Annotated in this window: 51 protein-coding genes; 19 read left to right on the top strand and 32 right to left on the bottom strand. The window is 44.9% G+C overall.

All coding sequences use genetic code 11. The features are described from left to right. Positions 1–434: hypothetical protein (locus tag A3IE_RS22740; protein ID WP_026154999.1), on the top strand; the 434-nt coding region annotated here is incomplete at its 5' end. Positions 435–495: 61 nt separating this feature from the next. On the opposite strand, the gene groL is transcribed toward A3IE_RS22740, so the two are convergent. The 4 genes from groL to A3IE_RS0116755 form a co-directional block, all read right to left on the bottom strand. Continuing rightward, positions 496–2,127 carry a chaperonin GroEL gene (groL, locus tag A3IE_RS0116770; RefSeq protein WP_020396787.1) on the bottom strand — a complete coding sequence of 544 codons (1,632 nt, stop codon included), beginning with the start codon at positions 2,125–2,127 and terminating at the stop codon, positions 496–498. Positions 2,128–2,175: 48 nt separating this feature from the next. Continuing rightward, entirely contained in the window at positions 2,176–2,466 is a 291-nt protein-coding gene (gene groES / locus A3IE_RS0116765) for a co-chaperone GroES (RefSeq protein ID WP_020396786.1), read from the bottom strand. A gap of 156 nt (positions 2,467–2,622) precedes the next feature. Next, positions 2,623–3,120, bottom strand: coding sequence for an FxsA family protein (locus tag A3IE_RS0116760; protein ID WP_020396785.1), 498 nt, complete (start codon positions 3,118–3,120; stop codon positions 2,623–2,625). A 100-nt stretch (positions 3,121–3,220) separates the two neighbouring features. Beyond that, a complete protein-coding gene (locus A3IE_RS0116755; protein WP_020396784.1) occupies positions 3,221–5,164 on the bottom strand; it encodes a putative bifunctional diguanylate cyclase/phosphodiesterase in 1,944 nt (647 codons plus the stop codon). 274 nt (positions 5,165–5,438) lie between these two features. Between A3IE_RS0116755 and A3IE_RS0116750 the strand changes: the two genes are divergently transcribed. The 3 genes from A3IE_RS0116750 (at position 5,439) to A3IE_RS0116740 (ending at position 8,649) form a co-directional block, all read left to right on the top strand. Further along, positions 5,439–5,756 carry an H-NS histone family protein gene (locus A3IE_RS0116750; protein WP_020396783.1) on the top strand — a complete coding sequence of 106 codons (318 nt, stop codon included), beginning with the start codon at positions 5,439–5,441 and terminating at the stop codon, positions 5,754–5,756. 259 nt (positions 5,757–6,015) lie between these two features. Next, positions 6,016–8,355, top strand: coding sequence for a protein-disulfide reductase DsbD (locus A3IE_RS0116745; protein WP_020396782.1), 2,340 nt, complete (start codon positions 6,016–6,018; stop codon positions 8,353–8,355). Between the two features lie 105 nt (positions 8,356–8,460). After that, positions 8,461–8,649 (top strand): PA3496 family putative envelope integrity protein, encoded by a 189-nt coding sequence (locus A3IE_RS0116740; protein WP_020396781.1) that lies wholly within the window; start codon positions 8,461–8,463, stop codon positions 8,647–8,649. 12 nt (positions 8,650–8,661) lie between these two features. Here A3IE_RS0116740 and A3IE_RS21105 read toward each other — a convergent pair whose 3' ends face one another. The 4 genes from A3IE_RS21105 to dnaE are packed head-to-tail and all read right to left on the bottom strand — an operon-like array spanning position 8,662 to position 14,520. Further along, on the bottom strand, positions 8,662–9,360 hold the full coding sequence (locus A3IE_RS21105; protein ID WP_020396780.1) for an HdaA/DnaA family protein: 699 nt from the start codon (positions 9,358–9,360) through the stop codon (positions 8,662–8,664). Further along, on the bottom strand, positions 9,357–10,478 hold the full coding sequence (locus tag A3IE_RS21100; protein ID WP_083900677.1) for an AI-2E family transporter: 1,122 nt from the start codon (positions 10,476–10,478) through the stop codon (positions 9,357–9,359). Before A3IE_RS21100 ends, A3IE_RS21105 begins: the two co-directional genes overlap by 4 nt. Then, positions 10,444–11,001 (bottom strand): CDP-alcohol phosphatidyltransferase family protein, encoded by a 558-nt coding sequence (locus A3IE_RS0116725; RefSeq protein WP_020396778.1) that lies wholly within the window; start codon positions 10,999–11,001, stop codon positions 10,444–10,446. Before A3IE_RS0116725 ends, A3IE_RS21100 begins: the two co-directional genes overlap by 35 nt. Positions 11,002–11,037: 36 nt before the next feature. Then, on the bottom strand, positions 11,038–14,520 hold the full coding sequence (dnaE, locus tag A3IE_RS0116720; RefSeq protein WP_026154998.1) for a DNA polymerase III subunit alpha: 3,483 nt from the start codon (positions 14,518–14,520) through the stop codon (positions 11,038–11,040). Between the two features lie 80 nt (positions 14,521–14,600). On the opposite strand from dnaE, the gene A3IE_RS0116715 reads away from it, so the two are divergent. Continuing rightward, on the top strand, positions 14,601–15,170 hold the full coding sequence (locus A3IE_RS0116715) for a hypothetical protein (RefSeq protein ID WP_020396776.1): 570 nt from the start codon (positions 14,601–14,603) through the stop codon (positions 15,168–15,170). Between the two features lie 91 nt (positions 15,171–15,261). On the opposite strand, the gene A3IE_RS0116710 is transcribed toward A3IE_RS0116715, so the two are convergent. The 16 genes from A3IE_RS0116710 to rpsB form a co-directional block, all read right to left on the bottom strand. Beyond that, positions 15,262–16,020, bottom strand: a complete 759-nt coding sequence (locus A3IE_RS0116710; protein ID WP_020396775.1) for a FliH/SctL family protein — start codon at positions 16,018–16,020, stop codon at positions 15,262–15,264. A 226-nt stretch (positions 16,021–16,246) separates the two neighbouring features. Beyond that, entirely contained in the window at positions 16,247–16,828 is a 582-nt protein-coding gene (rnhB, locus tag A3IE_RS0116705) for a ribonuclease HII (RefSeq protein ID WP_020396774.1), read from the bottom strand. Further along, positions 16,821–17,972: a lipid-A-disaccharide synthase gene (lpxB, locus tag A3IE_RS0116700; RefSeq protein WP_020396773.1), complete on the bottom strand. Its 1,152-nt coding sequence runs from the start codon at positions 17,970–17,972 to the stop codon at positions 16,821–16,823. The genes rnhB and lpxB overlap by 8 nt, the downstream gene beginning before the upstream one ends. Before the next feature lie 8 nt (positions 17,973–17,980). Next, positions 17,981–18,751, bottom strand: a complete 771-nt coding sequence (gene lpxA / locus A3IE_RS0116695; RefSeq protein ID WP_020396772.1) for an acyl-ACP--UDP-N-acetylglucosamine O-acyltransferase — start codon at positions 18,749–18,751, stop codon at positions 17,981–17,983. Beyond that, on the bottom strand, positions 18,748–19,203 hold the full coding sequence (gene fabZ / locus A3IE_RS0116690) for a 3-hydroxyacyl-ACP dehydratase FabZ (RefSeq protein ID WP_020396771.1): 456 nt from the start codon (positions 19,201–19,203) through the stop codon (positions 18,748–18,750). The genes lpxA and fabZ overlap by 4 nt, the downstream gene beginning before the upstream one ends. A gap of 1 nt (position 19,204) precedes the next feature. Continuing rightward, positions 19,205–20,248, bottom strand: a complete 1,044-nt coding sequence (gene lpxD, locus A3IE_RS0116685) for a UDP-3-O-(3-hydroxymyristoyl)glucosamine N-acyltransferase (RefSeq protein ID WP_020396770.1) — start codon at positions 20,246–20,248, stop codon at positions 19,205–19,207. Next, entirely contained in the window at positions 20,248–20,862 is a 615-nt protein-coding gene (locus A3IE_RS0116680) for an OmpH/Skp family outer membrane protein (protein WP_020396769.1), read from the bottom strand. Before A3IE_RS0116680 ends, lpxD begins: the two co-directional genes overlap by 1 nt. Before the next feature lie 28 nt (positions 20,863–20,890). Beyond that, the gene (gene bamA, locus A3IE_RS0116675; protein ID WP_020396768.1) at positions 20,891–23,182 is read right to left on the bottom strand and encodes an outer membrane protein assembly factor BamA; all 2,292 of its coding nucleotides are present in this window, start codon (positions 23,180–23,182) and stop codon (positions 20,891–20,893) included. Next, a complete protein-coding gene (gene rseP / locus A3IE_RS0116670; protein WP_020396767.1) occupies positions 23,182–24,561 on the bottom strand; it encodes an RIP metalloprotease RseP in 1,380 nt (459 codons plus the stop codon). Before rseP ends, bamA begins: the two co-directional genes overlap by 1 nt. After that, complete coding sequence (ispC, locus tag A3IE_RS0116665) at positions 24,558–25,727, bottom strand: 1-deoxy-D-xylulose-5-phosphate reductoisomerase (RefSeq protein ID WP_020396766.1); 1,170 nt, start codon at positions 25,725–25,727, stop codon at positions 24,558–24,560. Before ispC ends, rseP begins: the two co-directional genes overlap by 4 nt. Then, positions 25,728–26,540, bottom strand: coding sequence for a phosphatidate cytidylyltransferase (locus A3IE_RS0116660; protein ID WP_020396765.1), 813 nt, complete (start codon positions 26,538–26,540; stop codon positions 25,728–25,730). It lies immediately after the preceding gene. Further along, positions 26,540–27,283: an undecaprenyl pyrophosphate synthase gene (locus A3IE_RS0116655; RefSeq protein ID WP_020396764.1), complete on the bottom strand. Its 744-nt coding sequence runs from the start codon at positions 27,281–27,283 to the stop codon at positions 26,540–26,542. The genes A3IE_RS0116660 and A3IE_RS0116655 overlap by 1 nt, the downstream gene beginning before the upstream one ends. A 26-nt stretch (positions 27,284–27,309) precedes the next feature. Next, complete coding sequence (gene frr, locus A3IE_RS0116650; protein WP_020396763.1) at positions 27,310–27,867, bottom strand: ribosome recycling factor; 558 nt, start codon at positions 27,865–27,867, stop codon at positions 27,310–27,312. Between the two features lie 2 nt (positions 27,868–27,869). Then, complete coding sequence (gene pyrH / locus A3IE_RS0116645) at positions 27,870–28,583, bottom strand: UMP kinase (protein ID WP_020396762.1); 714 nt, start codon at positions 28,581–28,583, stop codon at positions 27,870–27,872. 122 nt (positions 28,584–28,705) lie between these two features. Further along, entirely contained in the window at positions 28,706–29,596 is an 891-nt protein-coding gene (tsf, locus tag A3IE_RS0116640; RefSeq protein WP_020396761.1) for a translation elongation factor Ts, read from the bottom strand. Between the two features lie 43 nt (positions 29,597–29,639). Beyond that, positions 29,640–30,434, bottom strand: coding sequence for a 30S ribosomal protein S2 (gene rpsB, locus A3IE_RS0116635; RefSeq protein WP_020396760.1), 795 nt, complete (start codon positions 30,432–30,434; stop codon positions 29,640–29,642). A 169-nt stretch (positions 30,435–30,603) separates the two neighbouring features. Here rpsB and map point away from each other — a divergent pair, with 169 nt between their 5' ends. After that, positions 30,604–31,413, top strand: a complete 810-nt coding sequence (gene map, locus A3IE_RS0116630; protein WP_020396759.1) for a type I methionyl aminopeptidase — start codon at positions 30,604–30,606, stop codon at positions 31,411–31,413. Between the two features lie 39 nt (positions 31,414–31,452). After that, positions 31,453–34,092: a [protein-PII] uridylyltransferase gene (glnD, locus tag A3IE_RS0116625; protein WP_020396758.1), complete on the top strand. Its 2,640-nt coding sequence runs from the start codon at positions 31,453–31,455 to the stop codon at positions 34,090–34,092. A gap of 55 nt (positions 34,093–34,147) precedes the next feature. Here the strand turns inward: glnD and pnp are convergent, their stop codons facing one another. From pnp to A3IE_RS0116610, 3 genes are all read right to left on the bottom strand, one after another. After that, positions 34,148–36,232: a polyribonucleotide nucleotidyltransferase gene (gene pnp, locus A3IE_RS0116620; protein ID WP_020396757.1), complete on the bottom strand. Its 2,085-nt coding sequence runs from the start codon at positions 36,230–36,232 to the stop codon at positions 34,148–34,150. A 183-nt stretch (positions 36,233–36,415) separates the two neighbouring features. Further along, the gene (gene rpsO, locus A3IE_RS0116615) at positions 36,416–36,685 is read right to left on the bottom strand and encodes a 30S ribosomal protein S15 (protein ID WP_020396756.1); all 270 of its coding nucleotides are present in this window, start codon (positions 36,683–36,685) and stop codon (positions 36,416–36,418) included. Between the two features lie 139 nt (positions 36,686–36,824). Next, a complete protein-coding gene (locus tag A3IE_RS0116610; protein WP_020396755.1) occupies positions 36,825–37,355 on the bottom strand; it encodes a hypothetical protein in 531 nt (176 codons plus the stop codon). 331 nt (positions 37,356–37,686) lie between these two features. On the opposite strand from A3IE_RS0116610, the gene A3IE_RS0116605 reads away from it, so the two are divergent. The 8 genes from A3IE_RS0116605 to A3IE_RS0116570 all read left to right on the top strand — a co-directional run bounded on the left by A3IE_RS0116605 (position 37,687) and on the right by A3IE_RS0116570 (position 44,772). Beyond that, positions 37,687–39,963, top strand: coding sequence for a glycoside hydrolase family 65 protein (locus A3IE_RS0116605; protein WP_020396754.1), 2,277 nt, complete (start codon positions 37,687–37,689; stop codon positions 39,961–39,963). Then, the gene (gene pgmB / locus A3IE_RS0116600; RefSeq protein WP_020396753.1) at positions 39,963–40,652 is read left to right on the top strand and encodes a beta-phosphoglucomutase; all 690 of its coding nucleotides are present in this window, start codon (positions 39,963–39,965) and stop codon (positions 40,650–40,652) included. The genes A3IE_RS0116605 and pgmB overlap by 1 nt, the downstream gene beginning before the upstream one ends. Positions 40,653–40,728: 76 nt before the next feature. Beyond that, entirely contained in the window at positions 40,729–41,676 is a 948-nt protein-coding gene (gene lpxL / locus A3IE_RS0116595; RefSeq protein ID WP_020396752.1) for an LpxL/LpxP family Kdo(2)-lipid IV(A) lauroyl/palmitoleoyl acyltransferase, read from the top strand. 23 nt (positions 41,677–41,699) lie between these two features. Further along, positions 41,700–42,194 carry an FKBP-type peptidyl-prolyl cis-trans isomerase gene (locus A3IE_RS0116590; protein ID WP_020396751.1) on the top strand — a complete coding sequence of 165 codons (495 nt, stop codon included), beginning with the start codon at positions 41,700–41,702 and terminating at the stop codon, positions 42,192–42,194. Positions 42,195–42,215: 21 nt separating this feature from the next. Beyond that, on the top strand, positions 42,216–42,713 hold the full coding sequence (tpx, locus tag A3IE_RS0116585) for a thiol peroxidase (RefSeq protein ID WP_020396750.1): 498 nt from the start codon (positions 42,216–42,218) through the stop codon (positions 42,711–42,713). A gap of 184 nt (positions 42,714–42,897) precedes the next feature. Continuing rightward, positions 42,898–43,578: a hypothetical protein gene (locus tag A3IE_RS0116580; RefSeq protein ID WP_020396749.1), complete on the top strand. Its 681-nt coding sequence runs from the start codon at positions 42,898–42,900 to the stop codon at positions 43,576–43,578. 154 nt (positions 43,579–43,732) lie between these two features. Further along, the gene (locus A3IE_RS0116575; RefSeq protein WP_020396748.1) at positions 43,733–44,137 is read left to right on the top strand and encodes an SCP2 sterol-binding domain-containing protein; all 405 of its coding nucleotides are present in this window, start codon (positions 43,733–43,735) and stop codon (positions 44,135–44,137) included. Positions 44,138–44,154: 17 nt separating this feature from the next. Further along, complete coding sequence (locus tag A3IE_RS0116570) at positions 44,155–44,772, top strand: DUF302 domain-containing protein (RefSeq protein WP_020396747.1); 618 nt, start codon at positions 44,155–44,157, stop codon at positions 44,770–44,772. Here the strand turns inward: A3IE_RS0116570 and A3IE_RS0116565 are convergent. Beyond that, on the bottom strand, positions 44,741–45,364 hold the full coding sequence (locus A3IE_RS0116565) for a hypothetical protein (RefSeq protein ID WP_020396746.1): 624 nt from the start codon (positions 45,362–45,364) through the stop codon (positions 44,741–44,743). The genes A3IE_RS0116570 and A3IE_RS0116565 overlap by 32 nt on opposite strands. A gap of 311 nt (positions 45,365–45,675) precedes the next feature. Between A3IE_RS0116565 and A3IE_RS0116560 the strand changes: the two genes are divergently transcribed. Next, the gene (locus A3IE_RS0116560; RefSeq protein ID WP_020396745.1) at positions 45,676–46,869 is read left to right on the top strand and encodes an ammonium transporter; all 1,194 of its coding nucleotides are present in this window, start codon (positions 45,676–45,678) and stop codon (positions 46,867–46,869) included. 85 nt (positions 46,870–46,954) lie between these two features. Here the strand turns inward: A3IE_RS0116560 and A3IE_RS0116555 are convergent, their stop codons facing one another. Further along, positions 46,955–47,503 (bottom strand): Smr/MutS family protein, encoded by a 549-nt coding sequence (locus A3IE_RS0116555; RefSeq protein WP_020396744.1) that lies wholly within the window; start codon positions 47,501–47,503, stop codon positions 46,955–46,957. Positions 47,504–47,533: 30 nt separating this feature from the next. On the opposite strand from A3IE_RS0116555, the gene surE reads away from it, so the two are divergent. From surE to A3IE_RS0116535, 3 genes are all read left to right on the top strand, one after another. Further along, complete coding sequence (gene surE / locus A3IE_RS0116550) at positions 47,534–48,277, top strand: 5'/3'-nucleotidase SurE (protein WP_020396743.1); 744 nt, start codon at positions 47,534–47,536, stop codon at positions 48,275–48,277. A gap of 9 nt (positions 48,278–48,286) precedes the next feature. Further along, positions 48,287–48,967 carry a protein-L-isoaspartate(D-aspartate) O-methyltransferase gene (locus tag A3IE_RS0116545; protein ID WP_020396742.1) on the top strand — a complete coding sequence of 227 codons (681 nt, stop codon included), beginning with the start codon at positions 48,287–48,289 and terminating at the stop codon, positions 48,965–48,967. Positions 48,968–49,543: 576 nt separating this feature from the next. Beyond that, a complete protein-coding gene (locus tag A3IE_RS0116535; protein ID WP_020396741.1) occupies positions 49,544–50,665 on the top strand; it encodes a LysM peptidoglycan-binding domain-containing protein in 1,122 nt (373 codons plus the stop codon). A gap of 77 nt (positions 50,666–50,742) precedes the next feature. On the opposite strand, the gene A3IE_RS0116530 is transcribed toward A3IE_RS0116535, so the two are convergent. The 3 genes from A3IE_RS0116530 to A3IE_RS22280 all read right to left on the bottom strand — a co-directional run. After that, complete coding sequence (locus A3IE_RS0116530) at positions 50,743–51,267, bottom strand: TlpA family protein disulfide reductase (RefSeq protein WP_020396740.1); 525 nt, start codon at positions 51,265–51,267, stop codon at positions 50,743–50,745. A 280-nt stretch (positions 51,268–51,547) separates the two neighbouring features. Continuing rightward, positions 51,548–53,677, bottom strand: a complete 2,130-nt coding sequence (locus A3IE_RS0116525) for an IPTL-CTERM sorting domain-containing protein (RefSeq protein WP_020396739.1) — start codon at positions 53,675–53,677, stop codon at positions 51,548–51,550. Between the two features lie 99 nt (positions 53,678–53,776). Continuing rightward, positions 53,777–55,204 (bottom strand): binary toxin-like calcium binding domain-containing protein (locus A3IE_RS22280; protein WP_020396738.1); only part of this gene is annotated, 1,428 nt, incomplete at its 5' end.

Below are 55,204 nucleotides of genomic sequence, written 5' to 3'. Positions count from 1 at the left end.
TTGTTGAGCTCCCCAGTGACAGTAACAATCAAACACCCACGTTAGAGCGCTCCTCAGGCTTGGATCAAATGGATGCAATTGCTTTACCTCGTGAAACTGAAACCATTAATCCGCCACGCGCCCCGCGACCAAGCTCCTCCGGTTTGGATCAAATGGATGCGATTGCCTTGCCCACAGAGCCAGCACAGGTTGAGCCACAGCCACAGCCACAGCCACAGCCACAGCCACAGCCACAGCCACAGCCACAGCCACAGCCACAGCCACAGCCAATTAGCATAGAAGCATTGCCGGTTGAACAGCAAACTGAACAACCTGAAACCTTACCACCGGAACCGCTCAATCAAGAATCGGACGAAGCTCAAGTTGAACTCCCATTAATTGAAATTCCGCCCTCAATTATTGATACGAACTTACCAAATAATGAACGACGCTAATGGAGTTCACCAACAAAAAAGGCTCCCTTGGGAGCCTTTTTCTTTTCAGCTAGAACGCTGATTACATCATGCCGCCCATGCCGCCCATGTCTGGCATTGCTGGAGCCGCTTCTTTCTTCGGTAACTCAGCAACCATAGCTTCAGTCGTCAGGATTAAACCCGCTACAGAAGCCGCATTTTGTAATGCAGTACGAGTCACTTTAGTCGGATCCAAGATACCCATTTGGATCATATCGCCGTATTCAGAGGTACGTGCGTTATAACCGTAATTACCTTGACCCGCTTTGATGGCATTCAGGATGACAGAAGGCTCATCACCTGCGTTAGCACAGATTTGACGTAATGGCTCTTCCATTGCACGTAACGCGATTTGCACACCTAAATCTTGGTCATGATTTTCGGCTTTCAGGCTACCAATGGCTTGTAATGCGCGCACCAATGCCACACCACCGCCAGGAACTACACCCTCTTCAACTGCCGCACGGGTCGCATGTAAGGCATCTTCAACGCGTGCTTTCTTCTCTTTCATTTCAACTTCAGTAGCAGCACCTACTTTAATAACCGCTACACCGCCCGCTAATTTAGCTAAACGCTCTTGTAATTTTTCACGGTCGTAATCAGAAGTAGTTACTTCCATTTGTGCACGAATTTGCTCAACACGGCCTTTAATATCATCCGCAGAACCAGCACCATCGATTACAGTAGTATCTTCTTTCGTGATCACCACGCGCTTAGCCTGACCTAAATCATCCAAAGTCACATTATCTAAGCTCATGCCGACTTCTTCAGAAATAACGGTTGCCCCAGTCAATACCGCTAAGTCTTGTAACATCGCTTTACGACGATCACCGAAACCAGGCGCTTTAACTGCTGCCACTTTCACGATGCCGCGCATGTTGTTTACTACCAACGTTGCTAAAGCTTCACCTTCGATATCTTCAGCGATAATTAATAGTGGCTTGCCCGATTTCGCAGCACCTTCTAAAGCAGGTAGCAGCTCGCGAATATTAGAGATTTTCTTATCGTGTAATAACACATACGGATCTTCCAACTCAGCGGTCATGCTTTGTTGGTTGTTCACAAAGTAAGGAGACAAGTAGCCACGGTCAAACTGCATACCTTCAACAACGGCTAATTCGTTTTCTAAGGAATTACCCTCTTCAACCGTAATAACGCCTTCTTTACCTACTTTGTCCATCGCATCAGCAATGATCTTACCGATAGATTCATCAGAGTTCGCAGAAATTGTACCAACTTGAGCGATGGCATTGCTGTCTGCGCAAGGCTTTGACATAGCGCGTAATTGCTCAACGGCAGCAGTAACGGCTTTGTCGATACCGCGCTTCAGATCCATTGGGTTCATACCCGCTGTTACTGATTTCATACCTTCACGCACGATTGCTTGTGCTAATACGGTTGCCGTGGTTGTACCGTCACCGGCTGCATCAGAAGTCTTAGAAGCAACTTCCTTTACCAACTGTGCACCCATGTTTTCGAACTTATCTTCTAATTCGATTTCTTTCGCCACCGATACACCGTCTTTCGTAACAGTGGGTGCACCGAAAGATTTTTCTAAAACCACATTACGGCCTTTTGGACCTAAAGTAACCCGTACCGCGTTTGCTAAAACATTAACGCCTCTCACCATACGAGAGCGAGCGTCATCACCAAAACGTACATCTTTAGCACTCATTATTGTCTTCCTCGATAATCTTTATGGGGTAAATAGTAAAAAAATGGATTAGCCTTCGATAACCGCTAATACATCTTCTTCGCGCATAATCAGCACATCTTGGCCATCGACTTTCACGCTAGTGCCGGCATATTTACCGAACAGTACTTTGTCGCCCACTTTAACTTGCAAAGGTAAACGCTCATTGTCATCACCCACTTTACCTGGACCCACGGCTAATACCTCACCACGATCTGGCTTTTCAGTAGCAGAATCTGGAATGATGATACCGCTAGCGGTTTTACGCTCTTCTTCCATACGACGCACCACGATGCGGTCATGCAAAGGACGAATTTTCATACTGTTATACTCCTCGAAACTTAAATAAGGGTTTGATTAGGCTGACAAGCAAATAGGGTATAAATGTAGTAACTTGTTAGCACTCAACTCTATCGAGTGCTAATAATAAGCACGATGTGATTAATGTCAAGACATCTTCGCAGGAATTTTTTCAGTTCAATCTTTGCGCACGAACTCACCCTCAATCGTAGCGCCCCTTTGCCCATGAGCGGATTGAGAAGAATTGATGGGATTAAAAGGTTGTTGAGGACTCGTTTCAAACGGTGATGCAGAAAACGTACTACGCTGAACGCGAGCAGCCACGCTAGGTATTAGAGCCGCGGCAATAGCCAAACGAGTGGGTGGTAAAATACACAAAATACCCAAAATATCGGACAGGAAACCGGGGATCATCATCAAAATACCCCCAATCACAATCAACACCCCTTCCAACATATCACGGGCTGGCAGTTGGCCTTGTGCCATAGATTTTTGAATACGAGCCAGAGTACTTAGCCCTTGGTGGCGCACGAAATAGCTACCCACAAAGGTCATAAGTATCAACAAAGCAATAGTCGGCAGAAAACCGATCCAACCGCCTACTTTAACAAAAAGATAAATCTCAAGAACAGGTACTAATAATAACAGTACCGCAATGATAGGAAATTTACGCACTACTGGCGTCCTCAATAACTAGAGTTTGTCCCTCTAGTATTGAGCTAGCCGCTATTTTTTCAAGTTTCAATACTAAAAACTGTGTTTAAAGCGTGATTGCTCAGAAATCTGAGCTAGAAATATTTTCCTTCTTAGTGCGACTCTCTAAGCCTAATTGGTGAAAAGGATAGGGTTTGCCACAAAAATAACCTTGTGCATAATCTACCCCAATCTGGCGCAGACGCTCTAAAGTTTCGCTATCTTCCACTAACTCGGCGATAGTTGATAATTGCATCACCTGCCCCACCTCATGCACCGCCTTAACCATGGCTGCATCAATAGGATTAGACACTAAGTTATGGACAAAATTACCATCAATCTTCAGATAACTGAGCGGTAAATCACGTACATAATTTAAGGATGAAAAACCACTACCAAAATCATCCAATACCAAATGACAGCCCATATCATGCAGGGCTTTCATTAAACGTTTCGTTTGGACGAAATTCGCAATCGCAACTGATTCAGCAATTTCAAAGCAAAGCAAAGTAGGATTCACTTTGTAAGTGTTGATTTGCTCTGCAATATAAGCACCTAGTTCATTATCTTGCACTGCCTGTGATGATAAATTAATCATCAAGCGAATGTCTGCACCGGACTCGGTACTTAAGGTATTCGCAGACAAGGTTTCCAGCACACGACGAATAATCCAGCGATCGATTTTACCCATCATATCTAAACGATCTGCTGCGGGTAAGAAACTCCCTGGGCTTAATAAATGTTTACGGAAGGGTAGACGCAGGAGGACTTCATAATGCACGTATTCAGAAATTTGATCTTGGAGCGGAATAATAGGTTGCACAAATAAAATAAAGCGATCTTCAGTCACCGCGCGATCTAATAAACCCGCCCAATCTGTACCGAACTGATCAGCTTCCACTACCTCCAAGGTATTAATATGCACAAAAGTTTGATTGCGCCCGAGCGCTTTGGCGGTATAACAAGCCCGATCTACATCTGCAAATAAGGTTTTTAAGGATAATTCGGGAGAGGGAGTGAATTCCACTAAACCCATACTGGCGGTAATAGCAAAAACTTTACCTTCCCAACTAAAACGGTAATTGCGCAATTTAATGAGAATAGAATCCATTAACTTGCGACCTTTTTCAGTGACACAACTTTCCAGTAAAATCGCAAATTCATCCCCGCCCATTCGCGCAACCTTGTCCGTTTGCCTGACAGATCGCTGTAGAATATGGGAAACCTGACGCAATAACTCATCGCCTGCTTGGTGCCCACAGGTATCATTAACGATTTTAAAGTTATCTAAATCAATGCTGACCATGACATGGCTTTTATTCTGGTCGTTTTCATGCGCAACTTGTTCGAGATACTCCTCGAAACTACGCCGATTCATTAAACCTGTTAAAGCATCATGTGAAGCTTGCTGATAAAGTCGATTAATTACCTTGCGATCCGTTGTCACATCGCGAAAAATAAAAACAATCGTATTCCCCTGATCATGCAAGTAAGTTGTATGTAAATCGACTACATGGGTGTCTTGTGTATGACTAATTAGGCGTACCTGCCCAAACTGAAGTAAGCGTCTTGAATTAGGACTGTGCAGACTTAATATGCGCGATACTAAGGCATTACCTTCAGCGTCTTCCATCTGCAACACTTGCTCAACCGGTTGACCGACAGCATTTTCACAAGCTAATAGTGTTTTTGCGCTTTGATTAATGTAGAGTATGCGCCCGTGTTCATTAACCGTTAATATCCCACCGGCCAAGGCCTCTAAAATATCTTCGCTTGTAGATGCATCGTCCGAAGATTTTAGTTGAGTGCTTTTGTTTATTGGTGATGGAGGGGGTAATAAACTTGAGAATCTCAAGAAGTCAAAACGCTCGCTTAATAGAATGCCAGTTTGTAATGCTAACATTATGATTAAGCCTTGACTGGCAATAGTAGAACTGGATGAGTTGCCCCAAGCAAATTGCCAGATCGCGAGCATGGCCGCACAGGCTAATAAGGTGAGCGGAAATATGACTTTGAAGAAACGCATTGCGCCCCCAGAGATTCGTTAGTTATTTTTATAATGTCATCATTGTAACTGATGCCAAACCAGCTTGCTAGTCCGCCTGTCTGAAAGGAAAGTAAGCAATTGACTGCTGAGTCAACAATAATCTAATCGCTTGGACTTAATAAAAGATACCATTTAAATAAGAATTCATTACTGAGATTTAATCCCTTTTTTAATCTATAGTTGTTGACAGACTTATTGGTAAATGTATATTTTATAGCTTTCCCCAACAAATAGAGTAGAGAGTAGAATAAACATGGCAAGTATCAACTTAGATGAATTGAGTGTTGCTGAATTAGACCGTTTGAAAAACAATATTGATTACGCCATTAGTAACCGTCGTCAATCAGAGCTTATGAAAGTTCGTCGTAAAATCGACGAGTTATTATCTGAGTCAGGTTTCAGCATCCAAGAAATAATGGAAGTTAAAGCCTCACGCAAGCCAGTTAAACCGAAATATCAAAATCCAAATAACCCAGAAAATGTTTGGACGGGTCGTGGTAGACGCCCTGTTTGGGTTGAGCAATTATTATCTTCAGGCAAAACCTTAGACGATCTTTTGATCGCTGAATAAAGCTTATACTAGCTTGATTTACACAAGAATCTTAGTTATCGAGCTAGGATTCTTGTTATTTAATGTTGCCAAACCGATCTTCCTGCTATAAATCTTAAAAATAAATCTACCACGTCACTTCAGTGCTCCACTACCGAAGCGCTATGCCAAGCAGATACTTAACACACAAGAGTTTTGCCGTTCTTGCTTATTTACTCTACTATTGGCCTTCAACACTCTAACGGCTAACTGACTGGATACAAGAAGAGTTCTATTAAGGATGAAAAAACTGTTGTTAACTGTGTTATGGCTATGTTGCCTACTAGGCATGAAGGTCTATGCACTCGACCCAAAAGACTTATTAGCTCCAGACGAAGCCTTTAAATTTTCTGCCCAAGCCATCGGCTCTGACCGAATCAAACTAGAATGGCAGATTGCTGATGGCTATTTCTTATATCGCAATCAGTTTCGTTTCAAAACCGAAACACCCGATCTATCCATTAAAACCAATGAAATAAGCTTCCCCAAGGGTGAAATAAAGACTGATCCTAATTTAGGGGAACTTGAAACCTATCATAATAATATTGTCCTTGAGCTTCCGCTGGAACGCGGTGCACAGTCCCAACAAGCACTTAAATTCACCTTACAGGCACGTTATCAAGGCTGTGTGGATGCGGGTGTTTGCTTGCCTCCTACTCAAAAAACTATTGATCTGGATTTAGCTGCCGTTACTAATGGCCTAACTAATCCCTCGGTGGTTCCAACTGTTTCTGAAACCCCAACACCTGCGATTAGTCGAATTACTAAACAGAGCGATAATAAAACCCTTGATGTTGGGCAAGCCTTTAAATTTTCATTAGTAGCTTTAGATCGCAAAACACTGATAGCGCATTGGGACGTCGAAGATCAGCATCACCTTTATAAATCCAAAATTAGCTTCAAAGTCCAATCTCCGAATACGGTTAAGCTAGGCACACCGATTTATCCTGAAGCAAAACAAGTAGATGATGAGTTTTTTGGTCGGATGGAAGTTTACGATAGTGATTTAGATGTCAGCATTCCGCTGGAATTGGCAAGTGCCGAGACCACACAAACACCCATTATTATTACGACTGAATATCAGGGCTGCTCTGAAAAAACAGGGATTTGTTATCCGCCCGTTCTTCAAGATACTCAAGTCGACTTAAGTGGATTGCCTGAGCAAGCTAATACAGCACAATTAATCAAAGCACCCATGGCGCTAGCCGTAAGTAATACTAACGACAATACCGCAGTAGCAAGTTCAGCCATTACCAGTCAATCCAGTGCTGATGACTATTATAATCGCCTTCAATCGACCGGCTTATTTGGAACGATTGCTTTATTTTCCGGTTTAGGGTTATTACTCGCCTTTACACCCTGTATCTTCCCTATGATTCCCATCTTATCGGGTGTGATTATTGGGCAATCTAATTTATCCGCACGCAAAGCCTTTCTATTATCGCTCGCTTATGTGCTAGCCAGTGCCAGTGCCTATGCGATTATCGGTATCTTCTTTGGCATTTTTGGTAAGAATTTACAAGCTATTTTACAGCATCCTGTTGCCATCGGTAGCTTTGCTGCCCTATTCGTCTTTTTGGCGCTGTCCATGTTTGGCTTTTATGAACTCCAATTACCTAATAGTTTGCAAAGCCGTTTAAATGAATTAAGTAATCGTCAGCGTAGTGGTAGCTTACTAGGCGCTGCGATTATGGGCTTTTTATCCACGCTCATTGTGGGGCCTTGTGTGGCTCCCCCCTTAGCAGGTGCATTAACGTATATTGCCCAAACCAAAGATGCGTTCTTAGGCGGATCAGCCTTATTCAGTATGGGTTTTGCCATGGGCTTACCATTGCTTATTGTAGGCACTTCAGCCGGTCACCTGTTACCGCGTGCGGGTGCTTGGATGGATACCACTAAGGCTATTTTTGGCATTCTCATGCTGGGTCTGGCCATTTGGATGTTAAATCGGATTGTGCCATTTGCCGTGACAATGGCCTTAACTGGCACTCTGTTGGTTTCCTCAGGCATTCACATGGGCGCTTTAGATCGTCTGGATGGCGAAGCACACGGTTGGAGACGTTTCTGGAAAAGTATTGGTTTAGTTTTATTATTCTTCGGTACGATGCAATTGGTAGGGGTAGCAGTAGGGAGTAAAAATATGCTCCAACCCTTGCAAGGTATCGTGTTGGGTAATTCCATCAGCGCAGCGCCGAATGTAGCCAGCCCTACCAAGCTGAGCTTTCAGCGCGTTAAATCCTTAGCGGAGCTTGATCAAGCCTTAGCCCAAGCCCAACAAAACAAGCAGCTTGCTATCTTAGATTTTTATGCTGATTGGTGTACCGATTGCAAGCGCATGGAAAAAAGCACTCTCATTTCTCCTTTGGTCACCCAACATTTAACAGGCATCAAATTATTAAAAGCAGATGTGACTGAGCAAAATAAAGATGATGAGGCGCTGCAAAAAAAATACGCGGTCGTAGGCCCACCAACCATGTTATTTTTTGATCAAAATAGCAGGGAAATAAAAAGCTTACGTTTAATAGGCTATGAAGCAGAAGCAGGTTTTGCAGAAAGATTACAAAAACTGCCTGCCCGTTAGTCTGTTAGCCATTCGACAGCTTAAAAAATTTCATCTACTCTTAGATAACTCACCTTTAACGAACATAACAAACTATAACTGAGTTAAACAAAAGGAGATGCAGCCATGCATGACGAGACCCTTGAATTAGATCATGAAGAGTTTAGCCAAAACTTACTAAACTCTAATCCTAACGCTGCTAATGCTAAGACGAAATCACAAGCAGCACGCCGAAATATTGAAGATTTGATGGAGAAAAAACAGTTAGCTCGCCGTTTGAAAGACGTGTTCGACGAAGATTTTTTACGTGATTAAGCGCGCTTACCACTACCCTGTAGGTGGGAAGATTTCTTGAATCAATTGACGGGTAATCTTCCTACCTTTGTCCAAGCTAGCACGATCTAGTTTATCTAGGATTTGCATTAGCGTTTGAATATTAGGCGCAAAACGCTTGCTAATATGAGCTAGCACAGCATCAGGAATATCCAAACCACGTTGTTTTGCACGGCGCTTAAAGACATCTAAGGCTTGTTGTGCACTCAGCGCTTTTAAACTGAAAGTAGGCCCCCAAACCAAGCGCGACGCCAAATCAGGTAGATTACACGCTAGCTCATGGGGATCAAACTGCCCAGACAAAACAACGCTCTGCTGATGGGCACGGCAGCGATTGAGTAAATGCATTAAAGCTGTTTCCCAGACTAAATCGCCGATTACCAAATCAATATCATCCAACATAAATACGACGGGTTGGTGGTCCAATCCTTCTAAAACCCTTACACCATAACGTTCTAATTGGCGCAGCGAAATATAAGACGCATTAAAGCCCTGCTCTTGGATCCGATAACAAGTGGCTTGTAGTAGATGGGATTTTCCACTACCTAATTCACCCGCCAAAAAGATTTGCGGAAAAACACGCCAAAAATCGGTTTGCAATAAGGCAACAATTTCTTGATTTTCTGGGACAGGATAAAAAGAGGCAAACTCAAAGCCATCCAATAGGCCGATATTTAATGATAATTGCTTCATATATCAGAGCCATTTTCAATGGATGCCGGTGGCGCTTGAATTCGATACATCTGACTTTGTTTATATGAATCGTGCAAATGGCGCATAATTACTGCTAATACGGCAGCCACAGGCAAGGCCAATAACACGCCGAAAAATCCAAATAATTGCCCCCCCGCTAGAATGGCAAAAATTACCGTCACGGGATGCAAGCCAATCCGCTCACCAACAAAATTAGGTGTCAATACCGTTCCTTCAACCACCTGCCCTAGCACGAATACCAGAATAACCCATAATAAATTCAAAGGATCTTGGGTTTGAAACAAGACCGCAATACCTGCTACACCAATTCCAACAATTAAACCAAGATAGGGTACAAAACTTAAAAAGCCAGCCAGCATACCAATTAAGACCGCAAAATCTAGACCAACAATACTCAAGCCAACGGAATAAATAATCCCTAAAGCCAACATTACCAATAGCTGACCTCGCATAAACGCACTGAGTGTATCATTGGATTCACGCGCTAATTGCGCAATAGTCGGTTCAATAGAGCGTGGAACCAGATCATCAATATATGCAACCATGCGATCCCAATCGCGCAATAAATAAAAAGTAATCACAGGGATTAAGGCTAAGTTCGCTATCCAAGTCAAAATGACCTGCCCTGACTTAGAAAGTGTTGATACGGTATTCCGAATAAAACCACCCGTTTCACGCCAATGCGCACTAATGATGTCAGTCAAGCGCCCTACTTCCAAAACAGCAATATCAATACCCAAGTTATCTTTTAAGTAAGGCCCTAACAAACCCGTGCTCCATTGCACAAAAGGATTAATTTGACTAATCAATTTGGAAATTTGCGTTTCAAGAATCGGGATCAGAAATAGAAAAATAAGGAGCAATATAAAAAAGATACCCGTAAACACAATTACCACTGACACCGTACGAGAGAGCTTCCACGCTTCTAAGCGGTCAACTAAGGGATCACCCAGATAAGCTAAAGCGGCTGCAATCAAAAAAGGGGTCAAAATCGGCGCTAGAAGATAGATTAAAACAAAGGCCATTACACCAAAGATTAACCAGTACCATTGGATACAACTGCTAAGTGAGCGTATTGGAGTGTCGTTTATTTGCATCATGAGCCCATAGGTAGACATAACTAGCACCACTTAACAGGGTGGAACTAGCCACTATCATTTGTAATGCCTGCATTAATGGCGCTGAAAAAGGGAAAAATGCCACGTGGATTAAGGTGAGGGCTAATAAGCTGATTTGCAAGGCCGTATTCACCTTACCTAGGCGCGATGGTTTAACCTCCAGATCACCAAATATGAGGCGATAGGCCAAAGCACCGCCCAGAATTATTAGATCACGCCCAAACACTAACCACACTAACCACCAAGGTAAATAGCCTTTAAAACCAAACACTAAAACCACAGAAACTATAAATAATTTATCGGCTAAGGGATCAAGGAAAGCACCCAGTTGAGAAGTCCAATGAAAATGCCGCGCCAAAAAACCATCCAAGGCATCCGTCAACCCCGCAAGCAGTAGTAACAATAAGGCTTGCGTAAAACGTTCATGCCATAATAACCAACAGATGGGGGCTATTGCACCGATCCGCAATAAGGTTAACAAATTCGGAATATGTTTTTGCAAGGCTCACTACCCCTCAGCAGCGACCGATAAATGGTATCAAAATACCATTTGTACCGCATCCTGCCCTAACAATTGCCGTAATTGCTGTAAATTCTGATCATCTAATGGAATATAAAGATTAGCATCTAAGCGCAAATCTGCACGTGCCTGCTCTTGCTCATAGGTAATGACTATCGGATAACGGGGTTCTTCACTACGTAGCAGTAATTGCTGCAACGTCGTTAGGATGTGTATTGGCTCGTGCCGTTTAGTCACGGTTAAATGTAAACGACGTAGATAATGTTCACGCACACTCTGCAAATCGTGAATTTTTTCAATGCGAAAGCGCGAAGAACCCGTGCGCTGGTCAAAAGACACATTACCCTCTAACACAATGACTGCCTCTTTTTCCAATAAATGCCCGTATTGTTCAAATACATCATTGAAAATGAGGACTTCATACTCCCCGACTGAGCGATCTTCTAATTTGATAAAATAGCGTTTGCCACGATCACCGCTTTGTGAGCGAACACTGCCTACCAAGGCCCCCACTAGCACCGTTTCACGTTGATAAGCCTGCCGTCCACTCGGGTTATATTCAACAATATCAATCAAGCGCTTGGGTGTGATGGCTTGTAGCTCACTTTCATAAGCATCAATAGGATGGCCGGTAAGGTATAAACCCAATGTGTCTTTTTCTTGGCGCAAACGCTCGCGCTCAGGCCATTCGGGCAAATCGGGCATCGCTTGCTGGGTTTGCTCAGGGGGCTGAATCGCGCCGCCGAATAAATCCACTTGCCCCACACCCTGATCACGGTGATGCTGCTCAGCCATCTTCAATGCCTCAGGCAAATACTCCAATTTGGCGCGACGCGAACCTGGGAGCGAATCAAAAACGCCCGCTTTAATTAAGGTTTCCAAAACACGGCGTGTGACTTTTTGCGAATGGATACGCTTGCAAACATCCAATAGTGACAGGTATTGCCCATTTTTGCGTTCATTTAATAATACCGAAATGGCCGCTTCCCCTGCCCCTTTTACCGCGCCTAGGCCATAAATCAGATTATTTTTATCGTCAACCGTAAAGTGAAATTCCGATTGATTAATCGCGGGCGGCAGAATTTTTAAACCCAATTGACGGCAATCATCTAATAACATCACCACTTTTTCGGTGTTATCCATATCCGCCGATAATACCGCAGCCATAAAGGCGGCTGGATAATGCGCTTTCAACCATGCGGTTTGGAACGATACCAGCGCATAAGCGGCGGAATGCGATTTATTAAACCCGTAACCCGCAAATTTCTCCATCAAATCAAAAATATAGCCCGCTACATTGGGATCAACACCATTTTTCTCCGAGCCTTCCATAAAAATAGAACGCTGCTTCGCCATTTCCTCTGGCTTTTTCTTGCCCATGGCACGGCGTAACATATCCGCGCCCCCCAAGGTATACCCTGCCAACACCTGAGCAATCTGCATGACCTGCTCTTGGTAGAGAATAACCCCGTAGGTTGGCTTCAAAATTGGCTCTAAGGCTGGGTGCGGATACTCCACCGCAGCACGCCCGTGTTTACGATCAATGAAATCATCAACCATGCCTGACTGCAAAGGGCCAGGACGATACAGCGCCACCAATGCCACAATATCTTCGAATACATCAGGCTGAAGGCGCTTAATCAACTCCTTCATACCGCGTGATTCCAATTGGAAAATCGCCGTGGTTTTTTGCGCTTTCAATAAATCAAACGAGGCTTTGTCTTCTAAATCAATGCGCGCAATATCAATCTCTGGTTGTTTTTTTGCTTTGCGCACTCGATTAATGGTCTTGAGTGCCCAATCGATAATCGTGAGATTGCGCAAACCTAGAAAGTCGAATTTGACTAAACCAACTGCCTCAACATCGTCTTTATCGAATTGCGACACTAAGCCGTCACCGCTTTCTTCACAGTAAATCGGCGTAAAGTCTGTTAAATCCGAAGGAGAAATCAAAACCCCGCCCGCGTGCTTGCCCACATTGCGTGACAAGCCCTCCAAAGCCAGCGCTAAATCTAATAAAGCTTTGACTTCTTCGTCATTGTCATACAGACTTTTCAAATCTTCCGCATCCGTGAGCGCCTTATTTAAGGTCATACCCACTTCAAAAGGAATTAATTTAGCAATCCGATCCACGAAACCGTAAGGATGCCCGAGTACGCGCCCCACATCGCGCACGACTGCCTTAGCAGCCATCGAACCATAAGTAATAATCTGCGAAACTTGATTACGCCCGTAGGTTCGTGCCACATAATCAATCACTTTATCGCGATTATCCATGCAGAAATCGATATCGAAGTCCGGCATGGACACGCGCTCAGGATTTAAGAAGCGCTCGAATAGCAGATCGTAGGCTAATGGATCAAGATCAGTAATTTTTAGGGCATACGCCACCAAAGAACCGGCGCCAGAACCGCGCCCTGGCCCAACCGGAATCCCGTTATCTTTGGCCCATTGAATAAAATCGGCAACAATGAGGAAATAGCCGGGGAAACCCATTTTATTGATAACGTCTAGTTCAATACGCAATCGCTCATCATAAACCTTGCGCTTTTCCTCAAACTCAGGCGTACCACGCGGGTATTTATCGCCTAATAGAAAATCGAGGCGTTCCTCTAAGCCTTCCTGCCCGACCTTACAAAAATACTCGGCTTCGGTTAGACCGTCTGGAATTGGAAATTGTGGTAGATAGTTTTTGCCCAAGGTCAGCGACACATTACAACGCTTCGCAATTTCAACCGTATTTTCAATCGCGCTCGGAATATCAGAAAATAAGCCCACCATTTCTTGCGGGGTGCGCAAATATTGTTGCGAGCTATAGCGCTTGGGGCGTTTTGGATCGGCTAATACATAGCCATCACGAATACAAACGCGTGCCTCATGCGCCTCAAAATCCGACTCAGCAATAAAGCGCACATCATTAGTCGCAACTACAGGCACATCTAACGTGAGCGCCAAGCTAACCGCAGCGTGTATATACTCTTCTTCGCCCGATCGCCCTGTCCGTTGCAGCTCTAAATAATAACGTTCAGGGAAAATTTCTAACCATTTCTCGACTTGCAACGCAGCACGCTGAGTGTGCCCCGCTAAAATGAGCTGTCCTACATCCCCCTCACGCCCACCAGATAAAGCAATTAAGCCCTCACTAAACTCTTCAAGCCACTCACGTTTTAAGCGCACCTCACCTTGATGCTGACCTTGTAAATAACCACGAGAAATTAAGCGAGTAAGATTGCGGTAACCGACATTATTTTGGCAAAGTAAAATAAGGTGAAAGGTTTGCCCACTCTCATCTAAAATCAAGGCATCCATACCAAAAATAGGCTTTAAACCCTGCCCCATTGCCGCTTTATAAAATTTTACTAGGGCAAATAAATTATTAAAGTCGGTCATTGCCACGGCCGCCATCCCCGCTTTCTCGACCGCTTTCATCAAGCCTTTGACGCGAATGGTACTATCGATTAGGGAATATTCAGTGTGAAGGCGTAGGTGAACAAAACTCATGAGCTATTGAATTTCGACTAAACAAAAACTGAATGATACCCTATTCTGACTTGACGGTTTACAGTGAGTTTTCCCTAACCATGCTTAAATTCTTGCCCGGCTTATTACTGATGCAAGCGATTACAGTTGCGATTCTGTTGCTTGCGCCTACTGATCTATCAGGCTGGAGCTGGCTACGTGTATTAATACCGATTGTCATTGTTGCCACTCTGATGGCGTTTTGGTTTGGTGCTTTAGCATCGAATATGCGGCAAACCGAAATACAAAAATTACGTGAAACCCATGCGCGTGAACGTGAGCAAATTCGAGTGAATGCTGAACGTGATAAACATAAAGTGACCAAAGAAGCACATCAAAAAATTGAGCAGGAAATTAAACGTACAACCGCAAAAGCGAATTTTAAAGTAGGGATGGCAGTAGCAGGTTTGGCTGCTGCTGGTGGCTTTTTGCTACTCACTCAATTTATGATCTTGGGTCTATTGATGGTGAGCACCGCAGGCGGAACCTTAGGAGGCTATCTGTTGCGTATTCGCCAAGAAAAAAATAAACAAAACTTAAGTATGAAGGCTCCCCTAGAGGCAAAACCCTCATTGCCTCGAGAACTCAATCCAACACCTAAAAAATTACCCAACAAAAATCCCACTGTTTAAAACAGTGGGATTAAATACTAGCGTTTCACTAGCTTTTACCCGCTAAACCCCAAGCGATTTAGCACAACCATATCTGTCAAAACTGATTCTCTCAAAACTTAGAGACAACTGACTCGTTATTGGCTAACCAAGCCTTCACATCAGCTACATTCACAAGGCCATCGTTGCTCACATCTCCAATGCTATTGGAGAACCAAGAAAAGAAACCAAAATCTTTGCTTTGCGCTAAGGCAAAATCTCTGCCTAGGCCTGCATGTGCAAAACCACGGTGTTGAAAGCCATTATCTAATTTTGCTGCTGCGAAGTTATGACCTAAATGGCGACGATATTTATGACCAACTTGCTTATGGTGAACACCACAGCCACGGCATGAACCGTCTTCCACACCAACGTTATAACCTTCACGGAAACCTTTATCAAAAGCCACACGCTTACCACGGGTACCACGCAAACGCTGAGTGTCACCTGATTCACCTGCTGCTAAACCACGCTCAAAACCGGTGTCAAAACCATCGGTAAAACCGGCATCATAAGCCCCTTTTTTACCACCTGGCAATGCTGCTAAACCTTTTAAGAAACCATCATAACGAGCACTAGGCAAGGCATCATATTTTCTATCTAAATTATAACCACTACACTTTGCTAAACCTTCTAGTTGGCATAATTCGTCTAATAAGTTACTCAATCTGCCAATCATTTCGCGATTTGATAAGCGTGGGTCAACATGGCAGCGATCATTGCAATAATCTCTAAAACCACCTAACTCACGCCCGAAAGGTAAGCAATTTGTTTCGCGCTTTGCTGCTAAGTGAGAAATCGAAGTGAAATTATTACGAACGATATAGGTCATGATTCATCTCCATCGCAATTTATTGTTACAAGACGTTATCGAAACGCCTCAAAAATTAATTAGGCTTTAGCACGAATTAACTCGGCTCTTAATCAGCGATCGGGGTTAGTGTGCGTTGCTGATGGAGGTATTTATAATAAAAACTTATAACTTGAACTACGCGCAACAAGACAAACGAAACATCTGAAAAAACCAGCGGCACTTCTCGAGGATAAACGTTATTTTTTTATGGATAAATGAATTTTTTGATTGGTTTAAAACTCCGCCGATGAATACTTAAGACACCCAAGCGTTCAATGGCAGCTAAATGCGCAGCCGTAGGATAACCTTTATGCTGAGCAAAGCCATACTCAGGGTAGCATTTATCTAGCTCCAATAGCTCGGCATCACGCGCTACTTTTGCTAAAATCGAAGCAGCACTAATGGCTGGAACTAAGGCATCACCACCGACAATGCCCTGTGCTGGGTAGGGCAGCACCGGACAATGTGGTCCATCAATCAAAATTTGCTCTGGTTGAATACTCAAACCTGCAACAGCACGCTGCATCGCTAATAGAGTAGCCTGTAGAATATTGAGTTGGTCAATTTCTGCCACTTCAGCCCGACCTAGACTCCATGCTAAGGCGCGCTCGCGAATAAGTTCTGCTAATTGCTGGCGCTTTCGTTCAGTTAGCTTTTTAGAATCATTTAAACCCTCAATAGGGCGTTCTGGATCTAAAATCACCGCGGCTGTTACCACCGGTCCCGCCAGAGGGCCACGCCCTACTTCGTCAACACCTGCAACTAAGTGTGGTTTCACTTCAAGCATGATTAAAATGGCTCATCAAGGCACGCGCTGCACTAGCACTAGCATCGCGCTTTAATTCGCTGTGTAAGCACTTGAAACGCTGCATAATATAATTACGCCTTGTTTCAGGAAGTTGGAAGAGAGCTTCGAGTTGTTCTGCCAGATAGGCTGGTGTGACTTGCTCTTGCAACACTTCTGGTACTAATGCTTCGCCCGCCAAATTATTCGGTAAAGTCACAAATTTCACCTTCAGCAATTTAAAGCGTCGCAAAATCCACATCGTCAAGCCAGACACTCGATAGGCCGCAACCATTAAGCGCCCACTCAGCATTCCTTCTAAAACTGCAGTGCCGGAAGCCATTAATAGATAATCTGCTGCTTGCATTAATTGGCGCGATTGACCGTTTTGATAAGTAACCAGTAGATCAGGCGCCACTTTGAGACGTTGGGCTTCCAATAAGGCCAAGAGTTTGTCGTTTACCGTGGGAATAATTATCTGTAAGTCAGGGTCTAAATTTTGTAATAATTGTGCGGTTTCAAAAAAAACTTTACCAAGTCGCTCAACCTCACTTCGCCTACTACCCGGTAAAATCGCCAGTAAGGTTTCAAATTCTGGTAAAGCCAATTCACGTCGTGCCGCAACTTTATTGCCATCAAACTGAATTTCATCCGCCAAGGGATGACCAACAAACTCCGCTGCCAGTTCATGGCGCTGATAAAAATCGACTTCAAACGGAAATAAACACAACACCACATCTAATTGTTGGCGCATTTTCTTGACGCGGTAGGCACGCCATGCCCACACCGAAGGACTGACATAATGTGCTGTACGAATACCGACTCGGCGCAATTTACCCGCCAGTGGTAAATTAAAATCCGGTGCATCAACCCCAATAAATAAATCAGGAGGATTGTTATGCCACCGTTTAACTAAAGCACCACGAATTTTTAATAAGCTCGGCAAGTGTTTTAAAACTTCTGCCAACCCCATCACTGAGAGGCGCTCCATGGGAAATAATGATACGCAACCTGCCGCCTGCATCTCTGGGCCAGCAATACCTTCAAACACAAGCTCAGGATTTAAAGCTTTGAGCGCTAGGATTAGACGTGCTGCGAGTAAATCGCCCGAAGTTTCACCGGCAACAATCGCAATGCGTTTCAGCATCCCATCTCCTAACGAATTAAGCCACGCTCAGTATGGCGACAGAAATTAATTAAAGCTTGCGTATCCTTAAACGAGCCATACTGCTGCTCAATCTCAGTCAAGGCTTCTTGCAAAGATAAATGCTGCCGATATAACAAACGGTAAGCGTCGCGGATACGCTGAATGGCTTCAGCACTAAATTGATGGCGGCGTAAACCTTCTGCATTAATACCACGCGGCTCAGCCGGAGCGCCTGTTGCCATCACATACGGCGGTACATCCTTGCCAATCGCGCTTCCCATGCCAGTGAAAGCGTATTCACCAATGACACAAAATTGATGCACTAAGGTAAATCCACCCAAAATAGCAAAATCGCGAATCTCCACATGCCCTGCTAAGGTGGCATTATTAGCAAATACCGTGTTATTGCCCACGATGCAATCATGTGCAATATGGACATAGGCCATAATCCAATTATCATTACCAATAAGGGTTTTGCCTTTATCTTGAATCGTCCCCCGATTAAACGTACAACCTTCACGAATCACATTACGGTCGCCAATAATTAATTCGGTCGGCTCGGCTTTATATTTTTTATCTTGAGGTACTGCACCAATCGAAGCAAAGGGGAAAATCTGATTATCAACACCGATGCGTGTTGGGCCATCAATCACTACGTGTGAAGCAATTTTAGTGCCCCGCCCAATTTTTACTTGAGAACCAATAACAGAATACGCCCCAATCTCAACGCCTGCTTCAATCTCAGCACTCGCATCAATAATCGCACTCGGATGAATCAAGCGGCACCTTCTTGTTTTTTAGCAGCACACATAATTTCTGCACTTGCAGCAATTTGCCCATCCACGGTCGCTTTGGTATCAAATACCCACATAATACCTTTACGTTTTAATAAAGTGGCTTCTAAGACTAATTGATCGCCCGGCTCGACTTGACGTTTAAAACGCGCATTATCAATGGCGACTAACATGTATAAAGTATCTGGTTGTGGCTGAGAGCTAACCGTGCGGAAACCCAATAAACCAGTGGCTTGGGCTAAAGCCTCCAGTATTAATACGCCCGGCATAATGGGCTTATCAGGGAAATGTCCGGTAAAATAAGGCTCATTATGGGTAACATTTTTAATCGCCTTAATATATTTGCCTTCTTCGAGCTCGAGAACACGATCGACTAATAAGAAAGGATAACGGTGCGGTAAGAAATTTTTTATTTCATTAACATTCATTTGCGACATTTTATTCTCCGCTGGGTGCTTTTTGTAAAGCCGCTAATTGTTTCTCTAAACTTGCCACACGTCTAGCCATTTGATCCAGTTGTCGGAAGCGCACGGCATTACGACGCCATAAACCATGTTCCTCTATGGTCGTACCAGAAGAATAAACACCTGCTTCAGGAATGGAGTTAATCACAAAACTGGTTGCAGTAATCGTAACACGATCCGCTACTGTCAAATGCCCTGCAATGGAACACATCCCTGAAATTTGGCAAAACTTGCCAATCTTGGCACTGCCTGCAATACCGGTACAGGCGGCGATCACCGTGTGATCCCCAATCTCAACCCCATGGGCGATATGAATTAAATTGTCGAGTTTCACGCCATGGCCAATGCGCGTCACACCCATTGCCGCTCGGTCAATAGTCGTATTTGCGCCAATCTCAACATCATCCCCTAGACTCACATGACCAATCTGTGGAATTTTATACCAGCCCATACTTTGTGGCACAAAGCCAAAGCCATCTGCCCCCAGTACACAACCCGAATGTAAAATCACCCGCTCGCCAATTTCAGTCTCACTCGCAATCGTAACCTTGGGATGAATAAAGCCATTAGCACCAATCCTTGTATTGCGCCCAATCATACAACCGGCACCAATAACTGTGTCAGCACCAATGTGCACACCCGCCTCCACCACTGCATGTGCACCAATCGAAACATTCTCCCCCAGTTCGACATCACTGGCGACGATGGCACTTGGATGGATACCCATCGCTGGTTTGTGCCGAGGATTCATTAAAGTAACGATCTGCGCATAACTCAAATAAGGATTACGGCTAATTAAACAATGCCCGTGATAATCACTCGCGAGATTAGCAGGCAAAATTAAAGCACTCGCTTGCGATTCATTTAAAAATTTTGCGTATTGCTTATCGCGTACATAGCTAATATCACCGGCCTGCGCCTTATCAATAGCCGCCACCGCCTTAATCAGTATCTGGGGATCGCCGCGCAATTCTGTTTGAGTGGCCTCAGCCAATTCAGCTAGTGTCCATGTTGGCATTATTCCTCCTCTTTAGCGGGCTTAGTTGGTGTAGGACTCGCTGCACTATTCGAAGAGGTATCTTTAACTTGTCCGGCCTCGAACTGCTGTTGCAAATAAGTCAGCACTTCTTGGGTCATATTGACGCGCTGACTAGCGGCCACATAATGACTTTCGCGAAATACAATATCAATATTATCGCGCGCTCTTACCTCTTCCACGGCGCGATCAATTAAATCTTGCACTTTTTGCAAAGAATCATTGCGCGCACTGCTGACTTCCTCACGAAAATCTTCCAATTTGCGTAAATAATCACGCTGCTTAGTACGCAATTCGCGTTCACGTTGGAGAAATTCCGTGGCAGGTGTTGTTTCACGTTCGACTTGTAAGGCCTGAAGTGAATTATCTAATTGCAACTTTTCTTGGGCTAATTCGGATTCGCGCTTAGAAAATAATGCCTCTAAGCGCTTAGTCTCTGTGAGCGATTGGGGTGCTTCATTTAAGAGTTGACCTAAATTCACCACCGCTAAACGATAGGCGGGTTCAGTGGAGCTAGCGGTTTCGGCATACGCTAACACTGCCCAAACCATGAACAGGATACTGACCAAACTCAAACAACTACGTTGCTTTAGCACCTTATAGCCCTATTCCTAATGGATGATTCTAGAACGAAGCACCGATACTAAACTGCAAACTTTGCTCGTCGTCGCCATCTTTGGCATTCAAAGGCTTAGCATAGCTCAACTCTAGCGGACCAAATGGGGATAGCCATACCGCGCCCACACCTACCGAAGTACGAATTTCACCAGAATCAAAGTCACCCGATTTATCATAGACATTACCCGCGTCCACAAAGGCACTCATCTTGACGCTTTTCACATCCCGCGCTAAAGGCATAGGGAATTGTACTTCTGCCTTACCAACCACCAATAAATCGCCACCCATCGGATCGCCCTTGGAGTCTTTAGGCCCTAAACTATTTTGGTCATAGCCGCGCACGGTACGAATACCACCCGCCATATATTTTTCGAAAAACGGCAAACCATCTAAATCGCCACTACCGGTTCCACCCGCGACACGCGCTTTGAGACCCAAGGTATAATCTTCATTAAGCGCTTTATAATAAGCACCGTCATAGCTGATCTTTTGATATTGCAAATCACTGCCCGGCGCTGCGCCTTGGATAGCAATACGATGCCGCTGCCCTTCCGTCGGGAAAATACTGCGGTTACGAGTGTCATGTACATAACTGAGCGTTACAGGAAGTTGCTTATAGGTATCACCATGTTTCGCAAGAAAGTCCGTGATATGGGTGGCAGCATCCTTACCAGGCACAATCTCACGTTGCTCAAAACCCACATTAAAACTGAAAGAATCATGCTCGCTAATCGGGAAGGTATAATTAATCGAAGCGCCTAGTTTATTAGAAGCATAATCGGAAATATCCTCTTTAGCCGCATCGTATTTATTGTAATAAATACTCATGCCACGGCTGACCCCGTCTGCGGTGTAATAAGGGTTAGTATAAGAAATTTCCAAGTTACGATTCGCTTTACTGGTATCAATATCCAAGCCAACTTTCTTACCTGTACCCATAAAGTTGTCTTGATTGATACTCAAATTCGCCAATACGCCTTGTGACTGTGAATAACCGGCACCAACCTGAAAATTATTTGCAGAGCGCTCGGATACAACAATATTCAAATCAACCTGATCCGCCGTTCCCGCCACAGGCTCAGTGGTAATTTGTACATCTTCCACATAAGGCAGACGCTGCAAACGAATCTTAGAGCGCTCAACTTGCTCAGCTGAGAACCAAGAGCTTTCTAATTGGCGCATCTCACGACGATAAACTTCATCGCGTGTACGATTATTACCGCGAATATTAATTCGGCGCACATAAGTCCGCTTACCAGTTTGCAGAATCAAATTAATTCCAATGGTTTTATTAGCCTGATCCACGTCCGGCGTCGCGCCTACTTTGGCAAAGGCATAACCTTCTTTTCCGATTAACTTACCAAGGTTCTTACGCGTTTCCTCTAATTTCTTTTGCGAGAAAACCGCACCCTCTTGCAACGTAACCGCTTGATTAATTTGGTCTTGTGACAAATTCGCATCGCCTGTCACTGTCACGCGCCCAATGCGGTATTGGTCACCCTCATGTACATTAATGGTGATATAAACACCTTTCTTATCCGGTGTTAACTTCACATCATTCGATACAATTTCGAAATTCAAATAACCGCGATCTCGGTAATAAGAAGTCAATACATCTAAATCGCCCGCTAATTTTTCTTTAGCATATTGATCACGTGTACTTAAAAATGGCAACGATAATAGACCACGCGTCCCTGACTCCAGTTGCTTTAATAACACCGACTCTGGAAATGCCTTATTACCAATAATTTTGACCTCTTGAATTTTAGCAATGGCACCTTCACTAATTTTGATTGCAATGCGTACCCGTTTATTGGCCAGTGGTTGAATCTCGGTATTAATCACAACGCCATAGTTACCTTGTGATAAATACTGAGCCTCTAATTCACGTTGAACTTTGTTCAGGGCCGCTTTGTCTAGGGTATCACCCTTTCCAATTCCTGCTGCTTTTAAGCCTTGTAATAATTGCTCGGTTTTGATTTTAGTATTGCCTGTCACAGTAATATCGCCAATGGCTGGGCGCTCTACGACAGAAATCACTAATACATCATCACTGCGCGTGAGTTTGACATCTTCAAATAAGCCAGTTTGGAATAAAGAACGAATAAGCTCGCCCGACTGTGCCTCATCAAAAGGCTGTCCAGCTCGAACAGGCAAATAACTTAATACGGTTTTAGCAGCAACACGATCCAGACCCTGCATCTGAATATCGCGTACTATAAAGGCTTCTGCCCACGCCCATGATGAAAATACCAACAAACTGCTGGCAATAGCGAAAGAAATTGATTGTTTTTTCATTAGTTTAATAACCGCATAAAGTCGTTATATAACGCCAAAACCATGACGCCAGCCACTACTGCCATACCAAAACGCAAGCCAAATTCTTCAAATTTTTCTGAAACTGGGCTGCCTTTGACGAGTTCAATCAGGTAATACAATAAATGCCCACCATCTAACATAGGGATAGGAAGCAAGTTCAAAACACCAAGGCTGATACTGACAATGGCTAAAAAGCCTAGATAATAAGGCAAACCAGCTTGTGCGGTCTCGCCTGAAAATTTAGCAATCGTAATGGGACCGCTAATATTTTGAAGTGAAACTTCGCCGGTAAACATGCGTCCCATCAACTTCAAAGTGACTAAAGACATTTGCCACGTCTTTTTGAAACCCTGCACGATCGAGTCAATCGGCCCGTAGTGTTGGGTAAATTGCAATTGCTTTAAAGTCGCCTCAGGAATCGTTTCACCTACCCCAGCGCCAATCTGCCCGACTTCTTGTTGATTGTCTAAAACCTTTTTAGCCGGAGTAATGTTGACCTGAATAGTATCTTCATGACGACGTAACTTTAGCTCTAAGGTTTTATTCGGACTTTTTTGAATCATCTCGACAAAAGCCTGAGCGGAACTAGGCTTCTCACCATCAACCGCTAAAACAATATCACCCAGTTTTAAACCCGCTTGCGCTGCGGGTGAGTTGGGCAAAGTTTCGCCCAAACGCACCTCTTTCTCAGGTACCCAAAACTCCAAGCCAGATTTATTTAAAAAATCACCTTGATCTTTTAATAAAGCTTGACCACTTAAATCCAAGCTACGCATAGCAGGGGAACCTTGTTGGGTTTCTACCCCCAGCGCCAAAACAGGGGACTTCAAATATTCTTCCAACAACGTCATCCGTGCATCTTCCCATGAATCAACAGGGATTTGATTCACGGAAACAATGCGATCACCTGCTTTAATACCTGCTAAAGCCGCTGGCGAATTATTTGCAGCGCTCACAAAAGGTTTCATCGCGGGATTACCCACGACACTAAAAATCATAAAATAAATAAAAATGGCTAATAGGAAATTGGCTGATGGCCCAGCAATCACGATAGCCATCCGTTTCCACACGGACTGGGTATTAAACGCCAAGTGCCTTTCAGCAGGATCGACCTGGCCTTCACGCTCATCCAGCATTTTGACATAGCCACCAAAAGGCAAAGCGGCGATTACATATTCAGTTTCATCTTTGCCTATACGCCGCCATAAAGGCTTGCCAAACCCAATCGAATAACGCAAGACCTTCACACCTAGCTTGCGCGCCACCCAAAAATGACCGAATTCATGAATAGCAACTAATACACCGATGGTGACTAAGAATGCCGGTAAGATAATGAGTAGATTAGAAATATTCATCATAATTTTTTATTTTTTACCCAAGATAATGCCGTTTGTCGACTTGCCTCATCCTGAATAAGTATAGCCTCTAACTGATTAGGAGTTCCTGATGGAGCACATTGCACCACAGATTCAACCAAACGTGGAATATCCATGAAACCAATATTACGTTTTAGAAAGGCTTGCACCGCTATTTCATTCGCGGCATTTAAGGCAATGGTAGCAAAACCACCCGCCGCATGAGCTTCAAAGGCCAAACGTAAACAAGGAAAGCGTATCAGATCAGGCTTTTCGAAGTCGAGTCGCGCCGTTGCAAACAAATCCAAAGGCTTAACACCAGAGTCCAAACGCTCTGGCCACCCCAAGGCATACGCAATCGGTGTACGCATATCTGGATTGCCCAATTGGGCTAAGACCGAACCATCATTATAAGCGACCATAGAGTGAATAGTGCTTTGTGGATGCACCACGACCTCGACCTGATCGACAGACACCCCAAATAACCAACAAGCCTCGATAACTTCTAGGCCTTTATTCATTAGGCTAGCTGAATCAACGGAAATCTTCTGCCCCATAGACCAATTAGGGTGGGCAACCGCTTGTTCAGGCGTCACTTGCTCCAAGGTCGCTAAAGGCGACTGGCGAAACGGGCCGCCAGATGCGGTTAACCACAGCTTTTCAACACCTTGTTTACCGTAGGACGGCAGGCACTGAAAAATGGCATTATGCTCGCTATCAATAGGCAATAACTCAGCACCATATTCATGCACTGCATCCATAAACAGCTTGCCCGACATGACCAGCGCTTCTTTATTGGCGAGCAGGACACGCTTGCCAGCACGCGCTGCTGCCAGACTCGGTACTAAACCCGCAGCACCGACAATCGCCGCCATCACATAATCAACCTCCGGATGCTCAGCGACTTGCACTAAAGCATCTGAACCTTGCAACACTTCGGTCGTACTAGCACTCGCTTTTAATTGCTGAGCTAGTTGCTGTGCCGCCATGTCATCGACTAGCACCGCATAGCGTGGATTAAATTGCTGACATTGGCGGAAAATAATCTCAACACTACGCTGCGCCGCCAAAGCAAAAACTTGGAAACGCTCCGGATGACGCGCAACGACATCTAAGGTACTAAGACCAATACTCCCCGTTGAACCAAGAATAGTGAGTTGCTTGGTCATTTACGCACCTGCTGCTCCCATGAGCACGAGTCCCAAAGTCAAAATGGGTGCAGCCGCCAATAGACTGTCAATCCGATCTAAAATGCCACCATGTCCCGGCAAAATTCTACCGCTATCCTTAACGCCTGCTTGGCGCTTCATCATACTTTCGAACAAATCACCGGCCACCGAAATAGCCACTGCCAAGAGAGAAAATAGCATCCACAATAAACCTTGACCAAAACCTAAATGCTGAAACCAAAAACCAATATAGGCCCAGATGAAGGTAAGGATTAAAGCACCTGACATACCCTCACGCGTTTTCCCTGGGCTCAATTCTGGCGCTAATTTAATCGAGCCCAATTTCTTTCCAGTGAAATAAGCGCCAATATCCGCAAAGGCAATTAAACTGATTAGATAAAACACATCACCATAATGCAGATCATGCAATTTCGCTAAACTATACCAAGCAGGCAAGAGCACTAAAAAGCCGAGTATTTTGAAAAAATGGGGATTATCCTGATAGTAAGTCGTGGTTTGACGATAATGGAACAAGTGATATAACAAAACTGACCAAACAATAACGCCTAAAGAACCAATCAACCACACAGGCGGTTGAAGAAACCACATCGCTTCCGCTAAAAGCAAGCCCAAACCCAAACCGATCCACCGCTCAGCTTCGGAAGCTTGTGCTAATTTTCCCCATTCCCATCCCCCTAATAAGATAATAATGACCAGTGAGACGTGGGCAAACCAAAAGCTATTGAGAAAATAAATACCAAGCGTAACCAACAAAGCTAAAATCACACCCGTTATGACACGCTGCTTAAGCATCAGGAACCTGCGCTGGTTTGTAATTGATCGTCAGTCATGCCAAAACGCCGCTGACGCTTAGCATATTCATTAAAGGCTTCTTGCAAGGCTTGTTCATCAAACTCAGGCCAAAGCTTATTGGAAAAATAAAATTCGGTATAGGCCAATTGCCATAATAAGAAATTGCTGATGCGTTGTTCGCCGCCGGTACGAATAAATAAATCTGGTTCAGGGTAAGCGGCGGTGGAAAGATACTGCGTAAACGTGGTTTCGCTGATCTGCTCAGGATTTAAGGTATTCTGTTGTACTGCTAAACACATCTGTTGTGTCGCTTGTACAATATCCCAGCGCCCACCATAATTTGCTGCCACTAATAGCTGCAAACCAGTACAGTGTTGGGTTTGTTGTTCAACAGAATAGATTTTATCTTGCAAAGCAGGAGAGAAAGCTGAGCGATCACCAATAAAATTTAAGCGGACTTGATTGCGAATTAAGCCCTCCGCTTCCCGTTCTAATGCCGTCATGAAAAGCGACATTAAACCGCTCACCTCGTCGGCTGGACGACGCCAGTTTTCACTACTAAAGGCAAATAAGGTCAAACACTTAACGCCAGCTTTACTGCACGCTTTAATCACTTTGCGTGCAGCTTCAACACCACGATGGTGTCCCACTAAGCGCGGCAAGAAACGCGCTTTTGCCCAACGACCGTTGCCATCCATTACCACAGCAACATGCTTAGGCAGGTTACTTTGATCGCTGTCCATCGCTTTGCCCTTGAACTCTGAAGCGTTTAAATCGCCATTAAGTCTTTTTCTTTCTTCTCGAAAATGACTTCGACTTCTTTAATATATTTATCTGTTAATTTTTGCACACTTTCTTCCGAACGGCGCAGTTCATCTTCAGAAATTTTCTTATCTTTTTCTAAAGTTTTTAGTTCAGCATTCGCATCCCGGCGAATATTACGAATTGCAACCCTTGCGCCTTCTGCCTCATTCTTGACGACTTTGACCAAGTCACGACGACGCTCTTCCGTTAAAGCCGGAACCGGTACACGAATGACATTCCCCGCCGCCGCTGGATTTAAGCCTAAGTCTGATTTCAAAATCGCTTTTTCAATGGCTTGCACCATAGGCTTTTCCCACGGTGTAATATTCAAAGTACGGGCATCTTCTGCGCTAATATTAGCGACTTGGCTTAAGGGAACGTCGGAGCCGTAATAGTCGACGGTAATATGATCCAATAAACTAGGATGCGCGCGGCCAGTACGAATTTTTGTGAGTTCATGACGCAGTGAATCGAGACTTTTCTGCATCCGCTGTTCGGACTGACTTAGTATGTCTTTAACCATGTTTACATCTCCACCAAAGTGCCAACTGGCTCGCCACGCACAATCGCGTGCAACGCACCACTGGCAAACATATCAAATACCCGTAATGGCAATTTATTGTCGCGACACATCACCATCGCGGTTAAATCCATAACACCCAACTGTTTAGCAATCGCCTCATCAAAGCCTAAGCGCTCATAACGGGTTGCTTTGGGATCTTTCTTGGGGTCTGCTGTATAAATGCCATCGACTTTTGTAGCTTTTAATAATAAATCGGTTTGTAGCTCCACCGCACGTAAACTAGCAGCGGTATCGGTAGTAAAAAAAGGATTTCCTGTTCCACCGGCACAAATCACTACACGCCCTGCTTCTAATAACTGGCGGGCGTGATGCGCTGAATAAACCTCACCAATCGGTTGCATGGGGGTTGAAGTCATCACCGTGCAAGCACCGCCTAATTGCTCCAGCATATCCTGCATCGCCAAAGCATTCATCACGGTCGCTAGCATTCCCATTTGATCGCCACGTACCCGATCCATACCGGCTGCGGACAATGCTGCCCCACGAAATAAATTACCGCCGCCAATCACGAGAGCGACTTGTATACCACTGCCTTGTACCTCAAGCACCTCAGACGCCACTCGTTTTAGAATGGCAGGATCAATGCCTGAGTCTTGATCACCCATGAGCGCTTCGCCGCTGAGTTTTAATAAAATCCGACGCACGGCATTAGCCATAACCCTGATCTCCTGCACAACCACAATGACATTATTAAAGTATTAAAGTGAGCTACTTTATACAGATGAAACGAAAAAGGGGCAACACTGTGCCCCTTGTTCTTTTACAAAATGCGAAGGAATTAACCGCCAGCTTGCTTTGCTTGGGCTGCCACTTCTTCAGCAAAATTTTCTTGTTTCTTTTCAATACCCTCACCCGCTTCAAAACGCACGAAGCTAGTAACCGCTGCCCCTTTATTTTTCAATAATTGAGCCACTGTAACGGCGGGGTCTTTAACGAAGGCTTGACCTAATAAAGTCAATTCCGCCAAGAACTTACGCATTTTGCCTTCGAGCATTTTCTCGGCGATTTCGCGTGACTTACCGCTTTGCATAACGATATCTAATTGCACATCACGCTCACGCGCCACACGGTCTGCTGGCACACTAGACTCATCCAAACCTGCTGGATTATTAGCTGCGACGTGCATAGCTAAGTCTTTACCCATTTCAGCGTCTGAGCCAGTATAAACCAGTGCTACACCAATTTTGTTATTGCTGTGGATATAAGTTGCAATGGAGCCTGCACCTGCATCAACCACTTGCGCACGACGCACCTGAATGTTCTCACCGATTTTAGCAACTAAACCAGCACGCGCCTCTTCAACCGTTTGACCACTCGCTAATTTTACATTCGCTAATGCAGCCGCATCCGTTGTACCGCTCGCTAATACCGCATCAGCGACTGACTCAGCGAAGTCGACAAAGTTTGAGTCTTTCGCAACGAAATCGGTTTCACTGTTGACTTCAACTAAGGCCGCTTTCTTTTGGTCGGCACTTAATTTAATAACCACACGGCCTTCGGCAGCGATACGACCTGATTTCTTCTCAGCCTTTAATGCGCCTGATTTGCGCATTAAATCAATGGCAGCTTCCATATCACCATTGGTTTCGGTTAAGGCTTTTTTGCAATCCATCATGCCTGCGCCAGTACGCTCACGCAGTTCTTGTACCATTTTGGCGGTAATTGCCATAATCTTTTACTCCTAAATCTAATCTGTTAACTAACGAGAAGGATTAACGCTTTTTACGGCCGTTAGTATCGTCTTCTTCGTCATCCAGATCAGCCGTTACCACTGCTACTTCTTCCTCTTCTTCAACAGCCGTTTCTTCTGCACCTGGCACTGCTGCTACTGCGTGACCTTCTTTCACAGAGTCTGCGGCGGCAGATAAGTAGAGTTGAATCGCGCGAATCGCGTCATCATTACCCGGAACGACATAATCCACATTGGTTAATGGATTGTTAGTATCCACCACACCAATGACTGGAATGCCTAATTTGTGTGCTTCTTGCACCGCAATCTTTTCATAACCAACATCGATTACAAAAATTGCATCTGGCAAGCCTTTCATTTCTTTAATACCGCCAAGGCTGCGCTCTAACTTCTCTTGCTCGCGCTTCAATACTAAAACTTCTTTCTTGTTCAAACGCTCTAAAGAACCATCTTCGCCCATCTTTTCTAATTCTTTTAAGCGACGAATAGATTGCTTAACGGTTTTAAAGTTAGTCAACATGCCGCCTAACCAGCGATGGTTCACGTAAGGCATTTTGCAAGATTGGGCGGCCTCACGTACTGCTTCACGCGCAGAACGCTTAGTACCTACGAATAACACTTTGCCACCGCGTGCTGATAATTTACCAACGAAGTTCATAGCATCGTTGAACATCGGCAGGGTTAATTCGAGGTTGATAATATGAATTTTATTACGCTCACCGAAAATGTATGGAGCCATTTTAGGGTTCCAATAACGGGTTTGGTGACCGAAGTGCACACCAGCTTCTAACATCTGGCGCATCGTAACTTTAGGCATAATTAACTCCTGGGTTAGTGCCTCCATACATCCCAACCAACAACTCGTAATGAGCACCCTGCGGGTTGTGACGATGTATGTGTGGAATAGTAAAAATAATGTTGTTTGCCAAAAAGGCGTGCGCTTTATACCATGATTCGATTTTAAGTGCTACTTGGAAGCGAATAGAATGGCCATTACTATAAAAACACCAGAAGAAATCGAAAAAATGCGCACCGCAGGCCGTTTAGCGGCTGAAGTACTGAATATGATTGGGGACTATGTAAAGCCCGGTGTCACCACAAATGAATTAAATGATATTTGCCACCATTATATCGTCAATGTACAACAAGCTACGCCAGCCCCTTTAGGTTATGGCACACCCCCTTTTCCTAAATCTATTTGCACCTCCATCAATCATCAAATTTGCCATGGTATTCCAAGCGACAAAATTCTGAAAAAAGGCGACTCTCTTAATATTGATGTGACAGTGATTAAAGATGGTTATCACGGTGATACCAGCCGTATGTTCCATGTTGGCCCGCCTACCGTCGCGGCACAGCGCTTAGCGGAAGTCACCCAAGAATGTATGTATTTAGGCATTTTACAAGTCCGACCTGGAGCCACTACCGGTCATATTGGTGAAGCGATTCAAAAACACGCCGAACAAAATCGTTATTCAGTCGTGCGTGAGTTTTGCGGGCATGGCATTGGCAAACGCTTTCATGAAGATCCACAAATTCTCCATTACGGTAAAGCGGGTGAAGGCATCGTGCTAGAACAGGGCATGGTATTCACCATTGAACCGATGATTAACCAAGGCAAACGCCACCTAAAAATCCTCCCTGATCAATGGACTGCGGTCACCAAAGACCACATGCTCTCAGCCCAATGGGAACACATGATTTTAGTCACCGAACAAGGCTTTGAAGTCCTGACCGAGCGCGCTGAAGAGGCCGGTTGGCAAGATCGGATTCGCGAACGTTTTAAATTAGCCTAAGCCTTTCACACGCCGCATGACTTACAGGTTATTACATTCATGAATCCTGACCTTCGCTTAAATCCCCTGCTGGACTTATATCAGGAGTTCAAAGCAGCGAGCGCCCATAAACCGATGGATTACGCACGCTTTTTGCGTGCTGCTCGCAAACAACTCGAACAAGATTTTCAAAACGGCGAACCGGTACGCAATTTAATTCATCATCATGCCGGTTTGATCGATCAAGTATTGGTCGATATTTGGCTTAATACCGGATTCAAACCCCATGAAGCGGCGTTAATTGCCGTAGGCGGCTATGGGCGTGAGGAATTACATCCTGCGTCCGATATTGACCTCTTGATTCTTCTGCCCAATAACGCACAAGTCGATCAGGATAAAATCTCGCGCTTTCTGACGTTTTTATGGGATATGAGCCTCGAAGTTGGGCACAGTGTACGCAGTTTAAGCGAATGTTTAGAGGCTGCGCGTGCTGATTTAACCATTATTACTAATTTAATTGAAGCACGCCTACTCTATGGCAATCGCGACTTATATCGCCAAATGCGCTTTGGAATTAGCCCTGCCAATATGTGGGACAGCGCCACTTTCTTTTTAGCAAAACTCGGCGAACAAACGGCGCGTTATCAAAAATTTGGTGAAACCGCCTATCGTGTTGAGCCAAACTTAAAAGAAGGGCGTGGCGGTTTACGTGATATCCATATGATTAGTTGGATTATCGAACGTGAATATGGGCAACTTTCGCTTATTGAATTGCATGAACATCATTTATTAGAACCAGGCGAATATGAGTGCTTAAGGGCGGGGCGTGATTTTCTGTGGAGCATTCGTTTTATTCTGCATAATTTAACCGGGCGTAAAGAGGATCGATTATTATTTGATTATCAGCATAGTCTCGCTAAAAGCTTCGGCTACCTTCAGCCAAACCGTAATGACGCCGTTGAAGCCTTCATGCAGCGCTATTATCAAACTATCACCGAACTCGAACGCCTGACTGATGTGTTATTAGGGGTTTTGCGTCGTCAACTAATCCCCGACCCTGTTTTGCAACCAATTCGAGTGGGAGAGTGGTATCAAAAACACGGCACTTTATTAGCGGTCAATTCAACTGATACCTTTACCCTTTATCCAACTGCGTTGCTGGAAATATTCATGGTGTTGCAAAATACACCTGAATTGACCGGATTAGCCCCTGAGACAATTCGCTTAATTCGTGGCAATTTACACCGTATGGATTACGGTTTCCGCCAACAAGCTTGGCATCGCCAAATATTCATGCAAATTCTACGCTCCTCGTCGCGTATTACCTTTGTGCTGCGCTTAATGAATCGCTATGGCGTATTAGCCGCTTATTTACCGGCATTTGGTAATATTGTCGGGCGTATGCAGTACGATTTATTTCATGCTTATACGGTCGATGAGCATACACTTTATGTGATCAGCAATGTTAGGCGATATAGCACGGCTAAAGGCGCTAGTGAGTTACCTTTTTGTAGCGAAATTTTTAAAACACTCGCTAAACCTGAATTACTTTATTTAGCCGCTTTGTTTCATGATATCGCTAAGGGGCGGAATGGTGATCATTCAGAATTAGGGGCCGTCGATGCTTTCAATTTCAGTCGCGAGCATGGCTTAAACTTACATGATGCGTCTTTAGTGAGTTGGTTAGTGCAAAATCATTTAGTCATGAGCGTTACCGCACAACGCAAAGATATTAGCGATCTCACGGTTATTCAAGAATTTGCCAATCAAGTGGTTGCACAAAATCGTCTAGATTATTTATTTTTACTAACTATTGCGGATATAAAAGGGACAAATCCGAAGCTGTGGAATAGTTGGAAACAATCGTTATTAAGTGAACTCTATTTTAGTACACGTAGTTTACTCCGCAAAAACGTACCGATTTCTGAGAAAACGTTCAGCTTATTAGAAGAAAAACGCAGTACCGCGCTAGATCGTTTAATTCGTGAGGGTTTCGACGCGAAAAAATGCTTCGACTTTTGGGAGCAACTTGGTGATGAATATTTATTACAACACTCGGTTGAGTCGATTTGCTGGCACGCTGAACACATTCTCACTACTTCAGCCGAGAATTTACCTTTAGTTCGCATTCGCCAAACTACTTCAGGTAGCAGTACTATTATTTTTGTATATAGCCCGCAAAAGCCTGATTTGTTTACGCGTGTGGTTTCTACTTTAGAGCAATTGAGTATTAACATTGTTCAAGCACGTATTGTTTCTTTACAAAATAAGACTCATGACCTTTACACCCTGCATATTCTCGGCTCGCAAAATAAATTGATTACTGATCCTGATGATCAGGAGTATATTGTGCAGGCAATGCAACGTAATTTACGTGCGCCGCATCCCCAAGTGCCACAACATCGCCAACCCCGCATTCTGCGCAATTTTAATGTTTCTACTCGGGTTCATTTCCGGCAACTGCCTGAAAAACATTTAAGTCTGATGGAAGTTAAGGCAGGCGATATGCCCGGCTTATTATCGCGTATTGGGGAAACTTTGGATAAATTAGGGGTGCGTGTGCGTAGTGCACAAATTACAACACTAGGTGAACAAGCCGAAGATATTTTCTACGTGACTACCCGCAATGATGAGTTATTAGTCGACCCTGTGTTACAAGAACAAGTACGGGAAGCGATTATTGAAGCCTTAAAAATTTAATCAGCTAAAGAAAAGCCCCAAATTGGGGCTTTTACTATTATGACTGTAGCAGTTTTTAGACCGCGTCTTTCATGCTCAAACGCATACGGCCTTGGCGGTCAATTTCAATCACTTTAACCTTTACCGTGTCGCCTACATTGACAAAATCCGTGACTTTTTCGACACGCTCTTGACTGATTTGCGAGATGTGCAATAAGCCATCTTTGCCGGGTAGAATCGTCACGAAAGCACCGAAGTCCATAATACGAGCAACCTTGCCTTCATAAACCTTATTCAACTCAACTTCAGCGGTAATGGCTTCAATCATCGCCTTGGCTTTATGTGCAGCAGCGGCATCCACCGCAGCAATCTTAATAAAGCCATCATCGCTAATATCAATCACGGCACCGGATGCTTCTGTAATGCCACGAATCGTTTCGCCACCTTTACCAATGACTTCACGAATCTTTTCAGGATTGATCTTTAAGGTGACATAACGTGGCGCATAATCTGATAATTGATCACGTGGCGCCGCCATCACTTTTTCCATCTCACCGAGAATGAATAAGCGCCCCGCTTTAGCCTGTTCTAAGGCACGCTCCATGATTTCTTTGGTGATACCGTTAATTTTGATATCCATTTGTAGCGCAGTGATACCATCTTTAGAACCGGCCACTTTGAAATCCATATCACCTAAGTGATCTTCGTCACCCAAAATATCAGTCAATACGGCAAAACGTTCACCTTCTTTAATCAAGCCCATCGCAATACCTGCTACTGGGGCTGTGACTGGCACACCCGCATCCATTAAGGCTAAGGAGCTGCCGCACACACTCGCCATCGAACTTGAACCATTCGATTCGGTGATTTCAGACACACAGCGAATCACATAAGGAAAATCTTCCATTTGGGGAATGGTTGCCTTCACGCCACGCTTTGCTAAACGCCCGTGACCAATTTCACGACGCTTGGGTGAGCCAATCATGCCTGTTTCGCCCACGCTATACGGAGGAAAATTATAATGGAACATAAATAAATCTTTATATTCACCCGTAATCGCATCGATTACTTGGGCATCACGCTCGGTACCTAAAGTCGTGACGACTAAGGCTTGCGTTTCGCCACGGGTGAATAAGGCTGAACCGTGAGCGCGTGGCAACACGCCAACCCGCACGGTGATAGGACGGACGGTTTGTTGATCACGCCCATCAATACGCGGCTTACCGTCTAAGATCGAACCACGCACCACTTTCTTTTCGAGATTCTTGAATTCGACTTTTAGCTCTTCTTCACTAGGGCCTTCCGCAGCTTCAGCAGGCAAGAGCTTGGTTTTAGCCTCCGTTAAAATCTCGTCAATGCGTGCATAACGCTCTTGCTTATCAGCAATTTGAAACGCTTGCACCAGATGGGTTTCACAAGTTTCTGCCAAAGCTTTAATCAGCGTTTCATTCGCAGCCGGTGGTGTCCAATCCCATGGGGTTGTACCCGCTTCGGCGCTTAATTCTTGGATCGCCTTAATAGCAGCTTGCATTTGCTCATGACCAAATACCACCGCACCGAGCATAACCTCTTCGCTTAGCATGTTGGCTTCGGACTCAACCATCAGCACCGCTTCATTTGTACCAGCCACCACTAAATCTAAAGCGGATGTTTTCAGATCTTCCACAGACGGATTGAGCACATACTGACCATTGACATAACCCACTCGTGCCGCGCCAATAGGCCCTTGGAAAGGTACGCCGGATAAACTTAAAGCAGCAGAAGCACCCAGCATCGCTGGAATATCTGCAGGCACTTGGGGGTTCATGGACACAACGGTAGCAACAATTTGCACTTCGTTGGTAAAACCTTCAGGGAATAAAGGACGAATCGGGCGATCAATTAAGCGGGCGACTAAGGTTTCTTCTTCTGTCGGACGAGCTTCACGCTTGAAAAAGCCGCCTGGAATACGTCCCGCAGCGTAGAATTTTTCTTGATAATTAACGGTTAAAGGAAAGAAATCGCGCCCTGCTTTTGCTTGCTTTTCTGCGACAGCGGTGACTAATAAAACGGTTTCATCCATACTGATCATAACAGCAGCGGATGCTTGGCGCGCAATTTCGCCAGTTTCAATCGTGACGGTATTTTGGCCGTATTGGAAGGTTTTGGTAATTTTTGCCATAGATTTTTTAAGCCTAGATAACTAAATGACTAAGAGAAAGGAGTCACGGGCAGGCTGTTCATGAACACTCTAGGCGCATAGAACGTTGATGAACAACCTTCCTGCGTGACGCAATAACATAGCTGATAGAACTCGGTATAAACAAAAACACCGCAAATTTTGCGGTGTTTTCGGTGCATCTGCTTAGCGACGCAACCCTAAGCGCTCGATCAACGCCTGATAACGGTGCAGATCTTTGCTTTTCAGGTAGTCCAGCAATTTGCGGCGCTGATTGACCATTTTTAACATGCCACGACGCGAATGGTGATCATGTTTGTGAACAGCGAAATGGTCGGTAAGGTGTTGAATATTAGCTGATAACAGCGCTACTTGCACCTCCGGCGACCCGGTGTCAGTGTCTGACTGGCGGTATTGAGCTACAATTTCCGCTTTTTGTTGTGCACTCAGAGACATCGTCCAAAGCTCCAGATTGATTTTAAGGTTGCTAAAAAGGCAGCGATTGTAACACCTCCATCGCCTAGCGACAAAGGTTTTGTCATAAAATATATCCCCATAGCCAAGTCCCTTCAGGTGGGCTTACTGAAGCGTATTACTAACCCAAGTTAATCTCTAAAACGACAACCAAAATACCCAAGGCCACTAGAGCCCCTGTTATACCTAGCGCTTGTTGCCAATTACGTCCAGCCGCCCGCGCCATGGTTAAACAAAAGAGACTTAGTAATAAAATACCAGCTCCCAGTGCCATTAACATTGCCACACGTTCACCCATGACACCTAGCTCACCCAAGCCCAAAATCAACATCGGCAAGAAACCTGACTGCACAATAGGCCAATCGTGTTGAAAAGCGTGTTTAATCTGCAAGCGTGAGCCACCCACAGGCAAACCTTGCCCCACGACATGGGCATAAGCATGTGCTACCCAAAATACGAATAACGTCGCCAACACGCTCAACAGGGTCTCTAACGCGCCTGAGGTTTCATCCGCATACCAAGCCCCAATAACGGCAAGTGAAATTACAGTTCCATACACGGCACTAGCCACATTCATACCACCGACTAAGGTGCGAACCATGAGATAACTTCGAGTTTCCAACAATGGGGTAGTCAGTTCATCATGACTCATAACAACAGCAGCTCCTTCCAATTTTCACTGAGACCATAAAGCCTGAGTTATAAACTAAATTCCTCACCCCTAGCACGCATAAAAATCAGAGTTTCGTTCTTCTATGAGCAAGACAGGCGCTATCGGAAAACTCGATGCGCTTTGCTTAGTGCTTTTCAAAGCGCTATCAAATTTATTAAAAATTTACAAAATTTTCGTTTTTTCTAGTTGGTATTCAGCACGTTTTCTGGCAGTCTGCAACTCTACAATACAGCAAAAAACCGCCTATTTCAGACATTCAAAACGCTTTGATTTAAGGCTTTCATTGCGCGCTCACGCTAGGAAATTCTATATGACACAAGCATCGCAAACAGCTTCGGGTTGGTGGGTGAAAGAAGACAGCTTCTCGCCTAACGACTATCGCAAACAAGAATCGCTCATGGCACTGAGCAATGGTTATTTAAGTTTACGTGGCAGCTTTGAAGAAGAAAGTATCAAGTTAGGCCATGCGGGCACTTACTTAAATGGTCTGTATGAATTTCATCCTCTACAGTATGGCGAAAAATACACTGGCTATCCTGAGCAAAGCCAAGTCATGATCAACCTGCCGGATCCAAAAAGTGTAAATCTCAGTATTAACGGCCACACTTTTTCATTGGACGAAGGCAAGATACTCGAATTTGAGCGCTATTTAGATATTAAAACCGCAAGCTTAGCACGTCATATCGTGTGGGAATCACCGAGTGGCGATCAAGTTAACATTGAATCGATCCGCTTTGTTTCTGCTACTTATAAACATCTCGCTTGTTTGCAATATAAAGTGACTGCTTTAAATTTTAGTGGCGCGATTACCTTAACCAGTGCCATTGCCTTAGATCGTCAAAACCTAACGCGTGAGCAAGATCCTCGGGTGGGGGTAAATTTTGAGGATGCTAGTTGGCGTATTAGTGAAACGCATCAGCATCACCAGCTTTTGCAAGTTCATGGCTCGACTACGCTTTCCAAATTAAAGTTTCGCTGTACCTTAGCCAATGAACTGGGTGGTTTGAAAACGATTAACACGGCGTTTGAGCAAACTGCCCAAGCCTTGTGTTTAGTCGGTAAAGGACAGATTCAAGCAGGCGAGACCTTAACGCTCACCAAATATATGTGGTATGACCGCTATGAGATGGAAAATCCTGTCGCACAAGTGGAAAGTATTCAAGCCTTAGGTTTTGAGGCACTCAAAGCTGAGCACGAGGCTTGGTGGGCGAAAAGCTGGGAGCAAATGGATATTAGTATTGACGGTGCTGAGCCGATGCAACAAGCGATTCGCTTCAATATGTTCCACCTCACGCAAGCGGTGGGAAAAGATGGCTACACAAATATCAGTGCCAAAGGGATGACGGGCGAAGGCTACGAAGGGCATTACTTCTGGGATACTGAAATCTACATGATTCCCTTCTTCGTTTACACCAACCCGCATATTGCCAAGCAACTCCTCCTGTTCCGCTATAACACACTGGATAAAGCCAGAGAACGTGCTTTGGAATTGGGTCATAAACAAGGCGCCTTATATCCATGGCGAACTATTAATGGCTATGAGTGCTCGGCTTATTATCCTGCGGGTACGGCGCAATACCACATTAATGCGGATATTGCCTATGCGATTCGCCTCTATTACTTAGTCACGGGCGATAAACTATTTATGGAAAGTTACGGCTTTGAAATGCTGCTTGAACTTTCTAAACTATGGATGGATTTGGGCGTATTTGACCCAGAAAAAGCGGGGGCATTCTGTATTCAAGAAGTCACAGGGCCTGATGAATATACCTGCTTGGTCAACAATAATATGTATACCAATGCCATGGTAAAAAGCCAAATGGCGTTTACTTTGCAATGCTTCGATTTAGGCTTACAACTATCGCCCTCCACACAAGCACTCGCCGAAAACTTTGATCGTGCTTTGGCACAACGTATTATAGAACGCATGTTCCTGCCGTATAGCGAACGCCTCAAGATCCATGCGCAAGATGATAGTTTCTTATCGCGTCCGGTGTGGGACATTGCCAATACACCACGCAATAAATTCCCACTGTTAATGCATTATCACCCACTCACGCTCTATCGCCATCAAGTTTGTAAACAGGCGGATGTGGTGCTCGCTGAATTACTCTTATCGGATCAATTTAGCCTAGAACAGAAAAAACGTGATTTTGATTATTATGCAAAAATTACTACACACGATTCTTCGTTATCCACCTGCATTTATGGCATTTTAGCTTGTGAACTGGGCGATATGGAGCAGAGTTATCAGTATTACATTAAAACGGCACGCACCGATTTAGACGATTTCCATCACAATGCCAAGGATGGGATTCATGCAGCCAATATGGCAGGCTCATGGATGGGGATTGTGTATGGCTTTGCAGGTCTACGCTGGCAACAAGATACGCCAGTCTTTAACCCTGCCCTGCCACCCGCTTGGACTGGCTATCGCTTTACAGTACAAATTCATGATATGAGCTTGCAAGTGTCGGTGCAGGCGGATCAGGTTGAATATGCGTTATTAACGGGTAGCCACTTAACCCTCAAGCACAAAGATCAAGCTTTCACACTCACGCAAGGCCAAGCGAAGGTAATGCAATAATGGATAAACTGATGAAACCCAAAGCTTTTATATTTGATTTGGATGGCGTAATTACCGACACAGCGCATTATCATTTTCTCGCATGGCGTGATTTGGCACATGGTTTGGGCATTGAATTCGATGAAGTATTCAATGAAAAGCTTAAAGGCGTTGGCCGGATGGAATCTTTGGAGCTCATTTTGGAAAAAGGCGGCAAGGCACAACAATTCAGTGCTGCTGAAAAAGAAGCAATGGCGACACGCAAAAACGAGCTATACAAAGCCTTAATTGTAAAAATGACGCCTGCTGAAGTGCTACCCAATATTAAACCCTTACTAGCCACTTTGCGTGCTGACGGGATTAAGATTGGTTTGGCCTCCGCCAGTAAAAACGCGTTCACAGTATTAGCTTGTTTGGAAATGCAAGATAATTTCGATTATGTGGCGGATGCAGCGAAAATTCCAAATTCAAAACCTGCACCCGATGTCTTTTTGGATGTCGCCCAAGCCTTTCAGTTGCAGGCTAAAGACTGTATTGGCGTGGAAGATGCGGCTGCGGGTGTGGAATCGATTCATCGTGCAGGCATGATGGCGGTAGGTATTGGTGACCCCGCGCATTTACCAGAAGCCGATGTGTTGTTTGCTTCGACGCAATTACTCGATTTGGACACAATCTATGCCGCGTATGCGCAATGGCTTAAGCAGCCTTAAACGTGGTTTTGGTGAAGCCATCGCTCGCTTAGTGTTAAACTAACAAATTGCTTAGATAAACTTAACGAGCCTTGGCATGAGCGATTCTACACCTAACTCCGAAAACTTATGGCGGCCTCGCTATTGGCCGACTTGGTTAGGTTTGGGTGTGTTGTGGCTCGTGGCACAAGTTCCGTGGCGCTGGCAAATGACGCTAGGCAAATGGCTTGGCCTCGCCATGTTTCATACCCTCAAAAAACGCCGTTTTGTCTGTTGCGTCAATTTGGAATTAGCTTTTCCTGAATTATCCGAGGCGGAGCGCACCGCACTCAATCGCGCTCACTTTATTTCGCTAGGGCGTGGATTATTGGAAGCGGCGTTTAGTTGGTGGGGACGCGCTAAAGCTTTACAACCTCTGGCTCAGGTCGAGGGTTTAGAGCATCTGCTCAAGGCGCACGCGCACGGTGGCGTTTTGCTACTGAGTGCGCATTTCACGAGCCTTGATATTGCAGGCAGATTAATTCGTGGCCATATACCCTTTTCTATTCAGCTCGTGTATCGCCCTCACCAAAATCCGGTGATTGAACAGGCCGTTGCAAACGTTCGAGCTAGTTATAATGGTAAGGTCATTTCCCGCGATGAAATTCGCCAAATGGTGAGAAGCTTGCGTGCTGGTGAAGCTGTTTGGTATGCACCTGACCAACATTTCAACCAAAAAAATAGCGTTTTCGTGCCTTTCTTTGGCGTGGAGGCTGCAACCAATACCGCGACCACTCGCCTCGCTGATTTAGGCCATGCGCAAGTCGTACCATTTTTTTCGGTACGCACAGCCCAAGGGTATTTGCTGCGGTTTTTACCAGCGCTTGAAGACTTTCCGGGGGAATCCGTTCATACTGATACACTCCGTATTAACCGGATTATTGAACAGCAGGTACGGGAGTTTCCTGATCAATACCTGTGGACACATCGGCGCTTTAAGTCCAGCCCAGAGGGTCATAATCGTTATGATCAGTACCTAAGTGGCCACCCAGCGAGCCGTTGTTAAGAAAACTTACAAGGAAAAATTTAATGAATATTGCTCCAAATACTGTGGTGAGTTGTCGCTACATCCTGACCAATCCTCAAGGCCAAGTTCTGGATCAATCCGATGCACAACATCCATTTGTGTATTTGCACGGTGCCAATAATATTATTCCCGGCTTAGAACAAGCGCTAGAAGGACGTCAAGTAGGTGATCGGATCCAAGTCACTATTCCACCACAAGATGCTTATGGTTTGCGTGATGAAAGTTTAACACAAGTCGTGCCACGCTCGATGTTTGGTAATGCAGATCCAAGCCAAGTCGTGCCCGGGGCACAATTTCATGCTCAAACTAATTCAGGCGTGGAAACTATTGTAATTACCGCTGTCGATGGCGATCAAATTACTATTGATGGTAACCACCCATTAGCTGGTGAAACGTTAAATTTTGATGTGACTATTACGGACATTCGTGCGGCAACGTCAGAAGAATTAAGCCATGGTCATGCGCATGGCCCTGGCGGACACCATCATCACGGTTAACCATGAATCTAGGAGGATGTTATGGCAACTATCACGCTACAAGGTAACCCTATCCACACTGTTGGAGATTTACCTGCGCTCGGCAGCGCTGCGCCCGCTTTTAGTCTGACCAACACCACATTGGAAGACGTGAGTTTAGAGCAGTTTGCGGGTAAAACGCTCATTCTCAATATCTATCCCAGCGTTGATACTGGTGTTTGTGCACAATCAACCCGCCGTTTTAATGCATTGGCGAGCGAGAAAAACCTAACCGTTTTGAATGTATCAGCGGATTTGCCGTTTGCACATAGCCGCTTTTGTGGGGCAGAAGGCTTGAATAATGTTACCAACTTATCCACTTTCCGTAGCCCTCGTTTTGGTCAAGATTATGGATTAACGATTGCAGATGGTGCATTAAAAGGCTTGTTATCCCGTGCCGTGGTTGTGATTAAGGATGGTAAGGTGACTTATACCGAACAAGTCCCTGAAATCGCCCAAGAACCCAACTATGATGCTGCTGTAGCCGCCGCCAGCGCTTAACAAACTCTAGGCACTGAGATGTTAGCTTTGCTGCATCTCAGTAGCTCAATTCATAAACTTTCCTAGAAATTCGCTATTCTCTGTGAACCACGCAGCCTAGAATCCATCCAAATAGAGTATCTCTAGTAAAAATTTTGCTACCCTTAGCTATTTTTTAGCAAATCCCAATGACGAGGCATCGACTATGCAGTTTAAACCCAGTTTAGTAGCCAGCTTGCTGCTCAGTAGCAGTTTTATAGCTGCTATGGCACAAGCCGCACCCACCACAACTTCAGCCCCCAGCAATTGCGGCGCATCGTATTATTGCTATAAAAGCATGACACCTGGCCCCATCTCTACGCCTGATACCACACGCATTAATAAATTAGCGGCGGCCTCAGTCAGTACAGCACGACCAACCACACCGCCACCCGCTACACCACGTACTCAAACGCCAGCACCGCGTACTCAAGCGTCTGTGCCGAATCGAACCCCTCCAGCGGTGACCAATACACGTCCTGCTGCTCCTGCCACTCCAGCACGCCCCCCTCTCAATCGACCTGATGTGATTAGCGTGATTACGAGTGATATTCCTAGCGTCACGCCAGCCACCACGCGCGTTACCACAACGCCTAGCACTACGCGCGTGACCGTGACACCAGCACGTCGCCCCAATTCGGCTAGCACATCTTCCAGCTCTGTAGCGACGCGTACTGCTAGTGCAGGCAGTGTCACGTTTTGTAACGAACTAAAGGCAAAGTTAGCAGAGGTCGAGCGTCAGGCAACCGCCCAATCACGTAGTGGGGATCGTGATAAAGCAAAAAGTCTATTTAAAATTGCCAGCGATTTACGCAACGAAGCAAAATCCAAAACCTGTACACTCTAAATCATTACTGAGTTCACACCGCAGAGCGTAGCTTTTTCGCAGCGCTCTGCTCTATCCCCATTAAGCTATTGCCAAGTTTAAATACTCACGCTATAACCCGAAGGTAGTCAAAAAAACCCTATTTAATTAACCCGCGATGAGAGGAACGTGTGTTATGCCTGAATTATTTTCTGCTGACTGGATGAATGAACTAAAAGATCAATGGAATAAAGACCCTGAAGTCAGCGCCAAACTGGCTGATATCGATTTTAATTCTGTCATTACTTGTGGGTTCAAAGATGAAGATAAACCGCGCGGTGTCTTTGTGGTAGAAAAAGGTATGTGTGTACGAGCGGGTTCTTATGTGGATGAAAAGCCCGATTGGGACATGCGCGCAGACCGCAAAGACTGGATGAAGTGGGTAGAAAAAGGTATCGGCTTAACGGGGATGGGTTTGGCTTATACGACAGGTAAATTAAAATTCAAAACCGGCGATTATGGTGCCATGATTAAGAATCCTAAAATGGCAGGCCCCTTCGTTAAATCATTTGGATTGATGCAAAAAATTAAAACCCAATAATCCACGAGGTATTGGTTATGAGTTTCATCCGCAACCTATTTGCGCTTATTGGTGTATTAGCTTTGCTTGCTGCTGGTGTTGGCTATGTTAAATACGGCAAATTATTGGGGCAAATGAGCAGCATGAGCGCGGATTTAGCTGTGTTTGATCAATTCGATCCCAAAGCACGCGAAGTCTATACCGATATGTGGCAGAAACTAAAGGCGACAGGGATTAGTGCTGATGCCACGGTGTGGAAAGTGTCTTTGGCAGATGGCGTGAGTCCAGCAGATGCTGAAGAATCCATGAAGCTAGCTGCTAATGAGCATAATATCAAAGCAGTAGGCGAATTGCCTTTATCCGAACAGGTTGCGCTTGAAACAGGTAAACCCCAACGTTTATTGAAAATTTTTCAATACTGTAATCCGCAAACTGCCATGCTTATGGTGGATTATAGCGATGCTTTTTCCGCGTATCTGCCTTGTCGTGTGGCTTTAGTACAAGACAAAGCAGGCAAATACCATCTTTATTCCTTGAATATGGATATGATGATTTATGGTGGCAAAGCTTTACCGCCCGAGCTCAATGCCGAGGCGGTAAAAGTTAAAACAATTATTCAGGATATTATGAAGCGTGGGGCGGCTGGGGATTTATAGCTTGTACGAATGGGTCGCCTGACTCATTCTTAACCACTCGCAATACGGGAGGTTCTGGCGCTTTTCTTGCTTCTGGCAATGCTTCTACCGGTGGCAATGCCGCCGCTTTCGCGACAGGAGGCGCAATGGGTTTATCTAATTTTGCGCCGCCCGGTTCTACCGTATCACTGCCAAAAAACACTGCAACACCGAGTAATAGCATACTGATATACCAAAACCAGAAACCCATACCATAGCCCATCACCATGGACTCGGCTGAACTACCGGGAACAGAAGTAAACCAAAATGCCTGAGTAGCTACTAATAAGCCTACGGCGGCAACCAAGGCCGAACGTAAGGGTGAGCTATACATTAAAAATATCGCCAACAACATCAATAAGTTGGCATACCACGCAAATTGAAAAATGGCAAAACCCAGCCAGCCCATCGCGAACACCCAATAACCGGGGATGTCGCCCGTATTGGTTTTAAACACCGTCAAGGCAAACGAGGCGATCCATAACACACCGGCTAAAAATAAAACTAATGATGACATAGGAAAGCGGCGCGCTGTGATTTCTTTGCGCGGCTTGGATGTCAGGGTTGCATCCATAAAAACCCTCTCATGAACAAAATAAATTAACACTCTTAAGCGCTGATTATAGGTGTTTGCAACAAAAATTCTTAATCTTTTTCAGTTCCTCCACGGAGGAAAAAACGCACCCTTAAAGAGCGCGTCATTCACCAAAATAGAACATAACCCTTAAACATGCACTACCCTAGTGCCATTTTTTAACAAAAAACGTTTTAGATTTAAAGAACTTAGAAAAAATCCCCTTGTTTGGGATTTGCATACTATTCAGACACAGCATTCTCGTTATCATTAGGCACTTTTTTATATTCACTGCTGCAAGAGGTTCCGCGATGGAGCAACTCGTCCATGCCCTAGATACATTATTTGTCCTGCTTGGTGCAACTATGGTACTTGCCATGCACGCGGGCTTTGCCTTCTTGGAAGTTGGCACAGTACGCCATAAAAATCAGGTTAATGCTTTGGTCAAAATCATTGCTGACTTTGCGATGTCAACCATTGCTTATTTCTTCATTGGCTACTATGTAGCCTATCAAGTAGGCTTTTTTCACAGTGCATCGGTACTCGCAGAAAAAAATGGCTTTGAATTAGTCAAATTTTTCTTTCTCTTAACCTTTGCTGCTGCGATTCCAGCCATTATTTCGGGCGGTATTGCGGAGCGTGCCAAATTCTATCCCCAATTAATCGCTACCTTCTGCTTAGTCGCCTTAGTTTATCCCTTATTTGAAGGCATGGTGTGGAGCGATACCTTTAATTTCCAAGGCATGATGGAGTCCGTTTTCGGCGTAAAATTCCATGACTTTGCAGGTTCCGTGGTGGTTCATGCTATGGGCGGCTGGATTGCCTTAGGGGCGGTCATTTTATTAGGCGCGCGTCATGGTCGTTATAATAAACAAGGCCAACCTATGTCCGCTCACCCACCATCCAGTATTCCTTTCCTTGCTTTGGGTGCATGGACTTTAAGTGTGGGATGGTTCGGCTTCAATGTAATGTCCGCACAAGCAATTCAAGGGATTAGTGGTTTGGTTGCAATGAATTCTTTAATGGCGATGGTGGGTGGTATTCTGGCTGCGATTGTAGCGGGTAAAAACGACCCCGGTTTCGTACACAACGGCCCCTTAGCCGGTTTAGTCGCAGTCTGTGCAGGTTCTGATGTGATGCATCCTTTAGGCGCATTAATCACAGGTGCTGTCGCTGCTTTTATTTTCGTTTGGGCATTCACCGCAGCACAGAATAAATGGCACATCGATGATGTGCTAGGCGTCTGGCCTTTGCATGGCTTATGTGGCGCTTGGGGCGGTATTGCAGCGGGTATTTTCGGCTTACCAAGTTTTGGTGGCGTTGGCGGCGTCAGTTTCTTCGCACAACTCACTGGCACGCTAGTGGGGATTATTATTGCAGGTACAGCGGGTTTTATAGTTTATGGCGCACTCAAGAAAACCTTAGGTTTACGCCTTACGCAAGAAGAAGAATATAACGGTGCGGATTTAACGATTCACCAAATTAAGGCGAATCCGGATAGTTAAACTCTTATTAAGCTAATACAGCTAATACAATCATGGCAGGCCGCTAAATACCTAAATCCTAGTGGCCTGCCACTCCATGTCATTCTTAACGCTTCAGCAACACATAAGCAGCCCCTGTGCCACCATCCACTGGACGTGCAGAATGAAAGGCTAAGACACGATCGTGCTGACGCAACCAATGATTCACCTTGGTTTTTAAAATCGGGCCACGATGATCGGAACGATTACCTTTGCCATGAATAATACGCACGCACTCACCTTGCAAGGGATAAACTCTCACCAAGAACTCTGCCAGATACATCCTTGCTTCCCGCGCATTGAGCCCGTGCAAATCTAATTCGGCAGCAATGCGATATTCCCCGCGCCGTAATTTATTAAATACTCGATGTTGAATCCCCGCCCGTAAATAACTTAATACATCGCCGGGCTGGATTTCGGTCGGGTCATATTCATCCGAAAACATATCTAGCAAGACTTGCTGTTCATCTTCAAGAGTTTTTACGGGAATAGCTGGTGGCTTCGGAATATGAAGTTGCGCTTGATTCGGCGGTTGCATAGGCGTGACATCCTGCATAGACTCGCGGAATAAATCAGACTCGCCTTTAGGAATGCAGAGGGGGTCATTTTTCTTCATGTGCTTTCCTCCTGTGTGCAACCTAAGACAATGAATATATTACTCAGCAACGACGATGGCTATCTCGCACCCGGTTTAACCGCACTACGCGACGCCTTACAGCATCAACATGACATTTTAACGGTAGCGCCCCATCAAGATCGCAGTGGCGCAAGCAACTCGCTCACTTTAGATCGACCTTTACGCCTAACACAACAGGCTGACAAGCTTTATAGTACCAACGGTACACCGACTGATTGTGTGCATCTTGGGCTAACCGGATTGTACAATACTCCACCCGATTTAGTGATTTCTGGTATCAATGCTGGGCCTAATTTAGGTGATGATGTTTTATATTCCGGAACCGTGGCAGCAGCTATGGAAGGTCGTCACTTGGGTTATCCTGCCTTGGCGGTCTCGTTAAATGCAAAAACGACTCAGCACTTAGATACCGCTGTTCAAGCTGTTTTATATTTGCTAGAACGCTTACAGCCGCATTTATCACGCCCGCCCTTAATCCTGAATGTGAACATTCCGGATTGTGCGTGGCATGAAGTACAAGGTTTCAAAGTCACCCGCTTAGGTCAACGCCACCAATCGCACCCCGTTATTCGAAGCCAAGACCCGCGTGGCCGAGAAATTTTCTGGGTGGGACCACCGGGGGATGCTGCGGATGCGGAAGAAGGCACCGACTTTCATGCCGTACAGCATCATTATGTGTCAATAACCCCTCTTCACAGTGACTTAACGCGTTATCAAGCCATAGACTTAACGCAGCAATGGATCAATGGATAAGATGCTTCTATGAGTGAACGAAAATTAGATGTGCAAGGCATCGGGATGACCTCACAGCGTACTCGAGATCGCTTGGTGGCTGCCTTACGTGAACGTGGCATTAGTAATGAAAAAGTCTTAGAGGTCATCCGCAAAACACCACGCCATCTTTTTGTCGATGAAGCGCTGGCCAGTCGTTCCTACGAAGATGTAGCCTTACCCATTGGACACGGTCAAACGATTTCACAGCCTTTTATTGTTGCACGCATGACCGAATTATTATTGGCGAGTGAAAGACCCTTAGAAAAAGTCTTAGAAGTGGGCACTGGTTCTGGTTATCAAGCCGCCATTTTAGGGGCACTCATCCCCAAAGTTTTCACCGTGGAACGCATTGAAGCATTGTTTCGCCCTACACGTGATTTATTATGGGCTTTGGGGTATCGCACGATTCGCCCTTCGCTAAGCGATGGAAGTTGGGGTCTAAAGCACGAAGCCCCCTTTGATGCAATCATCGTAACCGCAGCACCTGAGGAAGTACCGCCTGCTTTATTGGAGCAATTGGCTGTCGGCGCACATTTAGTCATTCCAACAGGTAAGCAAGGAGCAATGCAATTTTTACAGGTTATTACACGCACGACGGAATCATCTTATCGCACTGAAACCTATGACCCTGTTCAATTTGTGCCTTTTGTTAGGCAATCTACCGCTTAATACCGTTTATCGCACTGAAACCTATGACCCTGTTCAATTTGTGCCTTTTGTTAGGCAATCTACCGCTTAATACCGTAAAATCACCGTTTATCATGAAACTTTTCAGTCTGAGTTTAGACCAAGAAAAGAACTGGGCGGAAATAAGTGTTTCATCAAAGATGCTGATAAATAAGTTTTAGGTAAATTTTTGTTCCTTTGAAGCAGAGTAAAACGTTATTGGATGGGCATTTAAAGTTTTTTGGTGGCCAAAACACCATTTTTAATAGGGCTAGAGTGGGGCTTAAAGCCTCATTGTAGATCTAAGTAATTAACAGGGAGTTAGGTAATATATGGATGCTGGCTCAGCCTATATTCCCGAGCAAATCTTAATAATTGTAGCCAGCTTGCTATTAGTAGCCTTGATTCTATTCAGTTTTAGCTCCATCATCGGGCAGGGAGCACGATTTTTCAGGTTTTCAGCGTTGTTGGCTTGGCTGATACCTAAAATCGCCGTTATGACCGTCCGATATCCAGTGGCTAAGATGGATCATAGCGGCTGCCTTCATCATCACTGTCTTAATAATACAGGTGTAATCCATGGAAAGAACCATTAAGCTACTGGCGTTATGCTCAGTCGTTGCCCTAACGACCACAGCATGTGCGCCTTCAGCCTATTCACCCTATGACAACAATCAAACTTCAACCGGTTCGTCGTCATCAACTACTCCAAATTATACAGGCCCGACTAAAAACTCCGTGACACACTCACATGGTGGAAAGGTTCATTCACATCCCTTACCAGCCGGTGGATTGAATCATACACACGCGATTGGTGGCGGCTCTACCGGCGGTAATTATGGTGGCAACTACGGTGGAGGCTCTAGTGGGAGCTACGGTGGAAGCTCGGGTGGGAATTATGGTGGTAGTTGGGGGCAAGGAAACTACAATCAGAATAGCTATGGCCCACGCCCCGGCAACAATGATGGTGGCGTAACCCACTCACACTGCGGACGTGTTCATACCCATCCCTTACCCCCTGAAGGCTTAGGACATACCCATCCAAATACAGGTTGTACAGCAGGTGGTACTTCTAGCGGGGGTGGACAACAAGGTAGTAATTACGGTACTCGTCCAACGGGTACGGGTACCAATACCAGACCACCCATTAATAATAACAATAACACCTATAGGCCTCCTCAGCCACAGCCCTACCAACCGCCAGTGAATGGCGGCGATACCTCCTATGATGGCGGTGCTTATGATGGTGCTGGAAATACCGGTGGAACAGGCGGCTATTTTGACTACTCGGGTAATACAGGCGGCACTGGTGGTCAAGCCCAAACTAACGATAGTTATTACAGCTATGGGGGTACCGGTGGTAACACTGGTAGCGGTTCAAGCTATTACGACCAAGCTCAACCCAAAACACCTGCGCCTTATTATGACAATAGTGGTGGTGGCAGTAGCTTTGACTACTATGCGAGCACACCTAACAGCAGTAATTCTCGTCCTAGTAATTCAGGTAATACTGGCAGCAGCACAGGCTCTTTCGCCCCTAGCAACTATCGGGGTGGCAATAGCTATACCGTTCAAAAAGGTGATACAGTTTTTCAAGTGATGCGTAATACCGGCGTCTACTGGAAAGATATTATTCGCATGAATGGACTACAAGCACCGAATTATCAAATTAACCCTGGTCAGGTATTGAAGTTGCGTTAGGCAAGCGATTGGCTATAAAAAAACCCGTGTATTCCACGGGTTTTTCTCATCAAGCATAAAACAATGAATTAACTACTTTAACAAACTGCTGTACCACAAGATGTTGGCTTGTCACTTGTCTTATCGTTTCTAGCATTCTGCGCATCTTGATCAAAATATTGTTGCAGCTCTTGCTCAGTAATGGCGCCCATTTTCGAATTGACAATTTTGCCCTGTGGCGAAATAACATAAGTTGTTGGCACACCAAATACTAAACCTAAGGCAAAAATAGTACTGTCTTGAGTAGGAACAACGGTGTAATTAATCCCTTTTTCACGAATAAACCTACGCATTTGCGCATCAGGTGTTTCGCCCGCATCCATACCTAATACGACCACCTTGTTCCGATAACGTTGTGCAATATTTTTTAAGGCTGGAATCTCTGCTAAGCAAGGCTGACATTGGGTCGACCAATAATTAACGACCACCCACTTACCACGGTAATCTGAAAATTGGTGATTTTTGCCGTAGATGTCCTGAAAAGAAAAATTCTTAACCTGAGCAACGGCTATAGAAGAAAATAAAAATATAACAACAGCCGCAATAGCCTTAAAAAGCCTCATACAAAGTCCCTCTAAATTGATTTGGTTTACACAAGAACAACCAAAATTTATTATTGTTGTAATTATCCATTAATAAAATAAATCAAATTTACTTAGTTGTTTTACCGCCACTTTAAGTGAGATGACTACTAAATAAACTGATTGTAACTGGCTTGTAACAAGCTCAGGGCATAGACTATAAGCCACTTCTTATCAATGCAAGTTGTATTTGTACCACAATTTGTAAGGTCAATAGCTAATAATACAAATGTAATATTATTAGCTATTTACAGCACTTAGCCTAGAGTTGACGCTTGCGGAAGCCTAACAAAGCAACACCTGATAATAATAGACCAAGCAAAATTTGTGCCCACTCACCTAACGTTGGCACAGCGACTTGCCCGCTGGCAGTTTTAATACCGACTACGATGCTCACTGTTGCTTCAACAATGCCGCCTTTGCCGTCCGAAATTTTGAAATTAAAGGAGTCTGGACCTGAAAAATCTGTTTTTGGCTTATAAAGCACTTGGCCGCTGCTGATGCTGACGGTTCCGCCATTGGCAGAGGTAGGATCAACCGCATGAATAGTTAGGCTATCACCATCCGTATCACTGGCAGCTTTTAAGACATCAATACTAACCGCTGTATTAAAAGCAGTTGAGGTTTCAATATTAGAAACTTTTGGCAAGGTGTTCGCTTGGGGGGTCACTTTGATAGTAACCGTCGCTGTTACCGTGCCCCCCCGCCCATCATCAATCACATAATCAAAACTATCATCACCATTAAAGCCAGCTTTAGGTGTGTACAGAATCTTATTGCCACTAATGGAGACGATGCCTCCTTGAGCAGTGGCTGGTCCTGCAGATTTGATACTGAGCGTATCACCCACATCGACATCGGTGGCTTTTGCTAATACATCTATTGCATTGTCTTTACTATCCTGTGCTACGCTAACACTGACACTACCAGCGACTGGCAAATTATTGGGTTTTGCACTGACCTCGATGTCAACTTTAGCGGTAACCTCGCCACCCTTACCATCCGAGACTTTATAAGTAAACGTATCAGGTCCAATATAATCACTTTTTGCCGTGTATTGCAGCTTGTTATTTACAATGGCAATAACACCACCTTTGGTAGTCGTGGTCGCTGGTAAAGAGAGGGTCAAAGTGTCGTAGTCTGCATCACTCGCTTCCGCTAGGGCATCAAGCGTCACACTAGCACCGGATTGCACCGTTGCGGTTAGATCTTGGGCTACAGGTGCAGTATTGGGTTTGGCGGCTACCGTGATATTAGCTTTCGCCACCACTGTACCACCGCGCCCATCCGCAATGGTGTAGCTAAAACTATCACTCCCCGTGAAGCCCGCTTTAGGGGTGTATAATAATGTATTACCACTCAGTGTAATGGTTCCGCCTTGAACACTGGTTTTAGCGGTACCAGCCGCTTGAATCGTCAATATGTCGCTATCCAAATCCTCTGCACTGCTAAGCACATCGATCGGGACATTTTGGCTATCTTGTGTTGCACTAACCGTCACATCCTTGGCTGTGGGTGCTGTGTTAGGCTTAGCAGTCACGTCGATAGTCACCTTAGCGGTCACCTCGCCACCATTTCCGTCGGAAACTTTATACGTAAACGTATCTGCTCCGACATAACCACTTTTTGCCGTATATTGTAATTTACCGTTCACAATAGCGATTGTTCCACCATTAGCGGTGCTGGTGGAAGGTAAAGAAAGACTTAATGTATCCTTATCAATATCACTAGCCTCTAGTAAGGCATCAATCACCACTGATAATCCGCTTTGTACAGTCGCACTAATATCTTTAGCTACAGGGGGGGTATTGACCACCGCAGCTTTACAACTAGCCTCGCCCCCTTCAATCCCGAGGAAATCATTCCCATCTACCCCATCCCAACCAAAGTTATTAAATTCGTTGCCAGGATTATTATTATCTACGGTATTGAGGTTAAAAGGATCGGTATCACTAATTAAAGCAATGGGTCCGAGGCAATCCCCACTGTTTGTGAAATTAAACACCTCCAATTCAGTTGGTGGCTGCCAATTAAAATTAACTGAACTTCCTTGTGGCAGTGTAAACGAAATATAATCATAATTTGGATTATCTGGTGGGGCTTTTATCGTTGAACTAGCTTCCCAAGAGTTCGTTTGCAAGCCCGTTAAATTCGTTACTTTAAAAGGGCTCGTATCACTATGAGGGACACGAATAGTCACTTGAGCTGACATAAATTTATCAGGTGATGGCACACTGCTTGGTATCATATAAACGCGATATACATTGGCTTTGTCGTCCCAAGCAATTTTATACTTTACGCCGCCCGCTACAGCCAATGCCTCCCCACTAAACACCAAACCGCTTAACGCTAGAAAACTCACAGCTACTGTTTGCTTCAGTAATTTTTTCATTATTATTTTACCAACATGCTTTTTTATAATGACTATGCCCCGAATACCTAGGTTGGCAGCGAAAGTAATACTTTCGCTGCCAACCCCATTACCTACGCTTTAAGGTAGCTGGCCGCGTATAATATAATTAGCGTTGTAGAGTGTATTACCCGGATGACTCAACACATTACCTACTAATAGATCAATATCATTATTAGGCCCAGAAAAGATAACCTGTCCATCCATCGAGAAGTCGCCGATCTGATAGCCTGTCAATACATAGTTACTATTAAAAGCCGTGTTCGCAGGAGCACTGAGAATCTGGACGAATACAACACCAGTATCCTGATTTACTCCATTAGCGATTAAGTTGTTATCCGTATTCGCATTACCCGCCCACATATAAGCGGTTTTACCTAATTTATCGATATAGCGAGCAGCCGTACCATAGCTAGTTGTAGCGGGTAAGGTGAAATCAACCAAGTCGCCAACTGTTTTTACCGGTACTGCCGCCGCCGTCATAACCGCTAAGTGGTTACGGTGACGCACTGACACAAAATAGTTACCTGAACTAATACCACTAAAGCGTAATGCTGTAGCACCCGTAGCAGCATCCACTACCATTCCATCTCGACGCACTAAAGCGGCCTTGCGCGCTGCAATAGTCTTGCTATCCGCACTAGAGCGCAACTCCACCAACACCCAATCCACAATCGCCGTACTGTCCGAGGCGGTTAATAAGGTTTTGTTTATGACCTCCGTTCCCGCATAGCTGAATGGCAAAACATTATACGGTTGCTCTGTCGGCAGATAAGCTTTCTTACGCAAATCATCCCGCATTAACCCAACCGCAAAGTCATAAGCACCTTGGAGATATAACTTCAACTTAATATTAGCGGCATCAGCCGTTAATGGGTCGGTGTTATAAACCTTCAGCTCGTCATAATCATTAACACCATCACCATCGGTATCTACTTTCAATGGGTCGGTCTTATGTGTAGTCACTTCAGCGCCGTCACTTAAACCATCACCATCCGTATCCGCTTTTAATGGATCGGTTTTATGCGTTGTCACCTCAGCGCCATCACTTAAACCATCCCCATCCGTATCCGCTTTTAATGGATCGGTTTTATGCGTTGTCACCTCAGCGCCATCACTTAAACCATCGCCATCCGTATCCGCTTTTAATGGATCAGTTTTATAGATTGTTAACTCATCATAGTCACTTAAACCATCGCCATCCGTATCTACTTTCAATGGGTCAGTTTTATGCGTCGTCACTTCAGCACCATCACTCAAACCATCACCATCGGTATCCACCTTTAACGGATCGGTTTTATGCGTTGTCACCTCAGCGCCATCACTCAAGCCATCGCCATCCGTATCCGCCTTTAACGGATCAGTTTTATGCGTTGTCACCTCAGCACCATCACTTAAACCATCACCATCCGTGTCCACTTTCAAAGGATCTGTCTTCGATGTGTTAAGTTCATAACTATCACTTAAACCATCGCCATCGGTGTCTGCCTTCAAAGGATCCGTTTTCGA

Source organism: Thiolinea disciformis DSM 14473 (genome assembly GCF_000371925.1).
In the GTDB taxonomy this organism is placed as follows: Bacteria; Pseudomonadota; Gammaproteobacteria; order Thiotrichales; family Thiotrichaceae; genus Thiolinea; species Thiolinea disciformis.
Note: the sequence above shows the minus strand (reverse complement) of the source record. Positions and strands in the feature narration are given on the sequence as shown.

Excerpts from the sequence above, each read along its gene's own strand:
- groL (WP_020396787.1), bottom strand. The coding sequence starts at position 2,127 with ATGAGTGCTAAAGATGTACGTTTTGGTGATGACGCTCGCTCTCGTATG.
- groES (WP_020396786.1), bottom strand. The coding sequence starts at position 2,466 with ATGAAAATTCGTCCTTTGCATGACCGCATCGTGGTGCGTCGTATGGAA.
- A3IE_RS0116755 (WP_020396784.1), bottom strand. The coding sequence starts at position 5,164 with ATGCGTTTCTTCAAAGTCATATTTCCGCTCACCTTATTAGCCTGTGCG.
- A3IE_RS0116750 (WP_020396783.1), top strand. The coding sequence starts at position 5,439 with ATGGCAAGTATCAACTTAGATGAATTGAGTGTTGCTGAATTAGACCGT.
- A3IE_RS0116745 (WP_020396782.1), top strand. The coding sequence starts at position 6,016 with ATGAAAAAACTGTTGTTAACTGTGTTATGGCTATGTTGCCTACTAGGC.
- A3IE_RS0116740 (WP_020396781.1), top strand. The coding sequence starts at position 8,461 with ATGCATGACGAGACCCTTGAATTAGATCATGAAGAGTTTAGCCAAAAC.
- A3IE_RS21105 (WP_020396780.1), bottom strand. The coding sequence starts at position 9,360 with ATGAAGCAATTATCATTAAATATCGGCCTATTGGATGGCTTTGAGTTT.
- A3IE_RS21100 (WP_083900677.1), bottom strand. The coding sequence starts at position 10,478 with ATGCAAATAAACGACACTCCAATACGCTCACTTAGCAGTTGTATCCAA.
- dnaE (WP_026154998.1), bottom strand. The coding sequence starts at position 14,520 with ATGAGTTTTGTTCACCTACGCCTTCACACTGAATATTCCCTAATCGAT.
- A3IE_RS0116715 (WP_020396776.1), top strand. The coding sequence starts at position 14,601 with ATGCTTAAATTCTTGCCCGGCTTATTACTGATGCAAGCGATTACAGTT.
- A3IE_RS0116710 (WP_020396775.1), bottom strand. The coding sequence starts at position 16,020 with ATGACCTATATCGTTCGTAATAATTTCACTTCGATTTCTCACTTAGCA.
- rnhB (WP_020396774.1), bottom strand. The coding sequence starts at position 16,828 with ATGCTTGAAGTGAAACCACACTTAGTTGCAGGTGTTGACGAAGTAGGG.
- lpxB (WP_020396773.1), bottom strand. The coding sequence starts at position 17,972 with ATGCTGAAACGCATTGCGATTGTTGCCGGTGAAACTTCGGGCGATTTA.
- fabZ (WP_020396771.1), bottom strand. The coding sequence starts at position 19,203 with ATGTCGCAAATGAATGTTAATGAAATAAAAAATTTCTTACCGCACCGT.
- lpxD (WP_020396770.1), bottom strand. The coding sequence starts at position 20,248 with ATGCCAACATGGACACTAGCTGAATTGGCTGAGGCCACTCAAACAGAA.
- bamA (WP_020396768.1), bottom strand. The coding sequence starts at position 23,182 with ATGAAAAAACAATCAATTTCTTTCGCTATTGCCAGCAGTTTGTTGGTA.
- rseP (WP_020396767.1), bottom strand. The coding sequence starts at position 24,561 with ATGATGAATATTTCTAATCTACTCATTATCTTACCGGCATTCTTAGTC.
- ispC (WP_020396766.1), bottom strand. The coding sequence starts at position 25,727 with ATGACCAAGCAACTCACTATTCTTGGTTCAACGGGGAGTATTGGTCTT.
- A3IE_RS0116660 (WP_020396765.1), bottom strand. The coding sequence starts at position 26,540 with ATGCTTAAGCAGCGTGTCATAACGGGTGTGATTTTAGCTTTGTTGGTT.
- A3IE_RS0116655 (WP_020396764.1), bottom strand. The coding sequence starts at position 27,283 with ATGGACAGCGATCAAAGTAACCTGCCTAAGCATGTTGCTGTGGTAATG.
- frr (WP_020396763.1), bottom strand. The coding sequence starts at position 27,867 with ATGGTTAAAGACATACTAAGTCAGTCCGAACAGCGGATGCAGAAAAGT.
- pyrH (WP_020396762.1), bottom strand. The coding sequence starts at position 28,583 with ATGGCTAATGCCGTGCGTCGGATTTTATTAAAACTCAGCGGCGAAGCG.
- tsf (WP_020396761.1), bottom strand. The coding sequence starts at position 29,596 with ATGGCAATTACCGCCAAAATGGTACAAGAACTGCGTGAGCGTACTGGC.
- rpsB (WP_020396760.1), bottom strand. The coding sequence starts at position 30,434 with ATGCCTAAAGTTACGATGCGCCAGATGTTAGAAGCTGGTGTGCACTTC.
- map (WP_020396759.1), top strand. The coding sequence starts at position 30,604 with ATGGCCATTACTATAAAAACACCAGAAGAAATCGAAAAAATGCGCACC.
- glnD (WP_020396758.1), top strand. The coding sequence starts at position 31,453 with ATGAATCCTGACCTTCGCTTAAATCCCCTGCTGGACTTATATCAGGAG.
- pnp (WP_020396757.1), bottom strand. The coding sequence starts at position 36,232 with ATGGCAAAAATTACCAAAACCTTCCAATACGGCCAAAATACCGTCACG.
- rpsO (WP_020396756.1), bottom strand. The coding sequence starts at position 36,685 with ATGTCTCTGAGTGCACAACAAAAAGCGGAAATTGTAGCTCAATACCGC.
- A3IE_RS0116610 (WP_020396755.1), bottom strand. The coding sequence starts at position 37,355 with ATGAGTCATGATGAACTGACTACCCCATTGTTGGAAACTCGAAGTTAT.
- A3IE_RS0116605 (WP_020396754.1), top strand. The coding sequence starts at position 37,687 with ATGACACAAGCATCGCAAACAGCTTCGGGTTGGTGGGTGAAAGAAGAC.
- pgmB (WP_020396753.1), top strand. The coding sequence starts at position 39,963 with ATGGATAAACTGATGAAACCCAAAGCTTTTATATTTGATTTGGATGGC.
- lpxL (WP_020396752.1), top strand. The coding sequence starts at position 40,729 with ATGAGCGATTCTACACCTAACTCCGAAAACTTATGGCGGCCTCGCTAT.
- A3IE_RS0116590 (WP_020396751.1), top strand. The coding sequence starts at position 41,700 with ATGAATATTGCTCCAAATACTGTGGTGAGTTGTCGCTACATCCTGACC.
- tpx (WP_020396750.1), top strand. The coding sequence starts at position 42,216 with ATGGCAACTATCACGCTACAAGGTAACCCTATCCACACTGTTGGAGAT.
- A3IE_RS0116580 (WP_020396749.1), top strand. The coding sequence starts at position 42,898 with ATGCAGTTTAAACCCAGTTTAGTAGCCAGCTTGCTGCTCAGTAGCAGT.
- A3IE_RS0116575 (WP_020396748.1), top strand. The coding sequence starts at position 43,733 with ATGCCTGAATTATTTTCTGCTGACTGGATGAATGAACTAAAAGATCAA.
- A3IE_RS0116570 (WP_020396747.1), top strand. The coding sequence starts at position 44,155 with ATGAGTTTCATCCGCAACCTATTTGCGCTTATTGGTGTATTAGCTTTG.
- A3IE_RS0116565 (WP_020396746.1), bottom strand. The coding sequence starts at position 45,364 with ATGGATGCAACCCTGACATCCAAGCCGCGCAAAGAAATCACAGCGCGC.
- A3IE_RS0116560 (WP_020396745.1), top strand. The coding sequence starts at position 45,676 with ATGGAGCAACTCGTCCATGCCCTAGATACATTATTTGTCCTGCTTGGT.
- A3IE_RS0116555 (WP_020396744.1), bottom strand. The coding sequence starts at position 47,503 with ATGAAGAAAAATGACCCCCTCTGCATTCCTAAAGGCGAGTCTGATTTA.
- surE (WP_020396743.1), top strand. The coding sequence starts at position 47,534 with ATGAATATATTACTCAGCAACGACGATGGCTATCTCGCACCCGGTTTA.
- A3IE_RS0116545 (WP_020396742.1), top strand. The coding sequence starts at position 48,287 with ATGAGTGAACGAAAATTAGATGTGCAAGGCATCGGGATGACCTCACAG.
- A3IE_RS0116535 (WP_020396741.1), top strand. The coding sequence starts at position 49,544 with ATGGAAAGAACCATTAAGCTACTGGCGTTATGCTCAGTCGTTGCCCTA.
- A3IE_RS0116530 (WP_020396740.1), bottom strand. The coding sequence starts at position 51,267 with ATGAGGCTTTTTAAGGCTATTGCGGCTGTTGTTATATTTTTATTTTCT.
- A3IE_RS0116525 (WP_020396739.1), bottom strand. The coding sequence starts at position 53,677 with ATGAAAAAATTACTGAAGCAAACAGTAGCTGTGAGTTTTCTAGCGTTA.